The sequence below is a fragment of the Staphylococcus edaphicus genome, from assembly GCF_002614725.1.
Taxonomy (GTDB): Bacteria; Bacillota; Bacilli; order Staphylococcales; family Staphylococcaceae; genus Staphylococcus; species Staphylococcus edaphicus.
This window is the reverse complement of record NZ_MRZN01000014.1, coordinates 1-57,671: the sequence shown is the minus strand read 5'-3', so window position 1 is coordinate 57,671 and position 57,671 is coordinate 1. Positions and strand designations below refer to the sequence as shown.

General features: G+C 34.3%; 58 protein-coding genes, 1 tRNA gene and 1 other RNA gene (1 of these 60 running past the window's edge). 13 read left to right on the top strand and 47 right to left on the bottom strand.

The window, feature by feature from the left end:
• The 12 genes from BTJ66_RS09090 to BTJ66_RS09040 form a co-directional block, all read right to left on the bottom strand.
• Positions 1 to 551, bottom strand: partial view of a hypothetical protein gene (locus BTJ66_RS09090; RefSeq protein ID WP_099090649.1) — the 5' portion only. 58 nt of this gene lie to the left of the window's left edge; only the first 551 of its 609 coding nucleotides appear in the window; its start codon is at positions 549 to 551; the stop codon falls past the left edge of the window.
• A gap of 12 nt (positions 552 to 563) precedes the next feature.
• Positions 564 to 800: a hypothetical protein gene (locus tag BTJ66_RS09085; protein ID WP_099090648.1), complete on the bottom strand. Its 237-nt coding sequence runs from the start codon at positions 798 to 800 to the stop codon at positions 564 to 566.
• A 98-nt stretch (positions 801 to 898) separates the two neighbouring features.
• On the bottom strand, positions 899 to 1,264 hold the full coding sequence (locus tag BTJ66_RS09080; RefSeq protein ID WP_099090647.1) for a hypothetical protein: 366 nt from the start codon (positions 1,262 to 1,264) through the stop codon (positions 899 to 901).
• 269 nt (positions 1,265 to 1,533) lie between these two features.
• Entirely contained in the window at positions 1,534 to 1,902 is a 369-nt protein-coding gene (locus BTJ66_RS09075; RefSeq protein WP_099090646.1) for a hypothetical protein, read from the bottom strand.
• Positions 1,903 to 1,913: 11 nt separating this feature from the next.
• Positions 1,914 to 2,378 carry a hypothetical protein gene (locus tag BTJ66_RS09070; protein WP_238597619.1) on the bottom strand — a complete coding sequence of 155 codons (465 nt, stop codon included), beginning with the start codon at positions 2,376 to 2,378 and terminating at the stop codon, positions 1,914 to 1,916.
• Between the two features lie 131 nt (positions 2,379 to 2,509).
• Positions 2,510 to 2,887 (bottom strand): hypothetical protein, encoded by a 378-nt coding sequence (locus BTJ66_RS09065; protein ID WP_099090644.1) that lies wholly within the window; start codon positions 2,885 to 2,887, stop codon positions 2,510 to 2,512.
• 458 nt (positions 2,888 to 3,345) lie between these two features.
• A complete protein-coding gene (locus BTJ66_RS09060; RefSeq protein WP_099090643.1) occupies positions 3,346 to 4,863 on the bottom strand; it encodes a phage/plasmid primase, P4 family in 1,518 nt (505 codons plus the stop codon).
• Positions 4,860 to 5,765, bottom strand: a complete 906-nt coding sequence (locus BTJ66_RS09055; protein ID WP_099090642.1) for a primase alpha helix C-terminal domain-containing protein — start codon at positions 5,763 to 5,765, stop codon at positions 4,860 to 4,862. Before BTJ66_RS09055 ends, BTJ66_RS09060 begins: the two co-directional genes overlap by 4 nt.
• A gap of 88 nt (positions 5,766 to 5,853) precedes the next feature.
• Positions 5,854 to 6,150, bottom strand: a complete 297-nt coding sequence (locus BTJ66_RS09050; RefSeq protein WP_099090641.1) for a hypothetical protein — start codon at positions 6,148 to 6,150, stop codon at positions 5,854 to 5,856.
• A 3-nt stretch (positions 6,151 to 6,153) separates the two neighbouring features.
• On the bottom strand, positions 6,154 to 6,357 hold the full coding sequence (gene tscA, locus BTJ66_RS09045; RefSeq protein ID WP_099090640.1) for a type II toxin-antitoxin system antitoxin TscA: 204 nt from the start codon (positions 6,355 to 6,357) through the stop codon (positions 6,154 to 6,156).
• 1 nt (position 6,358) lies between these two features.
• Entirely contained in the window at positions 6,359 to 6,502 is a 144-nt protein-coding gene (locus tag BTJ66_RS13645; RefSeq protein ID WP_167380385.1) for a hypothetical protein, read from the bottom strand.
• Positions 6,503 to 6,512: 10 nt separating this feature from the next.
• Positions 6,513 to 6,731 (bottom strand): helix-turn-helix transcriptional regulator, encoded by a 219-nt coding sequence (locus tag BTJ66_RS09040; protein WP_099090639.1) that lies wholly within the window; start codon positions 6,729 to 6,731, stop codon positions 6,513 to 6,515.
• Between the two features lie 180 nt (positions 6,732 to 6,911).
• Here BTJ66_RS09040 and BTJ66_RS09035 point away from each other — a divergent pair, with 180 nt between their 5' ends.
• The 3 genes from BTJ66_RS09035 to BTJ66_RS09025 are packed head-to-tail and all read left to right on the top strand — an operon-like array spanning position 6,912 to position 9,174.
• On the top strand, positions 6,912 to 7,439 hold the full coding sequence (locus BTJ66_RS09035) for a helix-turn-helix domain-containing protein (protein ID WP_099090638.1): 528 nt from the start codon (positions 6,912 to 6,914) through the stop codon (positions 7,437 to 7,439).
• Between the two features lie 10 nt (positions 7,440 to 7,449).
• Positions 7,450 to 8,556: a site-specific integrase gene (locus tag BTJ66_RS09030; protein ID WP_099090637.1), complete on the top strand. Its 1,107-nt coding sequence runs from the start codon at positions 7,450 to 7,452 to the stop codon at positions 8,554 to 8,556.
• Between the two features lie 9 nt (positions 8,557 to 8,565).
• On the top strand, positions 8,566 to 9,174 hold the full coding sequence (locus tag BTJ66_RS09025) for a hypothetical protein (RefSeq protein WP_099090636.1): 609 nt from the start codon (positions 8,566 to 8,568) through the stop codon (positions 9,172 to 9,174).
• 94 nt (positions 9,175 to 9,268) lie between these two features.
• On the opposite strand, the gene ssrA is transcribed toward BTJ66_RS09025, so the two are convergent.
• The 12 genes from ssrA to BTJ66_RS08965 all read right to left on the bottom strand — a co-directional run bounded on the left by ssrA (position 9,269) and on the right by BTJ66_RS08965 (position 21,990).
• Positions 9,269 to 9,629: a transfer-messenger RNA gene (gene ssrA, locus BTJ66_RS09020) on the bottom strand.
• A 105-nt stretch (positions 9,630 to 9,734) separates the two neighbouring features.
• Positions 9,735 to 10,199 carry an SsrA-binding protein SmpB gene (smpB, locus tag BTJ66_RS09015; RefSeq protein WP_099090635.1) on the bottom strand — a complete coding sequence of 155 codons (465 nt, stop codon included), beginning with the start codon at positions 10,197 to 10,199 and terminating at the stop codon, positions 9,735 to 9,737.
• 22 nt (positions 10,200 to 10,221) lie between these two features.
• Positions 10,222 to 12,606: a ribonuclease R gene (rnr, locus tag BTJ66_RS09010; RefSeq protein WP_099090634.1), complete on the bottom strand. Its 2,385-nt coding sequence runs from the start codon at positions 12,604 to 12,606 to the stop codon at positions 10,222 to 10,224.
• Between the two features lie 39 nt (positions 12,607 to 12,645).
• Positions 12,646 to 13,386 (bottom strand): alpha/beta hydrolase, encoded by a 741-nt coding sequence (locus BTJ66_RS09005; protein ID WP_099090633.1) that lies wholly within the window; start codon positions 13,384 to 13,386, stop codon positions 12,646 to 12,648.
• 134 nt (positions 13,387 to 13,520) lie between these two features.
• Positions 13,521 to 13,754: a preprotein translocase subunit SecG gene (secG, locus tag BTJ66_RS09000; RefSeq protein ID WP_099090632.1), complete on the bottom strand. Its 234-nt coding sequence runs from the start codon at positions 13,752 to 13,754 to the stop codon at positions 13,521 to 13,523.
• A 68-nt stretch (positions 13,755 to 13,822) separates the two neighbouring features.
• A complete protein-coding gene (locus tag BTJ66_RS08995) occupies positions 13,823 to 14,284 on the bottom strand; it encodes a hypothetical protein (RefSeq protein ID WP_099090631.1) in 462 nt (153 codons plus the stop codon).
• 450 nt (positions 14,285 to 14,734) lie between these two features.
• A complete protein-coding gene (gene eno / locus BTJ66_RS08990; RefSeq protein ID WP_099090630.1) occupies positions 14,735 to 16,039 on the bottom strand; it encodes a surface-displayed alpha-enolase in 1,305 nt (434 codons plus the stop codon).
• Positions 16,040 to 16,230: 191 nt separating this feature from the next.
• Positions 16,231 to 17,748: a 2,3-bisphosphoglycerate-independent phosphoglycerate mutase gene (gene gpmI / locus BTJ66_RS08985; protein ID WP_099090629.1), complete on the bottom strand. Its 1,518-nt coding sequence runs from the start codon at positions 17,746 to 17,748 to the stop codon at positions 16,231 to 16,233.
• 1 nt (position 17,749) lies between these two features.
• Positions 17,750 to 18,511, bottom strand: coding sequence for a triose-phosphate isomerase (tpiA, locus tag BTJ66_RS08980; protein ID WP_099090628.1), 762 nt, complete (start codon positions 18,509 to 18,511; stop codon positions 17,750 to 17,752).
• Between the two features lie 79 nt (positions 18,512 to 18,590).
• Entirely contained in the window at positions 18,591 to 19,781 is a 1,191-nt protein-coding gene (locus tag BTJ66_RS08975) for a phosphoglycerate kinase (RefSeq protein WP_099090627.1), read from the bottom strand.
• A 132-nt stretch (positions 19,782 to 19,913) separates the two neighbouring features.
• A complete protein-coding gene (gene gap / locus BTJ66_RS08970) occupies positions 19,914 to 20,921 on the bottom strand; it encodes a type I glyceraldehyde-3-phosphate dehydrogenase (RefSeq protein WP_099090626.1) in 1,008 nt (335 codons plus the stop codon).
• A gap of 40 nt (positions 20,922 to 20,961) precedes the next feature.
• A complete protein-coding gene (locus tag BTJ66_RS08965; RefSeq protein WP_099090625.1) occupies positions 20,962 to 21,990 on the bottom strand; it encodes a sugar-binding transcriptional regulator in 1,029 nt (342 codons plus the stop codon).
• Positions 21,991 to 22,368: 378 nt separating this feature from the next.
• Here BTJ66_RS08965 and BTJ66_RS08960 point away from each other — a divergent pair, with 378 nt between their 5' ends.
• Positions 22,369 to 22,596, top strand: coding sequence for a hypothetical protein (locus tag BTJ66_RS08960; protein ID WP_099090624.1), 228 nt, complete (start codon positions 22,369 to 22,371; stop codon positions 22,594 to 22,596).
• Between the two features lie 111 nt (positions 22,597 to 22,707).
• On the opposite strand, the gene BTJ66_RS08955 is transcribed toward BTJ66_RS08960, so the two are convergent.
• Positions 22,708 to 23,352 carry a DUF4887 domain-containing protein gene (locus BTJ66_RS08955; protein ID WP_099090623.1) on the bottom strand — a complete coding sequence of 215 codons (645 nt, stop codon included), beginning with the start codon at positions 23,350 to 23,352 and terminating at the stop codon, positions 22,708 to 22,710.
• Positions 23,353 to 23,645: 293 nt separating this feature from the next.
• On the opposite strand from BTJ66_RS08955, the gene BTJ66_RS08950 reads away from it, so the two are divergent.
• The 3 genes from BTJ66_RS08950 to BTJ66_RS08940 all read left to right on the top strand — a co-directional run bounded on the left by BTJ66_RS08950 (position 23,646) and on the right by BTJ66_RS08940 (position 25,340).
• Positions 23,646 to 23,837, top strand: a complete 192-nt coding sequence (locus BTJ66_RS08950; protein WP_099090622.1) for a hypothetical protein — start codon at positions 23,646 to 23,648, stop codon at positions 23,835 to 23,837.
• Positions 23,838 to 24,207: 370 nt separating this feature from the next.
• Positions 24,208 to 25,104, top strand: coding sequence for a TIGR01777 family oxidoreductase (locus tag BTJ66_RS08945; protein ID WP_099090621.1), 897 nt, complete (start codon positions 24,208 to 24,210; stop codon positions 25,102 to 25,104).
• Positions 25,105 to 25,130: 26 nt separating this feature from the next.
• Positions 25,131 to 25,340 (top strand): hypothetical protein, encoded by a 210-nt coding sequence (locus BTJ66_RS08940; protein WP_099090620.1) that lies wholly within the window; start codon positions 25,131 to 25,133, stop codon positions 25,338 to 25,340.
• 61 nt (positions 25,341 to 25,401) lie between these two features.
• On the opposite strand, the gene clpP is transcribed toward BTJ66_RS08940, so the two are convergent.
• Positions 25,402 to 25,986: an ATP-dependent Clp endopeptidase proteolytic subunit ClpP gene (gene clpP / locus BTJ66_RS08935; RefSeq protein ID WP_099090619.1), complete on the bottom strand. Its 585-nt coding sequence runs from the start codon at positions 25,984 to 25,986 to the stop codon at positions 25,402 to 25,404.
• A 155-nt stretch (positions 25,987 to 26,141) separates the two neighbouring features.
• Between clpP and BTJ66_RS08930 the strand changes: the two genes are divergently transcribed.
• Positions 26,142 to 26,213 (top strand) — tRNA-Arg (locus BTJ66_RS08930).
• Positions 26,214 to 26,522: 309 nt separating this feature from the next.
• Here the strand turns inward: BTJ66_RS08930 and BTJ66_RS08925 are convergent.
• The 20 genes from BTJ66_RS08925 to fakB1 all read right to left on the bottom strand — a co-directional run bounded on the left by BTJ66_RS08925 (position 26,523) and on the right by fakB1 (position 51,220).
• The gene (locus BTJ66_RS08925) at positions 26,523 to 27,368 is read right to left on the bottom strand and encodes a YitT family protein (RefSeq protein WP_099090618.1); all 846 of its coding nucleotides are present in this window, start codon (positions 27,366 to 27,368) and stop codon (positions 26,523 to 26,525) included.
• Between the two features lie 237 nt (positions 27,369 to 27,605).
• Positions 27,606 to 28,550, bottom strand: a complete 945-nt coding sequence (gene whiA / locus BTJ66_RS08920; RefSeq protein WP_099090617.1) for a DNA-binding protein WhiA — start codon at positions 28,548 to 28,550, stop codon at positions 27,606 to 27,608.
• Between the two features lie 37 nt (positions 28,551 to 28,587).
• Positions 28,588 to 29,586, bottom strand: coding sequence for a gluconeogenesis factor YvcK family protein (locus BTJ66_RS08915; protein WP_099090616.1), 999 nt, complete (start codon positions 29,584 to 29,586; stop codon positions 28,588 to 28,590).
• Positions 29,573 to 30,499 carry an RNase adapter RapZ gene (rapZ, locus tag BTJ66_RS08910; RefSeq protein WP_099090615.1) on the bottom strand — a complete coding sequence of 309 codons (927 nt, stop codon included), beginning with the start codon at positions 30,497 to 30,499 and terminating at the stop codon, positions 29,573 to 29,575. Before rapZ ends, BTJ66_RS08915 begins: the two co-directional genes overlap by 14 nt.
• Positions 30,500 to 30,833: 334 nt before the next feature.
• Positions 30,834 to 31,802, bottom strand: a complete 969-nt coding sequence (gene trxB, locus BTJ66_RS08905; protein WP_338014379.1) for a thioredoxin-disulfide reductase — start codon at positions 31,800 to 31,802, stop codon at positions 30,834 to 30,836.
• A 41-nt stretch (positions 31,803 to 31,843) separates the two neighbouring features.
• Positions 31,844 to 33,280 (bottom strand): tetratricopeptide repeat protein, encoded by a 1,437-nt coding sequence (locus tag BTJ66_RS08900; RefSeq protein WP_099090613.1) that lies wholly within the window; start codon positions 33,278 to 33,280, stop codon positions 31,844 to 31,846.
• A gap of 25 nt (positions 33,281 to 33,305) precedes the next feature.
• Entirely contained in the window at positions 33,306 to 33,782 is a 477-nt protein-coding gene (locus tag BTJ66_RS08895; protein ID WP_099090612.1) for an acyltransferase, read from the bottom strand.
• 9 nt (positions 33,783 to 33,791) lie between these two features.
• Positions 33,792 to 34,628: a prolipoprotein diacylglyceryl transferase gene (lgt, locus tag BTJ66_RS08890; RefSeq protein WP_099090611.1), complete on the bottom strand. Its 837-nt coding sequence runs from the start codon at positions 34,626 to 34,628 to the stop codon at positions 33,792 to 33,794.
• Positions 34,625 to 35,566, bottom strand: coding sequence for an HPr(Ser) kinase/phosphatase (hprK, locus tag BTJ66_RS08885; RefSeq protein ID WP_099090610.1), 942 nt, complete (start codon positions 35,564 to 35,566; stop codon positions 34,625 to 34,627). The genes lgt and hprK overlap by 4 nt, the downstream gene beginning before the upstream one ends.
• Before the next feature lie 307 nt (positions 35,567 to 35,873).
• On the bottom strand, positions 35,874 to 38,708 hold the full coding sequence (uvrA, locus tag BTJ66_RS08880; RefSeq protein WP_099090609.1) for an excinuclease ABC subunit UvrA: 2,835 nt from the start codon (positions 38,706 to 38,708) through the stop codon (positions 35,874 to 35,876).
• A gap of 5 nt (positions 38,709 to 38,713) precedes the next feature.
• A complete protein-coding gene (uvrB, locus tag BTJ66_RS08875) occupies positions 38,714 to 40,696 on the bottom strand; it encodes an excinuclease ABC subunit UvrB (RefSeq protein ID WP_099090608.1) in 1,983 nt (660 codons plus the stop codon).
• A gap of 334 nt (positions 40,697 to 41,030) precedes the next feature.
• Positions 41,031 to 41,261: a CsbA family protein gene (locus tag BTJ66_RS08870; protein WP_099090607.1), complete on the bottom strand. Its 231-nt coding sequence runs from the start codon at positions 41,259 to 41,261 to the stop codon at positions 41,031 to 41,033.
• Between the two features lie 5 nt (positions 41,262 to 41,266).
• Positions 41,267 to 41,908 (bottom strand): YfbR-like 5'-deoxynucleotidase, encoded by a 642-nt coding sequence (locus tag BTJ66_RS08865; protein ID WP_099090606.1) that lies wholly within the window; start codon positions 41,906 to 41,908, stop codon positions 41,267 to 41,269.
• 313 nt (positions 41,909 to 42,221) lie between these two features.
• Positions 42,222 to 43,178, bottom strand: coding sequence for a CHAP domain-containing protein (locus tag BTJ66_RS08860; protein WP_099090605.1), 957 nt, complete (start codon positions 43,176 to 43,178; stop codon positions 42,222 to 42,224).
• Positions 43,179 to 43,547: 369 nt separating this feature from the next.
• Positions 43,548 to 44,664, bottom strand: a protein-coding gene (gene prfB, locus BTJ66_RS08855; RefSeq protein ID WP_099090604.1) for a peptide chain release factor 2 whose coding sequence is annotated in 2 segments (ribosomal slippage) — positions 43,548 to 44,591 and positions 44,593 to 44,664 — 1,116 coding nt in all. Because the reading frame shifts where the segments join, the coding sequence is not laid out codon by codon here.
• A gap of 211 nt (positions 44,665 to 44,875) precedes the next feature.
• Entirely contained in the window at positions 44,876 to 47,407 is a 2,532-nt protein-coding gene (gene secA / locus BTJ66_RS08850; protein WP_099090603.1) for a preprotein translocase subunit SecA, read from the bottom strand.
• Between the two features lie 295 nt (positions 47,408 to 47,702).
• Positions 47,703 to 48,269 (bottom strand): ribosome hibernation-promoting factor, HPF/YfiA family, encoded by a 567-nt coding sequence (gene hpf / locus BTJ66_RS08845; protein WP_099090602.1) that lies wholly within the window; start codon positions 48,267 to 48,269, stop codon positions 47,703 to 47,705.
• A 66-nt stretch (positions 48,270 to 48,335) separates the two neighbouring features.
• Positions 48,336 to 49,007, bottom strand: a complete 672-nt coding sequence (locus BTJ66_RS08840) for a ComF family protein (RefSeq protein ID WP_099090601.1) — start codon at positions 49,005 to 49,007, stop codon at positions 48,336 to 48,338.
• Positions 49,000 to 50,082 carry a helicase-related protein gene (locus tag BTJ66_RS08835; RefSeq protein ID WP_238597618.1) on the bottom strand — a complete coding sequence of 361 codons (1,083 nt, stop codon included), beginning with the start codon at positions 50,080 to 50,082 and terminating at the stop codon, positions 49,000 to 49,002. Before BTJ66_RS08835 ends, BTJ66_RS08840 begins: the two co-directional genes overlap by 8 nt.
• Before the next feature lie 274 nt (positions 50,083 to 50,356).
• On the bottom strand, positions 50,357 to 51,220 hold the full coding sequence (fakB1, locus tag BTJ66_RS08830; RefSeq protein WP_099090600.1) for a fatty acid kinase binding subunit FakB1: 864 nt from the start codon (positions 51,218 to 51,220) through the stop codon (positions 50,357 to 50,359).
• 165 nt (positions 51,221 to 51,385) lie between these two features.
• On the opposite strand from fakB1, the gene BTJ66_RS08825 reads away from it, so the two are divergent.
• On the top strand, positions 51,386 to 52,027 hold the full coding sequence (locus BTJ66_RS08825; protein WP_099090599.1) for a YigZ family protein: 642 nt from the start codon (positions 51,386 to 51,388) through the stop codon (positions 52,025 to 52,027).
• Positions 52,028 to 52,137: 110 nt separating this feature from the next.
• On the opposite strand, the gene BTJ66_RS08820 is transcribed toward BTJ66_RS08825, so the two are convergent.
• Positions 52,138 to 53,193 (bottom strand): glycosyltransferase family 4 protein, encoded by a 1,056-nt coding sequence (locus BTJ66_RS08820; protein ID WP_099090598.1) that lies wholly within the window; start codon positions 53,191 to 53,193, stop codon positions 52,138 to 52,140.
• A 399-nt stretch (positions 53,194 to 53,592) separates the two neighbouring features.
• On the opposite strand from BTJ66_RS08820, the gene gdpS reads away from it, so the two are divergent.
• From gdpS to pepT, 4 genes are all read left to right on the top strand, one after another.
• Positions 53,593 to 54,663, top strand: a complete 1,071-nt coding sequence (gene gdpS / locus BTJ66_RS08815) for a GGDEF domain-containing protein GdpS (protein WP_099090597.1) — start codon at positions 53,593 to 53,595, stop codon at positions 54,661 to 54,663.
• 302 nt (positions 54,664 to 54,965) lie between these two features.
• A complete protein-coding gene (locus BTJ66_RS08810; RefSeq protein ID WP_099090596.1) occupies positions 54,966 to 55,727 on the top strand; it encodes a threonine/serine exporter family protein in 762 nt (253 codons plus the stop codon).
• 15 nt (positions 55,728 to 55,742) lie between these two features.
• Positions 55,743 to 56,243, top strand: a complete 501-nt coding sequence (locus BTJ66_RS08805) for a threonine/serine exporter family protein (RefSeq protein WP_099090595.1) — start codon at positions 55,743 to 55,745, stop codon at positions 56,241 to 56,243.
• 11 nt (positions 56,244 to 56,254) lie between these two features.
• Positions 56,255 to 57,487 (top strand): peptidase T, encoded by a 1,233-nt coding sequence (gene pepT / locus BTJ66_RS08800; RefSeq protein ID WP_099090594.1) that lies wholly within the window; start codon positions 56,255 to 56,257, stop codon positions 57,485 to 57,487.
• The last annotated feature ends 184 nt before the right edge of the window (positions 57,488 to 57,671 follow it).

Genomic DNA, 57,671 nt, shown 5'->3' with positions numbered 1-57,671 from the left:
GCAGACAGTAAACCAATCGTTTTATGCCACATGAACGCACTATAAAAACGTTCCGAGTCATAATAGGTTTTCTCTCCATTTACAATAGGTTTAACTAGCTCATTAACTGACTCATAGTTGTTAATTTCACCTATATACTCGTTATTCAATTCAATCTTCGATTGTATTTCTTCAATTTGTGTTTTTAGTTTACGATTTTCATCTTCAACTTTTTGAATCACTTCATTAGCCTTTTTATCTTCTTTTTCTGTTAGTTTTTTCAGCTCTTCAATTGAATTAATACCATTAGGTAAATTTAAAACAACTCGACCATTTATATTAGGGTTCGTAGCTTTTTCACGTCTTAAATCATCAATTTCATTTACAATATTATCGTATTCATTTACAGTCAGATTGCCATTTTCTAATTGATCAAAAAGAACATTAATTCTTTCTTGATATGAATCTTGATTTTTTATCTCCTTATTTTGTTCTAGCATGTTTTGTATCAAATCAATGTGCACTGGAAAAATCTCATTCACATTAGGTTTTTCGGTATTTTTTAAAGCCATAATTATCTCTCCTTATTTATATCTGTTGTATAATCTTTTGATTTTATTTACTGGACTACTATCTTTTGTTTGATCCATTAAATCATTTACCATATTTTCAAGAACACTTAATTCACGTAAGACATTAGTCAGATACCTATTTTTATTTCTATCAATTGTATCTAATTGCTTAGTTTCATCAATTTCTTGTCGAATTTCTCTAATCTTACTCTTTACTTTGTTCCATTCAAAAATATTTATATTGCTCATTAGAACATCTCCTTTGTTTTATTTAATTTAATCTTGTTAACCATTTAGTTTGTCAGCGCAAGATTGTAAATTTTCCTAACATCTTTTCAATACATTGATTATAAATAGTCAGTTGACGGTTCATTTGTTTCATTCTGTATGTTTTCTTTAGGCAATAAATCTGTTAATTGTTTGATTACTCTTTGATAAGATTGATCGCGTGTATTGTATAGACGTGCAATAGGTCTTTCTCTTTCATAAGCCGGCACATTTTGAGATTGTTGAAACAAATCATATTCACCATTCTCTTGAATGTCCTTCCACATGTAGTTAAGCATCACTCTGTTACGTGCTGCTTGCTTAATAAGCCCTTGTGCTACCTTTAACTTTTCATTTGGTAAGTCTTTATATATCTCTAGTAATCTTTTCTCTTCTTTAGCTACTAACTTATCACGCGCTTTACGTTGTTCTTCATTTAATTTCATTAATCTACTCCTCTTTTAATATAGGTGGTGGGGGTATAGGGTTGTATGCGTAAATTCTTCAAATTCTTGCGAAATCGAGACCACCCGCCGTTCTCCTAGTATCGAAATATTCTTGATTTGTTTTGATGGGGGGCGGTTCACCCTGCATTTACTTATTTTTCATATCTAAATAACTTTTGTAGTTTATACCTTTTAATACCTTTGCAGATGATTCGCAATATACTAAGTAACGTGCCAACAATTTGCTATAAGTCATAACGCAACATCTCCTAATGTAGTAATGCTTCCAAAGTATTGCCTAGTTTTAATTCAACGGGTAACCAACGTATGTCTGAATAATCAAATGGATTTGACATTAAAGGTAAGTCTAAATACATACCATGCCTTGCATATGTTGTTACATCTGTTCGTTCTAGTTCAAGTTGTTCTGATGTTAATAGATCACCAACTATACTAATCACTTCATTACTCCAACCATGCCACAACACTATATTGTTATTGTCTACATGTACGAATGTAAGCTCACCTTGATATTCAATATGCAATGATTCAAACAGTTCTTCTAAATCAATAAAGGTTACATTGTTATAGTATTTAATATAGTTGATAATATATACTTTCAATTCATCTTTAGACATGTCATTCTCCCTTATGCTTTGACTTTGTTTACATTGTTCTTCACATGTTTAATAGGTGATACATAACCTACCTCTCTTTCGATGTACTGCATACTGTTACCTATTCGATACTGATACCAATATGCATTACTACGGCTCATCACATTCAATTCGTTTATAAGGAACTCTATTGTCTTTATGTCTGCTCGTAAGTAGATAGTCATATGCCCCACACTTGTATAGTTGAGCTTAAGGTTGTATCCCTTTAACCATGTGGTTAATAGTTCCATGTTCAGCTTAGATTGTAGATATGCCTGACCTTTACTTGATAAGCACCAGTCACATGTGATGAAGTCTATTTCTAAATAGTGATACTTGCCATGAGTTTTATAGATGTGGCAGATAGGCTTGTTGTTAGCCTTTAATTGATTAATATCTATATGATTCAGTCTTTGTTTATTTAAAGTGAATGTTTGTGTTGGTCTCTTGTGTATCATATTCATCATCCTTTTTTCCTTTTAATATATGTTAGATAGTTCTTCAGCCTTGCCATTACCAATTCAAAGTTGCCTTGTATTATATATATAGATATAATAAATCGTTAATATCTATTAGGCGTTCAAACTAATCATGCTGTAGGCATTTGTTTCCTATCAAATGCAATATCACGTAATATACTGTTTATATATTCCATTGCTTCATGAATACTTTTAAAATTATGATTTTTTTCGTTATGCTTTTCATTTAATGCTATGAGCTTGAATCTGTAATACCACAGTTGGATATGGACAAATTCTCCTTCAATACCAAAGTTATAATACAATTCGATATCAGCAATATTTTCATCAATGATCGCTAGAAAGATTTCATTACCTGTTTCACTTTTTTGTTTAACTGGTACTTTGGATTCTTCCAATAATTCTACTAATTTATTCCATTTTTCTTTAGCAATTTTCTTTTCAAAGGTGATTCCTTTATTAAAAATTGGTCTGTGTATAGTTAACATTTTAACCACTCCTATTTTAAGTTTCTTTTTACACTTAAACTATTTGGATACAGCAATTTTACAATGGTTACAACGGGTAGTATTTTTCTTGTATCCAATAAAAGCTTGATAAAACAAAGCTTAAAGATGATTATTTTACTTGGATACAAACCCATTTTTTTGTTGTATCCAATCCGGTTTCAATAGTGGCAAGAGTTTAACCCTATTTGGATACATCGAACCATTCCCTAACTTTATAACCCTATAAGTTTTCAGAAAATGGTTAACTATTTAAAAGTTTCAAGCTTACAAATGTATCCCTTTCTCTATACCCCTTGTCACAATGATGTTCATTGAGGATACAACAATTTTCATGCGGTGTATCCACCCTGTTTTCACCCCTTACAAGCATTGATCTAATGCATTTTATGTGGATACAAGATTTTTAATAAGTGCTGTATCCTCTGTATCCAACTGATTCATCTATAATTTGGCATGCCTTTTTCATCATCTTCAACAAAAGGTGCTTTCACTTCATTACTTGGTTCAACATTGGGTTCAATATCAAGTTTAGAACGTCTATTACTTTCCTCCCATACGGAAGGTGTCCCACATGTCCAAAGTTCCAAATCTGAATTTTTAACAAACATTCGATATGTTTTCCGTTCTTCTCTATCCCTAATAGCTTTACTTCTGACTAAATTTCCTTTGTACTCTCCGTTAACATTTACCTTAAACCCTTTTAAATCCACATCAAACATTCGTTTTATCTCTTGTGATACTTGTTGTATTGGCATATCAGCCAGTGAATTATCCCAGCACCAACGCATATAATCTTGGTATATCTCTTTGAGCGTAAAACCTAATATGTCGTAATAATTAAGTTCTTGAAGATAAGCGACTGCTGTATTATTAGCCTCATGATATGCTTTATTAAATTCATAAATTGTCTTAGATTCACTAAAAATTTCGGTTTCATATAATTTATTAAGTGACTGTATCGCTAACATAGTTAGATAATCAAGTGCTTCTTCACTTCTTAAATCCTTATGGAATTTAGAAGATTTATTTTGTAATTTTTTAGTCAAAGGTAACCAAACTACACGACGTTTGAACGATTCACCTTTTTCAAATGAGCGTAAGATATGATTAGATGTATAAACACCAGTTGCTGAAATGATGGTACTTTCGCTTTCTTTATATAGTTTTCTTATATTCACCGTGTCAGCAGTTGCCATGTTTTTGATTGTTTTCATAACTGGTGCATTTATTGGTTGGTCTTCAATATCATCACCTAAATTTGCAAGCTTACCTATCATAATAGTTGTACGTCTGCCATCTTCAAATTCATGTATGGAAACATTTGATACGTTTTCAGCACCTAATAACATAGAAATTAATTTAAGTAGTGTCCCTTTACCTGAACCGCCATCACCAACAATGAAAAACACTTTTCCCTTTCGCTCTTTAAAATCTAAATTTGTATTAAATATATAACCCAACATTTCAATAATATATTTTCGATAACCTTCATCACCTTGAGCGACGTGATCTAAATATTCATCAACTGCTTTAACAGGTTTTGCAGCAGGATTATAACGTCTATTAATAAAGTGTGGACTAAAAGGCAAATCATCAGTAAATGTAAATTGACCATCTTCTAGATAACCATTCGTAAATACAATAGGAAACGCTTGCCCTCTTTCTTGTTCGACTAAATCAATCATTAATCTTTTATATACTTCATCTACTTGTTTAATACTCCTAGTTCTAGGGTCTTCTCTTATAATACGTTTTAATAACATTTCATCTGCTTTGTAATTACTACCTTGGTGTTTGTAATAAATTTCACCTTTATATTTCACAGGCTGTAACATAGCCTTCATTCGAGCAACTACATCATCTTCTTTATCAGTTTCGTATCCATTCATACTTTCTTGATACTTTTGTTCTCGATATTCTGAAAGATTTTGCAAAACATCATCTCTACTCGTCATTTTTTAGCTCCTTTCTCTGTATTTTTCTTGTGTTTATTGAATATAGAATTAAACGTATGATTGACTTCCGTTTCATTTATTGGTGGGTTACATTGTTGTGACCATGCGCTAACTAATCCGTAAACCAATTCAGGTTCAATATACCTACGTAACAATAATCCTACTAACGAAGCTAAAGCTTGGTTACGTTCACCCTCTCCAACTCCAAATGCGATATCACGCCAATAAGATGAATCACGTTTTTTATATTGGTTTGAGTAATTGATGGTAATTGGTTTATCTCTTTCCTTAGAGAAATTTCTCGATAACTTGTGTAAGTTCTCATCTGTAATTGCAGGTGCATCATTACATTTAAAAATGTAAACTGCATCTTTATTACGTTTAACTGGTAGTGCCATCACCTGTGACGGTACAAAACTAGCTTCATCTACTTCATAACCAATATTACTTGCTAAAGCACTACTGTATTTTCGATAATCCTCTGCACTCACTGACTCCTTTAATGGCACCATTAAGCGTATACGTGGCTTATCAGTAGTATGTGAATGTGTGGTATGAAATGCCCATGCATAGTTTTCTAATTGCTTATTGATAGCATTATATAATCCCTTGAAATCAGCTATAGAATCGTAATCAAGTGAAATCACTGAACGATTAATAATGTTGTCATCCTTACGGTATTTTTGAATTGTTTCACCGTCTTTCACTTCATCTTTAACATCACCATAAAGTACTAAACCACGTTTATATTTATCAGTATTATTCATAGGTATTTGCAGTTTATTCAGCCAATCAGACCATTTCCATGAATCAAATGCTCTAAATGAGTTAGCATATAAGTTTTCGTATTGTATAATATTTATATTGAAATTATTATTTAATTCTATCTTTTCAAATTTCATATATTTTCATCTCCATACTGTAAATACAGAGCACAAAATGTTATAATAAAGTAAATAAGCATTAAGTGCTTTGTATATTATATTTCTGTTACGCGTTATCTTCGCTTTGGTCGGCTTGAGATAATGCGTTTTTTTCTTGCTCAAATATTTCATTCAAATCATGATTGGCTCTTACCTCTAATTCACAAGCCTCGTTATAATTTTCAGAAACTTGATTTAGTAGTGAGTTTAAAACAACATATACTTCACTATTATTTTCAACTTCATCCTTCTTCTCACAAATTAGATCAACTATATTTCTATACGCCGATAGTCTCCCACCGTAATGTGCCATTTCTACTAATACTTTGCCTTTAGTAACAACTTCTGGTCTAACGTTTTTCATATCCTATTCTCCTAACTCAAAGTTATTATTTAATTCTTGTACTGCCCATTGCATCATCGCTTCTAAATGTTCTTCACGATTTTTAGTTTCAAACCAATCATTACTACCATCTTTTATTTTGTACTTGTATTCCGTTTGTTTATTATCAATAACTACTTCAAATGTGTTTAAAATATCGTCTAATACCTCTAATTGTGTTTGGTTCAACTTACTCAACCTCCAAATTTGTAAATTTAATTCCATATCCTGTTGCAACTATGAATACCGCAAATGCTACGAAAATATCACTTAGTACACTTATACAAACTGTATCTATCGATAGTATCAACATGTAGATCATGTAGTTTTTCATATTATCTCTCCTATTGTCCTACTTTGATTGAATTACTAAATAACTCATCAATAGGCATTCCGTATAAATCTGATAAAATTTTCGCTTCTGGTAGTGTAAAATTTGCTTTGTTCAACTCTTTTAGCGAGTATCTTTCTTTAGAAATCCCTAATTTATGAGCAACAAAAGCCTGATTATGTCCATGTTCTTTACGTGAAATGTAAAGATAGGGATACGCTAATTTTTTCACTCTGTTTCACCTCTCTTTATTAATATCTATATCGGCGATATTTGAGTTTAAAAAAATATGAACTTTATATTTTTTATATCATTATCGGCGATATAATTATATCATAAACTAAAACAAAATCACTTGCAACCTTTTAATTTAAAATAATTCTGATAGAATGAATATAGAGGTGACTTAATAATGAATATCGGCGATAATATTAAAAAAATAAGAAAAGAAAAAGGATTAAAACAAACTGATTTTGCAAGATTATTGAATATTTCTCAATCATATTTAAGTGACTTAGAAAATAGTAGAAAAAATATAAGTGTCGATACAGCAAAACAAATAGCAAAAAAATTAAATGTAACGATGGGTTACTTAACTAGTGGCAATAAAATGTATGGTGATTTAACTGATGAAGAGAAGAAAGATCAATTTTTAAAATTAAATAAAGAATTAGCTAAAAACAACACAACCAGAGAACAAAATTTAAAGAACAATTTACTAGAATTAATTAAAGCAGATTTACAGTATTTAGATGTACATTTTTTAAATAACACATACAATTTTTATGAATTAGAAAAAGATAATGAAGATAATTTGTTATTTGTTTCTGTTTTATTGCAACAATTATATAATTATAAAAGTTCTGGAAACAAAGAAGCGTTTGACGATATAATGAATGACTTTAGTGATTTCTTAAAAGAATACTTAAAAATTAAGTAGGTGAGCCATCATGCAACATGACTTAAAGCTATCCCACAACATCTATAAAGATGCTAAACGTGGTACATATTATTTCCGTATCACATACTATGATAAGACGAATACACGTCAATTTATTACACGTAAAGGTTTTAAGCAACGTAAGGAAGCAGTTAAAAAATGTAATGAAATAATGGATGAAATCGAAGGTATAGGTAAAATTAATAAATTACCATTTGATAAGCTAGTAGAAGAGTACATTGATTGGTATTCTGCTAGACGTAAGGCATCAAGTTTAAAATCACTTAAAACACATGCAAATAATCATTTGATACCCTATTTTAAATCAATGGACGTTTTCAACATGACTACACAAGATGTAATGAAGTTTCAGAATAAGAAAATGAAAGAAGGTCGTTCGGGAGAATATTTGAAAAAGATGCATGTATTTTTAGTATCTATATTGAATCATGCTATGAAGTATCATGATTTAAAGCAAAATGTTGCATCATTAGTAGGTAACTTTGAAATTGAAACGCAAAAGCGCTTAAATTATTGGACGTTAGACCAATTTAATCAATTTTACGATATATTACCAAATATACAACAAAAAGTATTTTTTAAATTATTATTTATTGGAGGTATGCGTAAGGGAGAATGTAGAGCGCTCACATGGGATGATATTAATTTCAATGAAGATTTTATCCATATAAACAAAACGGACTATCACGGTATCGTGACAGCCCCTAAGACGAAAGCGTCCATACGTGATATATACATGCCAACTCACATGATGGACGACTTACAAGAATATTTAAATTGGTATAAAGATAATAATATTTACAAATCTAATTATGTTTTATTCGGCACATTTTTAAAAGCATTTAGTGAAGGTACAATTGATAGATGGTTTAATAACGCACTTAAAAAACTAGATGATGAATTACCAGATGGTGAAACCTTCCCACGTATTGTTATTCATGAATTAAGGCACTCGAATGTATCTATGTTAGTCAATCATGGTGCTAGTCCTATGATAATTGCACAGCGATTAGGTCATTCATCTACAGAAGAAGTTACATCTAGATATGGTCATTTGTACCCTAGTACACAGAAAGAAATAATAAAATATTTATGAGGTGAATAAATGAATAAAATTAATTACTTATTTATTGGCAAAGATCCATATTTTTTTAATACGGAAAAGATGAAAGTTGATGAAAATGCAGAATATAAAAATATACAGTTGAAAAACTATCCAACAGAAAATGTTGCATTTTTTCCATATTACACTGATGGAAAAAGAGAAAATAATAATGAATGGTTAAATATTGTAACGTTTCGCAGAATAATCGGACTACTTTCAAAAAAACAATTATCATGCATAGATGATTTTCATACTACATTTCAAAAAAAACCTGAACAAATAGCTTTTGATTATCAAAAAAAGGGTGTTTATTTTTGCAATTTAAATGAAATTAAAGCAAACATTACTAAGGAAAGTATTAATAGTTTAATAATTGAAAATGATAATAAGTTTTGGGAAATTGATACTAACACTAAAGTTCTATGTTTTGGAAGTGATGCCATTAAATATTTCAAAACAAAACAACTTTATAAAAATCACTCTTCAAACTTAGGCACTTTTCCCCACCCATCTTCAAATAACTATAATGTATTTTGGAAACATTATGATAAAGATTTTAATCCTATAATACACAACCTCGATATAGACTTATTACCACCTACACCCTAAAATAAAGGGTGTTTTTTATTTGCTGTGCATTATCTGTGCACTTTCTGTGCACCCAAAAATAAAAAGCCCACAACCACAATGGTTGCAGACTCTATAGTGGAGACGGCGGGATTCGAACCCGCGTCCAGAGGTTCTGATACTAGCACTTCTACGTGCGTAGTCTATCAATGAATTTCGCATAATGGGAGGTGATAGACATCCGTCATTATGCTAGTTTGATTCATCTCTTCTAGGCAGACTTCAAACGGCAGTGCCTAGCGTATCCTACTAAAGGTTGAATCGCGTTAACGGCACATAGGAGATGCGGTTAGGCGATGCAGAGTGCTATTACGCAGCTACTGCGAAATTATTGTTTTCTTTGCCAGTTATTATAACTGTGTGTGTTAGTGACGGAGACAACCCTCCGACACGCTTAACTAGCTCATGGAACCCCTGTCGAATCCAAAAACGCCCCCTGAATAATATTAAATGTACTTTCTGGTACGCTGTATTGCAAACAGACTTTTTCAGAAAGCACATATTATATTACCAAAGATTGATATCTTTGGCAATATATCCGCTTAATAACGGGCTTTCATCTCTCTAGCCACATCACGTTGCACTGCTTTTTCTTTCAATGCTTGACGTTTATCGTATTTTTTCTTACCACGTGCAACGCCAAGTAAGACCTTACAGTGCCCATGTTTCAGATAGAGTTTCAAAGGTATGATAGAATAGCCAACTTCACGTGTACGCTCTCCTAGCTTTGCTATTTCGCGTTTGTGTAGTAATAGCTTACGTGAACGTCGTGGATCGTGGTTAAATCGGTTACCTTCTTCATAAGGTGCAATGTGCATATTGTTTAGAAACATTTCGCCACGATTAACTTGCGCATAACTATCTTTCAGGTTTGCACTACCACGACGAATCGACTTTATTTCTGTTCCTTGTAACACAATGCCCGCTTCAATCGTATCTTCTATATTATAATCATGTCTGGCCTTACGATTTTCCGCTAGTGTTCCTGGTGATTTTTTCTTTGGCATTGAGTTTCACCTCTTCGTTGAGTTATTTTTTCTTCTTACGTGCTTTATTTTTTACATTTTTATCTTTATAAAATGGCTTGTGTTTTGTATTGCCTTTATTTTGATCATTGTTGCGTTTGTTTTTACCTTTACGTTGTTTTTGCTTCGTACGCCCGCCTTTACCACTTTGATCATCTTTAGATTTATCTAATGATTTACCACGTGTCTTAGCTTGTATTGTCTTACCACGTGCTGGTCTTTGACCACGATCATTTTTTGGTAATGGCATACCTACGATTTGAAAATCAATCATGCGTTCATCTACATCTACATTAATGACTTTAATTTGAACTGGATCACCGATGCGGAATACTTTTGCTTGGCGCTCACCTATCATGGCCATTTGGCGTTCATCAAAGTGATAGTAATCATCTGTCATATTAGATACATGTACCATACCTTCGATTGTGTTCGGTAATTCTATGAACATACCAAAGTTTGCAACTGAACTAATAATACCTTCGAATTCTTCGCCGATATGTTGCACCATGTATTCTGCTTTTTTCAGTTCATCTGTGTCACGTTCAGCTTCTATTGCTCTACGTTCTCTTTGTGATGTGTGTTCTGCAATTTCAGGTAACAAAGCTTCCCATTTATTTATTTCTTTTCTATCCATAGATTGTTCAATGATATATTTACGAATCAATCTATGAACAATTAAATCTGGATATCTACGTATAGGTGACGTAAAATGCGTGTAGTATTCAGCTGACAAGCCAAAATGTCCTAAATTCACATCATCATAACGTGCTTGTTGCATAGAACGTAACATCATAGTTGAAATAACCATTTGTTCTGGTTGACCTTCAACTTCTTGTTGAATTTTTTGTAATGTAGAAGGATGAATATCTTCACCTGTTCCTTTAATCATTAACCCAAAATTAGTCACAAAATCAAAGAATTGACGTAAACGTTCTGATTTTGGTTGCTCATGGACACGATAGATAAATGGTACTTCTAAACGGTCAAAGTGTTCTGCAATGGTTTCATTAGCTGCAAGCATAAATGATTCAATTAAACGCTCACCTTCACCGCGCTTTCTCATTTCTACATCTGTGGGAATGCCTTCTTCATTAACAAGCACTTTAGCTTCATTAATATCAAAGTCAATTTCACCACGACGTCTTCTCATATTGATTAAGCGTTGAGATAGGTCTTGTGCCAAATCTAGCATTGGTGTGACTTCACTGTATTTATTACGTGTCTCAGCATTTTGATCAGTGATGATTTCATTCACTTCGTCATAGGTCATACGATAATTGGAATGGATGACACTATCAAAAATTTCATGTCCAACCACATCGCCACGTTCATCCAGCTCCATTTGACAACTTAATGTAAGTCGATCAACGTGTGGATTTAACGAACATATGCCGTTACTTAAACGGTGTGGAATCATAGGTATAACACGATCAACTAAATACACGCTTGTCGCACGGCTATAGGCCTCTTTATCTAGCGCTGAATCTTCAGTGACATAGTAGCTAACGTCAGCAATACTGACTGTTAATTGTGTATGGCCGTTGGTTAATTTTTTAACACTAATCGCATCATCTAAGTCTTTAGCGTCTGCACCATCAATAGTAATCGTTAGTTCATCACGCAAATCACGACGACCTTCAATTTGCGATGGTTCGATATAATCTGGGACTGCTTCAGCCTCTGCTAACACATTGTCTGGAAATTCAATTTCAATACCATGTTGATAGATGATTGATAGAATATCAACACCTGGGTCATTTTTATGGCCTAAAATTGCTGATACGATACCTTCAGGGTTATCTGTACCATCTGCGTATTTAGTGATTTGCACTAGCACTTTATGACCATCTATGGCACCTAGATTTTGACCTTTAGGGATAAAGATATCTTGCATAATGCGTTTATCATCCGGTAACACAAATCCGAAGTGGCGTGCTTCACTATAAGTACCAACAACCTGTGTCACTGAATGTGTTTCAATCGTCTTAACTTCGCCTTCTAACTTACCTTTGTGTTCACCTTTAGATTGGTGTACTTCCACTAGGACCGTATCGCCATCCATAGCTCTATTGATTTTCGTTGGTGGAATGAAAATGTCATCCATTTCCTCTTCTTCTGGACGTAAGAACGCAAAGCCCTTTTTATTTTGGCTTAGTTTACCTTTGATCAGTTTGGATTGATTGGACTTTTGATTTTCCTTACGCTGATATCTATCTGTTTTTGTTCGTTGAATCAAACCTGTTTGTTCTAATTCAACAAGCACCTTAATTAAGTCTCTAAATGAGTCGGCACTATTTAAACCTAATGCATCTTGAAAATCAGACACAGACATGGGTTCATAATCTGGTTGTTTAATTATTTCTTCAATGGATTGCTTTAAATTCATTATGCCCCTCCTTTCTATTTTTAAATACTTCTTAGTTTTTTAATGAGACCAATCTAATGACTCTAAGAAATTGTATACATCTTCGAATACTAATTCCTTTTCTTTATCGATAGTGATGACATGTCCTGAATTCGCATACCATTTGATATCTTTGTCATCAGATTCGCTCTCATTGTATATAACGTTTGCAGAATCTGTATTAATCATTTGATCTTGTTCTGCTTGTACGACTAATAATGGATCCATCACTTCATCTATGTGGTCTCTGACGTCCTGAATTTGTCCTTGTAGCTCTTTTAAAGTATCTGTTGGTTTAAAGTTATCCATCTCTTTTTCAATGGTCGTTTCATCTTTACCTTCATACTTTTTGAAATTTCGAGCGTATTCTAGAACACCGTTGAACATTGACCCTTCCGTCTTGATGAACATAGGTGAACACATTGTTACAATACCCTTTACATCTCTGTTTAAGCTTAGTTTTAAAGCATAACATCCACCCAGTGATAATCCTGCGACTACGATTTCATCGTATCCTTTTTCTACTAAAAAATCATAACCATCTAACGCATCTTTATACCATACAAAAGGACTGGACTCTAGTATCTCTTCAGGTGGTGCTGCATGTCCTTCATATTGTGGTGCATAAGATGTATAACCTTTTTTCTGTAGGTAACGACCTAATTGTCGCACGTCTGAGGAATTCCCTGTAAAACCATGTAACAATAATACAGCTCTATTGCTTTCTTCAAAGAAGAAAGGTTCTGGAAGTTTGATTTGCATTGTCTTTCAACCCTTTCGATTATGCTTTGAATATGTGTATTCTATTTAAGTTAGCCTTATATTTACCTCAATTATTTTTAAAAGTCATATGAACTATTATAAATAAAAAAGCCCGACTTTAACATTGTCGGACCTTATAAACCAAAATAGCTTATGCCTAACATTAACAAGAAGAAAATGACAGACAATACAATTGTTAATCTATGCAAGAATAAATCAATACCGCGTTGCTTTTGTTTACCAAATAACTGCTCTGCGCCACCACTAATTGCGCCTGAAAGTCCATTACTTTTACCTTCTTGGAGTAATACAACAGTTACTAATGCAATACAATCTAAAATCAAAAGTATCATTATTAATGTATGCATGAAAATTGTCCTCCATTCATTATATACGAAACGCATTATATCATACGTTCGTCTTCTTTAGCAAACTTCTATCTATTGAACGTGCTTTTACGCTTGATTGAAACGATCAGCATATATACCGCTAACACAAACGACATAACAAGTACAAGTGTTAATGGAATGATGTTTAAGCTTGATTTTATATCTAATATCGCCCCGTAAACTGCACCGATGTTAATTAAATTGTACAGTATTTGCGATACAAACACTGCAAACATAAACCACCATAAATATGTGTGTCTGTTCCAGATGGCGAAGATACCTGCTAAATTAGCAAAAATGTACATAATACCAGTGAATTGGAAACTGTTTTTAATCGTACCGACCGCGTTTTCAGATGTTGATTGACCGCTATTGGATAGCAGTTGTTTAATCACACTATCATCAAGCACTACGAATAAATGTATTGCAGAGAGTATCGCAATAATTAATGAACTATATGCAATCAGATGAGCCGTTTTAATTTCTTTTGACTTAGGTTTTACTTCCATAATTCGTTAAGACTCCTTCATTGTTTTACATCTTTAATTATATCAGTTTAATCACAAAAGATGAACAATTTACATAAACCAGATTATAGTACCTTGCATAGTGTCTCTATAGTAGGATTAACGAAATTCATTCGGTTATTATTTCTTATGTCATCACCCTAGCGATTACATTAGCCTACGCTTTATTGAAAAAGTAGAACCGGTGGCAGTGGCTGTCTAATTTGAAAAATGTCTTCCTATTTTACTTTTTCAATTCTAGACGTCCTTGCCGATACGGTACAACAAAATTACTATTTCAGAAATTTTTATTTGGGGATAATAGATTACAATCGCTAACGCTATTGCAAAAGTCCACTAACTTAATAAATTGAGAAGTAGGGCTTTAAAAAAACACGCAAGCCATTAATGGCTTGCGTGTTTGCGCGTGAACACTTAAATTTTAATGCTGTATTATTTAGATAAGTTATAGAAAGATTTAAGTCCGTCGAACTTACCTGTTTCGTATAATTCATCTTCAATGCGTAATAATTGGTTGTATTTAGCAATACGATCAGTTCTTGATAATGAACCAGTTTTAATTTGACCAGCATTTGTTGCAACAGCGATGTCAGAAATAGTTGTATCTTCTGTTTCACCAGAACGGTGAGACACAACTGCTGTGTAACCTGCTTTTTGAGCCATTTCAATAGCGTCAAATGTTTCAGTTAATGTACCAATTTGGTTAACTTTGATTAAGATTGAGTTACCGATACCTTTTTCGATACCTTCAGATAATTTAACTGTGTTTGTAACGAATAAGTCGTCACCAACTAACTGTACTTTATCACCGATACGATCAGTTAATACTTTCCAACCGTCCCAGTCATTTTCATCCATACCATCTTCGATTGTGATGATTGGATATTTATTAACTAATTCTTCAAGGTAATCAACTTGTTCTTCAGCTGAACGTTTAGCACCGTTTTCACCTTCGAATTTAGCATAGTTATAAACGCCATCTTCGAAGAATTCAGAAGAAGCACAGTCGAACCCTAAGAATACATCTTCGCCAGGTGTTAAGCCAACAGCTTTAATTGCTTCTAAAATTGTTTCAACAGCATCTTCAGTACCTTCGAATTTAGGAGCGAATCCACCTTCGTCACCTACTGCTGTTTCTAAACCACGATCTTTAAGGATTGATTTTAAGTTGTGGAAGATTTCTGCTCCCCAACGTAATGATTCTTTGAATGATTCTGCACCTACAGGCAATACCATAAATTCTTGGAATGCGATTGGCGCGTCAGAGTGAGAACCGCCGTTAACGATGTTCATCATTGGAACTGGTAATTGTTTACCATTGAATCCACCTAAGTATTTGTAAAGTGGTTGGCCTAATAAATCAGCTGCTGCACGAGCTACCGCGATAGAAACACCAAGGATAGCGTTCGCACCTAATTTACCTTTGTTTTCAGTACCGTCTAATTGAATCATCATTTTATCGATTGAAACTTGTTCTAATACTGAAAATTCACCTTCAATAAGTTCTGGTGCAATAATTTCGTTAACATTGTCAACGGCTTTAATCACACCTTTACCTAAGTAACGTGATTTATCGCCGTCACGTAATTCTACTGCTTCATGTTCGCCAGTAGAAGCACCTGAAGGTACAAGTGCGCGTCCGAAAGCACCACTCTCTGTTAATACTTCTACTTCAACTGTTGGGTTCCCACGAGAGTCAAGGACTTCGCGAGCGTAAACATCTGTAATAATTGGCATGTTTATAATCTCCTTTATAAATAAGTAGTTTAGAAATATTAAATTTCATCTTCATTATAGCTTTAAATACTATAAATACAAAGTAATTTAATTCTCTTGTGTTGTTTATATGATGCTATCTGCTTAAGCGAAAATTCTCATATGCTTAAGCAGATTACATTTCAATCTTGCTCATAACAATAATGCTTTTATTAATGATGAATCAATGATTCACCAGTCATATCGTCTGGTTGTTCTACGTTTAATAAATCTAATAATGTTGGTGCTAAATCACCAAGACGACCCGTTTCACGTAAAGTAATACCATCTTTTGTAACGATGACTGGAACGGGATTAGTCGTATGCGTCGTCATCGGTTGATCATCATCTGTGAGTACCATATCTGAATTACCATGATCGGCAGTAATGATTGCATGACCGCCCATTTCAATGATCTTATCAACAACTTCGCCTAAACATTCGTCTACTGCTTCAATTGCTTTAACAGTTGGTTCCAACATACCGCTGTGTCCAACCATATCTGGGTTAGCAAAGTTTAACAGAATTAAATCCAAGTCACCTTGATTTAATTCTTCAATTAAAGCATCTTTCACTTCATACGCACTCATTTCTGGTTTGAGATCATATGTTGCAACTTTAGGTGAGTCGATTAAACGGCGGCGTTCACCTTCAAATTCATCATTACGACCACCACTCATGAAATAAGTCACATGCGGGAATTTTTCGGTTTCAGCTATACGTAATTGTTTCAACCCATTATCTTGAGCAACTTCACCGATTGTATTGGTTAAATCGACTTTTTCAAATACGATTTCTGCATTCACATTATCGTTATATTTAGTAAATGTTGCATAGTATAAATCATTGATTTGTTCTACTTTAAAACCATCGAATGCTTTATCCGTAAATATTTCAGACAGTTGTCCAGCTCTATCGGGACGGAAGTTATAAAAGACAACAGCATCGCCATCATTTACTCCTTCATTCTGTTCTTTAACGATAAATGGTTCAACAAATTCATCTGTGAGATCTTTATCATAATTTGCTTCAACACCCGCTTTTGCTGATTCAAATGTTTCTCCACCGAAATTGCGAATCGCATTATAAGCTTTTTCTTCTCTGTCCCAGCGTTTATCACGATCCATTGCATAGTAACGACCTGAAACAGAAGCAAATTGACCAATACCTAGTTCTTTGAATTTTGCTTCAGTGTCTTCGATATATTTAAGCGCTGATTTTTGGTCAACGTCACGTCCATCTAAAAAGGCGTGTACATAAACTTTTTCTAGACCTTGTTTTTTAGCTAAATCTAATAGCGCAAAAAGGTGTTTATAATGGCTGTGTACGCCACCATCTGACAATAAGCCAAATACATGTAGTACTGAATCATTCTTCTTAACATGATTCATTGCATGATTGAGTACATCATTTTCAAAGAAATCGCCATCTTCAATAGATTTATTGATACGCGTTAAACTTTGATATACGACGCGTCCAGCACCAATGTTCATATGCCCAACTTCTGAATTACCCATTTGACCTTCTGGAAGTCCAACATCTAAGCCGCTAGCTTCGATTTGAGTCGTTGGATACTTACTGTAGTAACGATCAAAGTTAGGTTTATTAGCTAGTTTCACAGCATTACCGTGTTCGCTTTCTCTGTTTGCAAAACCATCTAAAATAATTAATGCAGTTGGTTGTTTAGCCATATTATTTTGCACCTTCTAACAATTGTACAAAATCATCCACTTTAAGAGATGCGCCACCTACTAATGCGCCATCAATGTCTGATTCTGCCATGTATTCTTTAATGTTGTTAGGTTTCACACTACCACCATATTGAATACGAGTTGCGTCAGCTACAGTTTGACTTGATAACTCTGCAACTGTTTGTCTAACGAATGCACACATTTCATTGGCATCTTTAGCTGTTGATGATTTACCAGTACCGATAGCCCAAATTGGCTCATAAGCAATTACAAGTTGTTGTAGTTGTTGTTCAGATAGGCCTTCTACAGCTTTTTTCACTTGGTTACCGACAACTTCATTCGCTTTACCACTTTCACGTTCTTCGTCTGTTTCACCAACACAAATGATTGGTGTCATACCGTGATTAAAGATTGCGTGTGCTTTTTTGTTAATTTCTTCATCCGTTTCATGGAAGATTTCACGACGTTCTGAGTGTCCAATAACTACATATTTAACACCTAAGTCAGCTAATGCAACTGGAGATGTTTCACCAGTGAATGCACCGTTATCTTCAAAGTAAGCATTTTGAGCACCGATTTGTAACCCTTGTGCTTTGCCATCATTTACTAAAGTAACTAATGCATCTAACTGAATTGTTGGTGCACAGATGACAGATTCTACTTCTTTAGTATCTGGTAATGTTGGTAATTCATTGATAAAATCTTTTGCTTCTTTAACTGTTTTATTCATCTTCCAGTTACCTGCGATAATTGGTTTTCTCATTATATTACACTCCTATTAGTAAATTATGATTAATTGTGTCGCCACTTATAATCATGGATTGCCGTTGTTAGTCGTGCGCTTATTTGTTCGCAATTGCAACTACACCTGGTAGTTCTTTACCTTCAAGATATTCTAATGATGCGCCGCCACCTGTTGAAATATGACTGAAGTCATCACCATAGCCTAATGAAATTGCTGCTGCTGCTGAATCTCCTCCGCCAATAATCGTATTAGCCTCTTTTAATTCAGCGATTGCTTCACAAACACCGATGGTACCTTTAGCAAAATTACTTAATTCAAATACACCCATTGGTCCGTTCCATACTACTGTATGCGCACCTTGTAATTGATCTTTAAATAATTCGACTGTTTTTGGTCCAATGTCCATAGCTTCTTGATCAGCTGGAATATCATCTACTGAAACTTCTGTAATTTCAGCATCATTTGAAAATTCTTTTGCAACTTTACAATCAACTGGTAAGACAATTTGATCTCCTGCACGATCTAATAATTCTTTTGCAAAATCAACTTTATCTTTTTCTAATAAAGATAAGCCAATTTCTTTACCTTGTGCTTTAAAGAACGTATATGACATACCGCCGCCAATTAGAACTTTATCAGCAATTTTCAATAAGTTAGTAATAACGCCAATTTTGTCAGAAACTTTGGCACCGCCTAGAATTGCAACTACAGGTTTATCAGGGTTTTCAACTACGCCACCGATATATTTAATTTCTTTTTCCATCAAGAATCCTGCAACGGTTTCTAAATTAGAAGCAATACCAACGTTTGAAGCATGCTCACGGTGAGCAGTACCAAATGCATCGTTTACAAACACATCACCTAATGATGCCCAATATTGTCCTAATTCAGAATCGTTTTTAGATTCTTTTTTGCCATCAACATCTTCAAAACGCGTATTTTCAACTAATAGCACATCACCTTCATTAAGGTCTTCAACGGCTTGTTCTAGTTTTTCTCCGCGTGTTTCAGGTACGAAAGTAACTGTTTGACCTAATTTGTCAGTTAATGCATCGGCAACAGGTTTCAAAGTTAATTCTGCTTTATCACTTTCTTCTTTCACTTTACCTAAATGTGAAAATAATACAATTTTCCCACCTTGTTCAATGATGTACTTGATTGTTGGTAAAGCTTGTACGATACGATTATCGTCAGTAATTTCTCCGTCTTTCATCGGTACGTTAAAATCTGCGCGAACAAGTACAGTTTTACCTTTTAATTCTAAGTCAGTTACAATTTTTTTAGCCATGTATGCTTCCTCCTCTGAATGAAACAATAAATTAAAATAAGCGGAGAAGCGTTGTGCTCCCCGCTTACTCCTAAGCTTATTGTTTAAATTTAACAGCACATTAAAGTTGTTAAATTAATTTTTTACATTGAATTATTTAGCTTGAGTTGCTAAGTGTTCTAATGTACGAACTAATTGTGAAGTGTAAGACATTTCGTTGTCATACCAAGCTGCTACTTTAACTAATTGGCGGTCGCCAACTGTCATTACACGTGTTTGTGTTGCATCAAATAATGAACCGTAAGTCATACCAACAACATCAGATGAAACGATTTCGTCTTCAGTGTAACCAAATGATTCGTTTGATGCATTCTTCATTGCAGCATTAACATCGTCAACACTTACACTTTTCTCTAATACAACGGTTAATTCAGTTAATGAACCAGTTGCTACAGGAACACGTTGCGCTCCACCGTCTAATTTACCATCAATTTCAGGAATAACTAAGCCGATTGCTTTGGCAGCACCAGTTGAGTTAGGGATAATGTTTTCAGCAGCTGCACGCGCACGACGTTTGTCGCCTTTAGCGTGTGGCGCATCTTGTGTATTTTGGTCACCAGTGTAAGCATGAATTGTAGTCATGAAACCTTCTACTAAACCAAAGTCATCATTTAATACTTTAGCAACTGGAGCTAATGAGTTAGTAGTACATGAAGCACCTGAAACAACTGATTCTGTGCCATCTAACTCTTGGTGGTTTGTGTTATAAACGATTGTTTTCAAATCACCAGTAGCCGGAGCAGAAATTAGTACTTTTTTAGCTCCTGCATTTATATGAGCTTCTGCTTTTTCTTTGTCTGCGAAGAAACCAGTACATTCTAATACAACATCAATGTCTAAGTCTTTCCAAGGTAATTTACTTGGGTCTGGCTCAGAGAATGATTTAACTTCTTGTCCGTTCACACGGAATCCGTCATTTTCCACTTCAACTTCTCCTGTGAAGCGTCCTTGCATAGTGTCATATTTTAATAAATGTGCTAACATTTCGTCATCTGTTAAGTCATTTACTGCTACTACATCGATTCCGTCAACGTTTTGAATTCTTCTGAATGCTAAACGACCAATTCTACCAAAACCATTAATTGCTACTTTTACTGCCATTTAAATGGCCTCCTTTAATAATGATATTTAAAAAGTATAATCACTTTTTATTACTATTGTTTGCAAATACGCTTGCTGCACCTTCGTCTGTAATTAATACAGTGTTTTTTGGAGCAATTGAAAGATAAGCTTTAATTGCTTCTCCTTTAGATTTACCCCCAGCTACAGCAAATATAAACCTTTTCGACTCAAGATCTTCTAATTGTAGTCCAATTGTTTTCACTTTATGGACGATGTCGCCTTGATCATCGAAATAATATCCAAATGCTTCTCCCGAGGCATTGTGATGTTGAAGTTTTTCTATAACTTCGTTAGGTGATTGACGTCTTCGCGCCATCTTCAGCGCATCACCAATGCCGTGGATAGTAATATTGGATTCTCTAATTTTTTCTAAGGTGTGAATAACGGAAGGTTCTAACATCAGTGTATTATATGTCGACTCACTCACGTTATCTGGAACGTATAATGTTGTATAATCACCATTCGTTTGTTGTGCCATACTTGCTGCAATGGTATTCGCTTGATATACAACATTTTCTCCAAGTCCACCTCGTGCCGGAACAAAGAACACATCATGCGGTTGTTTATGCATTGCTTCACTAACATAAGCCATCGTTGAGCCGCCTGTGACAGCCACAACAGCATGGTCATAAAGTACATCTTCAACCAGCTGTCCTGCTTGTCGTGACAATTCAATTTTCACTGTTTGATCAATATCAGAATCACCTGGTACTACGTAGACCTCTTTGATGCCGTATTGTTCTTTTATCATTTGTGAGAGATGGTGGTCATCAGATAAAACATTAAAGTAACTATTTAATTGACGAACCGTTGTCTCACCTTCTGCAGTGATTTCCATGCCTGTTGGTTTAACCTTGATTAAAGCTTGGTTTTTCAATGTGTCTGTTTCGGAACGAAGTACACGTTCAGTTAAATCCATGTATTCACTTAAACTACGTCTACCTACAGGTTGGTGCTTAGCAATAGTAGTGAGAATTGAAAAACGTCGATCCATTTTTTCAACAAGTTCTGGCACCAGTTTTTGTTGAATTTTCATCAAATCATTCACTACTATCCTCCTCCGTTTCTTTATAAAGGGTCAAGTTCCAACCATAGATTGACTTTTTACGTCCCTATCGGGACAAAAAAATACAACCTCTTATATTCGTAATAATACTACTATCAATTTAAAATTGCAAGAGATAAACGTTTCACTATAATTTTCAGCTATTACTTATAATTATAGGTCATTTAACTGAAATGTCTTATGTTTATGTTATACCCATTGCACAGTTCATTAATCATTTGTTCTTGGATTTCATTTTTCATCGCTACAATAGTCGTTCATATATTATCAAACTTCAGTTTGTTTCATGTGCTATATATTGCTTACATTATCTTTAGTCTTTAAAATAGAATTATCATTAATCAATCAGGGGGAATACGTATGCCACAAAATAAACATCCAGATGTCATCGATCCAAAAGATCAACGCTATAAAGATGATGACTATTTCAAACGCACTAACCAAAGCAATCCTTTCAATTCTAATCAAACATTTCATTATTCTAGAAATATGAGTTGCGGTTGTGGTCCTTTGGGTTGTCTTAGTGGCTGTATTACACTCATATTATTATCTTCTTTGATTACTTTCTTATTAAATTTGTTTTTTTAATAATTATTTTCCACATATTATAGTCCAACAATGACATAACTGTATGTGCTTTCAAATAAAAAATAAGACCCGAAATCTACTCAACTAAAATAGATTCCGTGGTCCTATAGGTTAGTCATCTTTAGAAGATGATGATTCAGCACTTTCCTTGGAGCTTGAGCTATTGTTGTTATTGCTTGGTGCTGATCTTTCTTGAGTATTGCCCTGTGAACTTCTTTGTTGTGTTGAAGGTTCTGGTTTTTTCTGTTCAGTAGATGGCTCGGTTGTTTTTTCTTCAGTTGAAGGTTCAGAAGTTTTTTCCTCTGTTGAAGGTTCTGGCGTTTTCTCTTCTGTTGTTCTTTCTTCAGTTGTTGCTTCTTTCGTTTTTTCTGGAGATTTTTTTTCTTCAGTTGTACGCTCAGCCGTGGCTGGTTGTCGTGATTGTTGCGTCTGTCTTTGTTGTTGTGTTTGCTGCGTTTGTTGTGTCTGCATTGTTTGCTGCGTTTGTTGCGTTTCTACAGTCTGTTGTGTTTGTTGTGATTCTTGAGTAGACTTTTCTTTATCTTTTTTGTCTTTGTCTTCTTTTGTCTTTGCTTTATCTTTCTTGTCTTTATCTTCTTGCTTTTGATCTGCTAAACGTTCATTCGCTTTGTTTGAATGATCGACAAATGCAAAAATAGCAAAAATCAACCCACCTACTAATAATAGTACAATGAGTCCACTGACAATTTTCGCAAAACCACTCATTTTCTTGTTGTTTTGATTATGGTCTGGCATATGCTCCCCTCACTTCAATTTATATCATAACATTTGTTTTCATTTGTGCGTATATTTTCAATATCAAATGTATATTTTACACTATTTCTTTTACTAATTAAACTTATTAACTATTTTTTTATCTGTATGTTATCTTACCGTCATAAGTATAGTAAAATACAAGTATAGCTAAATCGTTCATCGTATAGTTTCATATTAATCTATAGCAATCTTCTTTTTCAATACTTTTATATCATTTTATAATTAAAATTAATTAGTTTTAACATTAATCTAACAGGATGTGTATTATAAATATGAAAAAGCATGATCCGTTTAACGACTTAGAGCAACAAAAACCATATCAAAAAAAGGGACTACGTCAAATAATGACCAATAATGATGATTACGAATCGCATGGCCAAACCAAAAATAAATTACCTTACTTTATCATCTTGATTATATTGTGCCTGATTGCGTTTGTCCTTATTGCTACCCTTATCTTCTGAGCACGCTCGACCTCATGTCGTTTTTAAATAAATTATTCTCCAATGTAAAAAGATAGTTACGAAACAAAAATTAGGTTAACATATAAATATAGGCCTATACGCTATGCGTACAGGCCAATACTAAAGGGAGTCAAAATTTTACCTTCGTTAGTATATTATGGGGTATACTCGAAATAATTAAGAGATGATTAATTAATATCGAAGGTATCTCTATTATAATTCGAGACAACTTTATTTTAAATAGTTATTAGTACGAGTAAATGACATATTATTGAACAAACAATGAAAATATTATGACCTTCAAATGTGATACGATTGATTTGTTGTTAATCATTGCAATATTAGGCATTACTATTTATGAGGTGATAAAATGAAACATTTTTTAATTACAGGTGGTACAGGTATGGTAGGATCACAATTAGTCAAGGCTATCATGCAAAGTGACGCTCATATAACGATTTTAACAAGACAAGATAAGGATTCTTCACATCCTAAGATTTCATATGTCAATTGGTCTCAACCGGGTTGGGAAGATGATATTCCTAATATCGATATCGTCATCAACCTTGCAGGTGCAAGTTTAAATAAACGTTGGACAAAATCATATAAACAAACGATTATGCTAAGCCGTTTACAAGCTACACAAGCCTTATTTGAACTATTTAAAAATCGTGAGTATCAACCAGAAGTGTTTTTCAATGCAAGTGCTGTCGGTTATTACAAACCGGATTTAGATCGCACTTACACTGAATTATATAAAACATTACCTTTTGACTTTTTATCAGAGGTTGTGTACCAATGGGAGCGTCTTGCTCGTCAATTCGAAACACTAGGTACACGCGTGATCATCGGTAGATTCGGTATGGTGCTATCAAACGATGGTGGTGCATTACCAATGATGAAATTGCCTTATGACTTTTACGTTGGTGGAAAATTAGGTTCTGGAAGACAATGGTATTCTTGGATTCATATAGATGATTTAGTGAGAGCGATACTCCATACAATTAATACAGACCGTGCCCAAGGGGTATTTAATTTTACCGCTCCTATCGTAGAACATCAGAATATGTTTGGTTACACCCTTGCACGTGTTTCTCATCGCCCGCACCACACATGGGTACCGTCATTAGCAATAAGATTGGCTTTGGGTCAGATGTCCACTGTTGTTCTTGACACTCAAAAAGTGATACCGAATAAATTACAAGCCATCGATTTCAAATTTAAATATCCGGATTTGAAAATTGCACTCGAAGATTTAGTACATTAAAAAAAGGATAGGAAGCGATATTAATCATGAAAACAGATCGTCTAACACATGTCTTATTATTAATCGCTGGATTGTTGTTATTCGTAAACGGCATATGTGCTTTTGAACAAAGTTTACCCATGCTGTTAATATCATCACTACTACTTATTAGTGGTGTATGTGTATCAGGCATTGCCGTTAAATTGTTTTGGTTTAACAGTAATCATCGTAACGTTAAGTTAGAAGAAGATGCGTGATATTGAATCACAAAAAGCCAAGCTACGTGATAGCTTGGCTTTTTGTGATTGCAATTAATTTTTATGATTCTGGAACCATCACTTGGTCAACAAGACCGTATTCCTTAGCTTCTTCAGCTGATAAGAAGTTATCACGATCTGTATCTTTCTCAATCTTTTCAATGGATTGGCCAGTACGTTCTGCTAAAATTTGGTTTAGTTTAGCACGTGTTTTAAGAATATGATTAGCTGCAATTTCAATTTCAGTCGCTTGTCCTTGAGCGCCACCTAGTGGTTGGTGAATCATTACTTCAGCATTTGGCAATGCATAACGTTTACCTTTTGCGCCAGCAGCAAGTAAGAATGAACCCATTGAAGCTGCCATACCGATACAAATTGTTTGAACATCTGGTTTGATGTGTTGAATTGTATCATAAATTGCAAAACCAGCAGTTACACTACCACCTGGTGAATTGATATAAAGATAGATATCTTTTTCTGCATCTTGTGCTTGTAAGAATAATAATTGAGAAACAATAGAGTTTGCTACATTATCATCGATTTGTGAACCTAACATTATAATACGGTCTTTTAATAAACGTGAGTAAATGTCATATGCACGTTCCCCACGGTTTGTTGTTTCAATTACTGTAGGTATTAAATTCATTAATATTGCCTCCTTATTTCTAACTGATAAATTTATTTTAACCTAAAAGTCAAACATGGTCAAAAAATAACGCTCAAAAAATTTAATGAAAGTTAGATTATTCTTATTGACCGTTTCCATTAAGATTTGTAAACTAATATTAATATGTTTTTTAACCCCTCGTAGTGTAACGGATAACACATAAGATTCCGGTTCTTAAGATAGGGGTTCGATTCCCTTCGAGGGGACTATCATCATATATTATATTCATCAAAAGAAGCCACCTGCCAAAGTGAATGGTGCCCCACAGTTGCTTTAGAATTACAACTTTGGAGCTATTTCGCTAAAGGGGCTTTTTATTTATACTTAAATACAAAACGAAATGCGTTTTACAACCGTTATTTCGCACTATATTTTCTTATTGTAGTTGCTGATCATACCAATAACACTATAGCTTGAATACATTTTATTACAATTCGCTCGCTATCTATAACACGAAATTAAATATCTAATTATCATTATCGCTTGTTAATTCCAAATAAATCATTTTATTTTCGCTAATTCATATTTATAAATGTACTACCTAAGACATCACGCACATCATGTATAACAAGAAATGCATTTTCATCTACTTCATTCACGAGTTTCTTCACTCTCGTTACTTGCGACTGTGGTACAACGACATATAACATATGTGTTTCGGTCTTGCCATAACCGCCTTTACCAGTCAATATCGTTGAACCTCTACCGGTAAACGCATTGATCTTATCACTAATTAAATCGCTTTTATTAGAAATAACAGTAACTGCTTTTTTCGGATTAAACCCTTCAATAATAAAGGCTGTAGCGCGTTCAGTCACGAATAACATAATAATTGTAAACAGCACATTCTCCAATGGTAAAACCATTAAAAACGAAAGTACGACTAACGCATCTAATATAAAAATACCCTGGGATGTTTTCAGTTCGGAGTATTTATTTACAATTTTGGCAATGACAGATGTCCCTCCAAGTGTACTGCCGGTTGAAATTACTAAGCCAGCACCAATTCCAATCACTGCACCACCAAACAAAGCATTAATAACAAAATTATCTACACCAAGGTTGATGTTTTCAGTTAAATGTAAAAAAAGTGATAGTGCAGTATTAGAAATAACTGTATAGATTGCTACCGTTTTACTTAAAAATTTCCACCCTACAAAAACAACGATTGTATTAATAATAAATGATGTCCATGCAGGTGATAGACCAAATGCATACATCAGAGACAACGAAATACCTACTGTTCCACCATCACCGAGATTTGACCCGAGTAAAAAGCAGTTTACACCGATTGCATTAATAAATGTACCAATCAAACAAAATATAATGTTTTTATAGTGTTTGTTTATAAAGTCTGCCATAAATACCTCCCTATTTACTATGTCATATAATCATTTCAAAAAGTATTGCACAATAATAATTAATCCATGTCTATATATTAAAAAAGACACCTACTTGAGGCGTCAGTAATCACAATTGTAAGCTTTCAATTATATTAGCATATTTATTTTAACTGTGACTAGAAAAATTTAAAATTATACTTAAATTTATTTCTAACTAAGCAGTGATTTCACGAAACCTTTCATCATTATCTTAGTTTAAAGTTCGATAGATTCACCGCTTCTCAATTTATCAGCCATTTCATTTAATTTTCTTAATCGATGGTTTACTCCAGATTTTGATATTTTACCGGTAGACATCATTTCACCTAATTCTTTTAATGAAACTTCTTGATGTTCTATTCTCAATTTAGCGATTTCACGTAATCTGTCTGGGAGATTGTCTAAACCAATTTCCTTATCAATTAAGTGTATGCTTTCTACATGCTTCATTGCCGCACTTACGGTTTTATTTAAATTAGCCGTTTCACAATTAACTAGTCTATTCACAGAATTTCTCATATCTCTTACAATGCGAACGTCTTCAAATTTTAATAGCGCTTGATAGCCACCAATTAAACTTAAAAAGTCAGATATTTTTTCCGCTTCCTTTAAATAAGCGATACTCCCTTTTTTACGTTCGAGGTGTTTTGCATTTAGTTCATATGCATTCATCAGTTGTGTGATACCTTCTGAATGATCTTCATATAAAGAAAATATTTCCAAATGATATGAAGACGTTTCAGGATTATTAACCGAACCACCAGCTAAAAATGCACCTCTCAAATAACTTCTACGCATCTCGTCCTCATGAATCATTGCTTCATCTATTTCATGTGTAAAAACGCCATCTTTCAAAATACCTAATTCATCCAATATCTCCCTAGCTCGTGCTTTAATTCGACAAATGTAGATATTGTTCTTTTTCAGTTTCATTTTCTTTCTTACGAGTAGTTCTACTTCTACATTAAACACTTTTTTTATTAACGAATATATCCGTCTTGCAGTTGTTGCATTTTCGGTTTGAACGTTAATAACAAATTGTTGATTAGATAGACTGAGCGCACCATTCATTCGAATAAGCGCACTGAGCTCTGCTTTTGCATTTTCTTCATCTACTTCAATTCGAGTGAGTTCGTTTTTCATATCTGATGCAAAGCTCATAATTTAATCAGTCCCTTCTTAAACGTTATTGTCTCACCTATTCATTGCTATCTCTATCTCGCTTAAATTCAATTGTTTCCGTTTCACTCATAGCAATTTCATATATCATTTTTGACAGTACCTCAGTATTATGGCGCACGTGATTTTCTTCAGATACTTCCACTAAATCTGGATGCGTGAACACCTTAATATCTTTAGCTTCCATATCAACCATATTACATTTTACAGGTTCTGCATTTTCTTCTCTATAGCGTGCTAATACATTGCCGTGGAATGTTTGTGTGCTACATATGGCATAATTAATACATTTCCCACCCATATGATTATGAATCGCATTGACATGGTCGACGGCAGAATAATTATTGGTCTCACCTGGTTGCGTCATTACATTCGAAACATATAATTTAGGTGCATCTACTTTCAGTAATGTCTCTGTTATACCTTTCACACATAAATTAGAGATGACACTGGTATATAATGAGCCCGGTCCCATGACGATTAAATCTGCCTCTTCAATCGCTTCAACAGCTTCTTCCATTGGTTTTACATCTTCAGGTTCTAAAAATACACGTTCTATTTTTTTATTTTTTTTAGGAATTTTAGATTCACCATATACAATTTCGCCATCTTCCATCACTGCATTTAAACGGACACTTGTATTAGTTGAAGGAATGACACGACCTCTAATATTTAAAATTTTACTTAGCTCCTTGACTGCATGACCAAAATCATCGGTGATATTCGTTAATGCGGCAATGAGTAAATTGCCGAGTGAATGCCCTTCAACTTGATTCTCTTTAAAACGATATTGAAAAAGCTGCTCTAACGTTGATTCTGTTTCACTTAATGCTGATATTACATTTCGTATATCTCCTGGGGCAGGTATATCCATTTCGTTTCTGATTTTGCCCGTACTACCACCATCATCAGCAACAGTGACAATTGTCGTAATATCTATTGGGTAATCTTTTAACCCACGCGCTAAAACGGATAAACCTGTACCTCCACCTATTAGTACAAGTTTAATTCTTCTCATATTTATTTTTCACGCCACTTTCGACATGCGCATCTCTATGATGCACATAAACATTATAATCAAAACTCTCTTTAAGCTCTGCTCCGATACGTTTGGCTAGTGCGACAGAACGGTGTTGACCACCAGTACATCCAATTGCGATAACCAGTTGTGATTTACCTTCTTTTTTATAACCGGGAATCATAAATTTCAATAAATCTATTAATTTTTCATAAAATATATTTGTTTCTTTCCACTTCATAACATACTTATAAACTGCTTCATCTTCACCCGTTAACGGTCTTAATTCATCAACATAATGTGGATTCGGTAAAAATCTAACATCAAATACTAAATCTGCATCCATTTGAATACCATGTTTAAAGCCAAAACTCGTCACATTAATATTAAATGTTTGCACATTGCTATTATTGAAATAATCATCAATACGTTTACGTAATTCCTTGGGTTTCATTTGTGTAGTATCTATCGTATAGTTAGCTAAACTTTTAATTTCTGTTAATAATTCGCGCTCTTCCTCAATCGATTCTATCAATGAGCGTTGTCCATTTTCATTTAATGGATGCGCACGCCGTGTTTCTTTATATCTTGAAATTAAACGTTCATTAGATGCCTCCAAGAACATCATATCCACAATAACATTAGAGTTGCTTTTAATTAAATCCATTTCTTGAATCAAAGATTTGAATAATTCTTTACCTCTTAAATCGATTGCAATTGCAACTTTTTGCAAAGATGGGTTACCTTGATCCATCAATTCTACAAATTTAGGTAAAAGTATTGGCGGTAAGTTGTCTACACAAAAATAACCAATATCCTCTAGACTTTGAATGACAACAGATTTCCCCGCACCTGACAAACCCGTCACAACTAATAATTCACTTTTTACTATTTCTTTTTCATCCGGTTGCATCTTTTCACACCATCCGTTGATTTTTTATTCTTAAAATGTTTCTACGCTGTTAGCAGTTCATATTTTAATGTTATGTTATTCAATTCACTTAAAGTAAGTATAACAATCTCATGCTATCATATTTCATTTTACATGAAAAAGGACTGAGGTAGTAGTCTAATACCTTGTTTTTAAAAGTAACTTACAACAATGGCTTGATTAGCCTAACATCCTAATCACGTTCCCATAGTGATATATACATCTCACTATGTAAAAAAATAGAACAAGATGCTTATGTTTGTGAGCATCTTGTTCTATTTATGATTAAGTCTTTTATATAGTTGTCACACTAAATTTATGCTTCAATTGTATCTTTGATGTGTTCTATATAAGCAATTGCACTTTGTGCTGCAATACTACCGTCTCCTGTTGCAGTCACGATTTGACGTAAGCCTTTTTCACGTACATCGCCTGCTGCATATATACCAGGAATACTTGTACTCATGTCTTCATTCGTTAGGATATAACCTACTTCATTTGTGATACCTAAATTTTGGAATGGTACTGTTAATGGTTTCATTCCAATATAGATGAATACACCATCAGCATCCAATGTTTGTTCAGCACCATCTTTAGTAGACTCTAAAGTGACTGAACCTACTTTACCGTCTTTGTCGTTAATTGTTTTAAGTGTGTGACTCCAAATAAAATCAATTTTGTCATTTTTAAATGCACGATCTTGTAATATTTTTTGCGCACGTAGCTCATCTCTACGATGTACAATTGTAACGCTATCAGCAAATTTTGTTAGGAATGTACCTTCTTCAACAGCTGAATCACCGCCGCCAATTACAAATAATTTTTTACCTTTAAAGAATGCACCATCACAAACTGCACAATAACTTACACCACGACCACCAAGTTCTTGTTCACCTGGTACGCCTATTTTTTTATATTCTGCACCTGTTGAGATAATCACTGCATGTGCAGTAATCACTTTGTTACCGAGATTGATTTCTTTAAAAGTGCCTTTGTCTTCTACTGATTTAATATCACCATATTGATATTGAGCACCAAATTTTTTCGCGTGTTCAAACATTTTTGTAGATAAATCAGGTCCTGTCACCATTTCAAATCCCGGGAAGTTTTCAACTTCTTCTGTATTTGCCATTTGTCCACCTGGCATACCACGTTCTATCATTACAGTACTCAAATTTGCACGTGATGCATATACTGCTGCAGTCATACCTGCTGGGCCTGCCCCAATAATTGCAATATCAAAATCCACTTGTTCAGCCATGTTACTTGCCTCCTGTTTATTAATTCATTATGCGAAGTATATATGATTTCTTGCATTCTATAAACTTATATGCTCACTAAATAATCTATCGTTTTGTTTAAGCGATAAGATGAAATTTCGAACCACGCTAACACTTGCTGTTTTGTAACTTTAACTTCAGAATTGCGAAAATACATATAGACAAACGCAGCTACGTAATCATTAACGTTTGTAAGATCAACTTTTTCTGAAATAATCGCTTCTGCTTGATCAATCCATACAATAAACAAATCTTCATTATTTTTCAACACATCTACATCATAGAGCTTTAGCATACCTCTATGAATAAAATCTAATTTGTTTAATTTTAAATCTTGGATTAAATAAGTTAAATAAAGCTTCTCATAGTCGTTCATAGATTCTAATACGGACCATATTTCTTGCGTTAGTAATACTTCACGACCTTTTAATTGATTCAATAAAAAGATACCATACAATCTATGGTGACTATCATCGTTCAACAATAAGGGTAATACTTGTTGGTCAAAATACGTTTTACTTTCTTCAATAACCCAAGGTGCATGCCCAACATCTACTTTAGATATTTCTTGTAATTTAGACCAAAAATATTTGCTCTCTTCAAGATTACCTAAATTATAATAATTATAGCTGAGCGCGTTATACATTTGAATAGAAAGGAATTTCCCTTTTCTATAGAGCGGTTGCAGAATCTTTTGTGATGCTTCGAATTGTTTCAAGTAACAAAGTACGATACCTAATTTAAATGATTCATCATCATTCATCGGCATCACTTTGTTTAAACGTTTTAAATAGCGTTGGTACTTTTCACTGTCATTTGTGTTATAGAGTAACAATGTGTAATGACATAATGCATGTACATCTGTGTTGTCCTCGCTTAACAAACGCTCAAACATGTCTTTCGCAGTTTCATATTCATTTAGATATAAATAGCACATTGCTAATAAATTACGCACGACTCGATGTTCTTGAATATCAGCACTTTGATTTAAAATAAAATTTCGAGCCTCAGGTAAGCGCCCTTGTGAAAATAAATATTGGAAAATAAGTTGAATTGCAAATAATTGACTTTCTGTTTCAATTTTTTCAGGTGAATGATATGAGACTTCGAACATGTCTTCGAGCTCTTCTTTATAATCTTCATCACCAGATATTGTTACGTAATTCATACCGAATAAGAACGCTTTATTGGCATCATTCAACGTTATATTTAATTGACTTAATTGATAGTAACATTCTTCAATTTCTTCACCTTGTGCAATACTTTCATAAAAAAGATGCTCAGCCTTACTACCTATACCCAGAATAACCAAGCATTCCGAATATTTTACTTTTATTTCAAAATCCTGAGGTGACATTTCAAGCACTTTTCCGTAATATGTCGCAGCTTTTTTATATTCTTGTTGATGAAATTTTTGATCGCCTAATTTTTTATAAAATGGACTATCTAATTTCATTGGTATTACATTGTCTTTATGCGCCATCCATAGCCACCTCCTCAATAGTTCTTTATTTTTTAATTTGTATGGGGTTCCCATACGCTAATGCATTATCTGGAATATCTTTAGATACAACAGCGCCAGCACCAATCTTAACATGATTGCCAATTGTAACACCTGGTAATATGGTTACATTAGCACCAATCAATGTGTTGTCCCCTATTTTAACTAGTCCAGTCGTAAATGCATCAACCAAAAATTCATGGGTCAAAATCGTTGTATTATAACCAATTACACAATTTTCACCAATAGTAATATACTCAGGATACATTAAATCAGGAACTACTTTAAATGCAAATGCTGTATGTGTACCTATATCCATCTTCAACAATTTGCGATATGCCCAATGCTTCAATTTTACATCGGGTAAATACCGGCAAAGTTCAATAATAATTGTCTGTTTAAACATTTTAAATCCTTTGACATAACGATACATATGCCACAGCGGATTGCTACCATGTACTTGTTGTTGTTTTAAATTACGCATGACTCACCATCACTTCGCATTTTCTCTTGTCCACGCTAACGGGCCAACATCCTTATAACGCGGTGCGCCATATTTAACGCGTCTAATAATCATAATCGCGATACCTACGATAATTAATACAATGGACATTAATTGTGCGACTCTTATATCGCCAGTGAGCATTAAGCTATCTGTACGCATACCTTCTACAAAGAATCTGCCAATCGAATACCAAATTAAGTAGAGACAGAATGTATCACCAATGCGTAAATGTTTTCTTAATAAGATTAAGATGATAAATCCTAACACATCCCAAATAGATTCATAAAGGAATGTTGGTTGATAATATTGCCCATCAATATACATATTATTAATTATAAAATCAGGAATATGTAAGTTTTCAAGGAAAGTTCTAGAAACTATACCACCATGTGCCTCATGATTCATAAAATTGCCCCATCTGCCGATACCTTGACCTAAAATCATACTCGGTGCAATGACATCACCAATTTGAAATGGGTTAATATTTTTTTGCTTACATATAATAATACCAGTCACAAATCCGCCAATAAGCCCTCCATGTATGGCAATACCGCCTTGCCAAATCATTGGAATTTCAATTGGATGTTGCGCATAATATGGCCATTGAAAAATGACAAAATAAATTCTTGCAACAATAAATCCAAATATCGCACTCCAGAAGATAATATCAACTAAGGTATCTTGATGAAAACCGATACGTCTCACACTTGCTTGTGCAATAAAGTACCCTAACAGTATGCCCATAGCAATAATAATGCCATACCAGCGCACTGAAATCGGTCCGAGTTCAAACGCAATTGGGTCGATATAGCTTAAGGTCATCATTTATTATTCTCCTCGCTATTGCTACCATTACGTAAAATTTCAGCATTTAAACGGTCATTAAATTCTTCAGCTGTGTTTATTCCCATAATATTTAATCTATAGTTCATTGCGGCAACTTCAATAATAACTGCCACATTACGGCCAGGTCGCACTGGAATTGTTTTTTTCGTTATTTCTGTGTCTAAAATGCGTAATGTTTCTTCATTCAAACCTACACGATCGTATAACTTTTCTTTATGCCAATTTTCCAAATGAATATTTAGGCGAAGTCGCTTTTCAGTTAAGATTGAGCCAGCACCGAACAACGTCATAACGTTAATAATACCTAGACCTCGAATTTCAAGGAGATGTTCAATTAATTTAGGCGCTCGTCCTATTAATTCATCTTTACTGATCTCTCTAATTTCAACATTATCATCTGCTACGAGTCTGTGACCACGCTTTATTAATTCAAGGGCAGTTTCACTTTTACCTATACCTGAATCGCCTGTAATCAAAACACCTACACCATAAACATCAACAAGCACTCCATGTAATGAAGTCGTTCTAGCTAATTCATGTTCTAAAAAAGTTGTTAAACGACTCATCAACTGAGTAGTTGCAATCGTCGAAGCAATCAGTGGTGTTTCATTTTCTTTCGCAGCTGCTATGAGTTCCTCTGGAGGTTCTAAGTCCCTCGTTACGATAATGGCTGGCGTTTCTGGGCGACATAATTTTCTCATTCGTCCCTTACGCTCTTCATCTGGTAATAAATTATAAAAAGATAATTCTGTAGTCCCTAATAATTGAATACGGTCAGAAGCATAATGAGAGAAATAGCCTGCCATTTCTAATCCGGGTCTTGAAATATCTGTGTTTTTAATTTGCTTATTTAAACCCGCTTCACCCGCTATTAAATCTAGTTTAAAGCGTTCTACTATACTTTGTGTAGTTAACATGCGTTCACCTCTAACATTCTTTCTTCTTCATTTGTATTATGTTCATATCATATCAAAAAGCAATGATAATCTATATTAAAAAGTGCAAATGAATGATATTTTAATAAATGTCCTATATTAATTATATACGATATTCCTTATTAAAAGCGTGTTGATTTTAAAAATAGCTATAATCTTTAGATTGAATGTGTTCATCATATTTATCAGACAGGACAACAATCAAAAAAGCTCCTGACACACACATTCTAAGTGGTGTAACAGGAGCAAAATCTAGTGACTCGCAAAATTAAGAACAATCGAGTTAATGTTATTTTATGGTATCTCTTTCTAATACTGGTCGTAAATATTTGCCAGTATAACTTGCCTCAACGCCAGCAATTGTTTCAGGTGTACCTGTAGCAACAACCGTACCGCCACCATCGCCACCTTCTGGACCTAAGTCAATAATATGATCTGCCATTTTGATGACATCTAAGTTGTGTTCGATAATAACCACCGTATCGCCATTCTCAACTAATTTATTTAGCACTTTTAGCAATCTACTGATATCATCTACATGCAAGCCAGTTGTTGGTTCATCTAGTATATAAATTGATTTACCCGTTGAACGTTTGTGTAATTCTGATGCTAATTTCACGCGTTGAGCTTCACCACCAGATAATGTCGTTGCGGGCTGACCTAGTGTTACATAACCTAAGCCAACGTCTACTAACGTTTTTAATTTTCGATGAATTTTCGGAACATTTTCGAAAAATGCCGTCGCCTCTTCAGCAGTCATTGCTAGTATGTCTGCAATGTTCTTCCCTTTATAGGTCACTTCAAGTGTTTCACGATTATATCTTGTACCGCCGCAAACTTCACATGGTACATAGACATCAGGTAAAAAATGCATTTCAATTTTGATGATGCCGTCGCCTTTACAAGCCTCACAACGTCCACCTTTGACATTAAAACTGAAACGACCTTTCGTATAACCTCTGACTTTAGATTCATTCGTTTGAGCAAAGATATCTCTGATATTGTCAAAAACACCCGTATAGGTTGCTGGATTGGATCTCGGTGTACGTCCAATAGGCGATTGGTCAATATCTATTATATGTTCTAATTGATCAATGCCATCAATTTCATCATATTCACCAGGTTTCACTTTAGACTTATTAATTTGTTTGGCTAAAGATTTGTATAGTACTTCATTGACTAATGTACTCTTGCCAGAGCCAGAAACACCGGTAACAACTGTCATCGTTGACAAAGGAAAATCAACATCGATGCCTTTTAAATTATTACTACGCGCACCTCTGACGCTAATTTTGCGGTCTGTAATTTCTCTTCTTACTTCAGGTACAGCAATACGTTTTTTACCACTCAAATATTGTCCTGTTAAAGAGTGTTTGTTGCTCATCACTTGTTTAGGTGTCCCACTCGCAACAATTTCACCACCATGCTCTCCAGCGCCAGGGCCAACATCCACTAAATAGTCTGCTGCTCGCATTGTATCATCATCGTGTTCTACAACGATTAATGTATTACCTAAATCACGCATTTCTTTTAACGTGTTGATCAATCGATCGTTGTCTCTCTGGTGCAAGCCTATTGAAGGCTCATCTAATACATACAGTACACCTGAAAGTCTAGAACCGATTTGCGTTGCTAAACGGATACGTTGTGCTTCACCACCAGATAACGATCCAGAAGCACGATTTAACGTTAAGTATTCAAGACCGACGTTATATAGAAACGCTAATCTAGAATTAATCTCTTTTAGGATTTGATTAGCAATTTTTTGGTCTTGTTCTGAAAGTTCAATATGCTGATATGCTTCTAGGGCATCTTTAATTGAACGCTCAACCACATCACCAATATTTTTTCCAGCGACATAAACTGATAAAGCCTCGCGACTTAATCGTTTACCCTGACACGTTTCGCAAGGCAATTCTGTCATGTATTTACTCATCATTTCTCTCACCAATTCGGATGGAGAATCATGGTATCTTCGATTAATGTTATTTACAACGCCTTCAAAAGCCATGGTACGTGTGCGTGATTGACCGTTACGCTGTGTGAAGGTAAACTCTATCTCTTTTCCTTTAGAGCCATATAGTATAATGTCTTGTTGTCTGTCCGTTAATTTTTTAAATGGTTTGTCCATGTTAATCTTATACACTTCGCAAACTCGTTTTAATATTGTGGGATAAAAATCAGAACTTGATGATTCCCAGGCAACAATTGCACCTTCATTTAAAGTTTTACTTGTATCTGGTACGACCAACTCTAAATCGACCATTAATTTTTGCCCTAATCCATCACAAGTAGGACAAGCGCCAAATGGACTGTTAAAACTAAACATACGCGGTTCAAGCTCACCAATAGAAAAACCACAAATTGGACATGCATGGTTTTCTGAGAATTTCAATTCCTTGTCGCCAATGACATCAACAATTAACGTCCCCTCTGACAATTGTAAAGCTGTTTCAATTGAATCAGCCAAGCGTGTTTCAATACCTTCTTTTACGACAAGGCGGTCAACTACTACCTCAATGGTGTGGTTTTTATTTTTATCTAATGCCGGCACTTCATTTACGTCTGATATTTCTCCATCAACTCGGACACGTACGTAACCTTTTTTAGAAATATCATCTATCAGTTTTTCTTGCGCGCCTTTTCTGTGAGAAACCACTGGTGCTAAAATTTGAATTTTAGCACGTGTTTCTAATTTCATCACTTGATCCACCATTTGCTGAACAGTTTGTGATTCTATTTCAATACCATGATTCGGACAAAACGGTTTACCTATACGCGCATATAATAAACGAATGTAATCATAAATCTCTGTTACCGTTGCTACCGTTGACCTTGGGTTTTTACTAGTCGTTTTTTGATCTATTGAAATCGCAGGTGATAGCCCTTCAATTGTGTCTACATCTGGTTTATCCATTTGCCCCAAAAATTGTCTGGCATATGCGCTTAGTGATTCAACGTATCTACGTTGTCCTTCAGCATATATCGTGTCGAAAGCTAACGATGACTTTCCTGAACCGGAAAGTCCCGTCATAACGATTAGTTTATCTTTAGGTATTTCAATATCTACATTTTTTAAATTGTGGGCACGTGCCCCTTTAACTACAATGGATGGTTGCTTCATTTGTGTCACCCTTCTGCTTTTAATTCAAATAGCATATCTCTAAGCTCTGTGGCTTTTTCAAAATCTAAGTCTTTTGCGGCCTGCTTCATTTCTTTTTCTATATTTGCAATTGTTTTTTCGCGTTCTTTCTTAGTCATTTTCTTAGGTACTTCTGTTTGTTGTTGCTCGTTTGTTTCATCGTTATCGACGGTTGCGCTAATAACATCATGTATTTTTTTATTAATTGTCGTCGGCGTAATGTTATATTTCTCATTATACGCTTCTTGTATCGTACGACGACGTTCCGTTTCATCAAGTGCATAACGCATTGAATCGGTAATTTTATCGCCATACATAATCACTTCACCACGACTATTACGTGCTGCACGCCCAGCTGTTTGCACAAGTGATCTTTGCGAACGTAAAAACCCTTCTTTATCTGCGTCTAAAATAACAACGAGAGATACTTCTGGTATATCAATACCCTCTCTCAGTAAGTTAATTCCGACAATGACATCGTAAGTACCCATCCTTAAATCTCTGATTATTTCTATACGTTCTAACGTTTTTATTTCAGAATGCAGATAATTGACTTTTATGCCCGCTTCTTTTAAATAAGTCGTTAAATCTTCACTCATTTTTTTAGTTAATGTTGTGACTAATACACGTTCATTTCGATCAATTCGATCTTGTATTTCACCAATTAAATCATCTATTTGATTTTCTGTTGGACGCACTTCAATTTTAGGATCTAATAATCCCGTTGGTCGGATAATTTGTTGTACCATTTCATCTGTGTGTTCAATTTCAAATGGTCCTGGTGTTGCCGATACATATACTAATTGTTTGGTTTTTTCCTCAAACTCTTCAAATTTTAAGGGTCTGTTATCTAACGCACTCGGTAAACGGAACCCGTGATCAACTAACACTTGTTTACGCGCACGGTCTCCATTATACATACCTCTAATTTGTGGTAGCGTAACGTGAGACTCATCAATCATAACGAGCCAGTCATCTCCAAAATAATCGAGCAATGTATAAGGTGTTGAACCCATAGGGCGTAAGGTTAAATGAACGGAATAATTTTCTATGCCAGAACAGAATCCCATTTCTCTCATCATTTCTAAATCATAGTTTGTACGTTGTTCAAGTCGTTGAGCTTCTAATAATTTATTTTCAGCGTTTAATTCAGCTAAACGTGCTTCTAATTCATTTTCAATTCTTTGAATAGCTGATTTCATTTTCTCTTCACGTGTTACGAAGTGAGATGCTGGAAAAATCGCAAAGTGATCGCGTTCTCTCAATACTTCACCAGTTAAGTAGTTCACTTCACGAATACGATCAATCTCATCTCCAAAAAATTCGACGCGAATGCACATTTCTTCTCTTGATGCAGGAAAAATTTCGACTACATCCCCTCTAACTCTAAATGTACCACGTCTAAAGTCTATATCATTTCTGGTATATTGTACGTCCACCAATTTTTTAAGCAATTCGCTTCTATCCATCTCCATACCTGCACGTATACTAACTACTAAATCACGGTATTCTTCTGGATTACCTAAACCATATATACAACTAACACTTGCAATCACAATGACATCATCTCTCTCAAACAATGCACTTGTAGCAGAATGTCGCAATTGGTCAATCTCATCATTAATGGAAGCATCTTTCTCTATAAATGTATCTGTCGAAGGTACATAAGCTTCTGGTTGATAATAATCATAGTAGCTGACAAAATATTCCACTCGATTTTCAGGGAAAAATTCTTTGAACTCACTATATAATTGTCCTGCTAGTGTTTTGTTATGTGCAATAATCAGCGTTGGCTTGCCAACTTGTTTAATCACATTACTCATCGTAAACGTCTTACCAGTACCTGTAGCACCTAGTAACGTCTGATGCCTCTTACCTTCCTCAACACCATTTACGATTTTTTCTATAGCTTCTGGTTGATCCCCTTGTGGTTCAAATTCAGAATGTAGCTTAAACGGATAATGTTCCATGGCGACACATACCTCCTAATTGAATTCTATTTCTCTCACTTCGAACCCACTGTTTAATGTGCATGTTTATCATTTGTCACTTGTCAGTCATGCATTGGTTATTTTGTTTAAGGTTCTTATACTCGTTATATATAGTAACAGATTTATAAACAGAAAAGCAAACATTTGTTCGTAGCAAAAATACTGATTTTATATAAAGAAAAAACAAACATAGTATGTCACCATGTTTGCATTAATTTTGATTTTTATCATAAATCCTTCTATAATTTTTGAAGTTATATAATTATAAATCTCTTATTTAATTATAGCAATTAGGTTGCTCAATACTTATTATTCAGTCATCTTCCTGTTTATGCAACTCTAATTGGTCGATGATTAGGTACCCTGCTAACAATGAGACCACATCTATAAATATAATCCATTCACTATGGAAAAAACCCTTTTCAACGGATGCCCCTATAAGTATCAATGTCAAAATTGTGCCTACCCATTTACTTCTTGTCAGTACACTAAATAATACAACTAAGACACATGGGAAAAAGGCGGCAAGTATATACCAAATCATAGACTTCACCCATTCCTATTATTCAAAATTGCCATTGTTGTTTCACGCAATTCTGATCTTGGAATGAATTTTTCTGTTAACATTTCCGGGATAATATTGTCGATAAAATCCTGTACTGAGCTAAGGTGATCAAATTGCATAATGGTTTCTAATGACATTTCATAAATTTCAAAAAATAGTTGTTCTGGATTACGTTTTTGTATTTCTCCGAAAGTTTCATACAATAAATCAATTTTATCGGCAACGGACAATAATTGACCTTCTAAAGAATCATCTTTTCCTTCTTGTAATCGCTCACGATAAATAGCCTGATACGGTTCTGGAATCTCCTCATTTATAAAGTGATCTACCATCTCTTCCTCAACTTGAGAAAATAATTTTTTTAATTCACCGCTAGCATATTTAACTGGGGTTTTAATATCGCCCGTAAAAATTTCGGCGAAATCATGATTTAATGCTTTCTCATACAGACTTTTCCAATCTACTTCATTACCATGATATTCCTCAACTGTACCTAAATATTGAGCGATTTTTGTCACTTTGAATGAATGGGCAGCGACGTTATGCTCAAAATATTTAAATTTACCTGGCAATCTAATTAATTTTTCCAAATCAGATAAACGTTTAAAATACTGATGTACACCCATGACATCGCCTCCTAATTTATTAACCAATGATTATACTTGATTTTATAATATCACTCAACTCCTAAAATGTCTTATCAATATCATTGAAAGTCAAACATCGTTTACTTTAATACACATCATAAAATTTTAATTTAGATTAAAACAAGTGTAACAACGGTAAATACTACTGCTCACTTAAGTCTGATATCGTCAAAACAATTAAGAGCCCGAGACAATGATTGATGTCCGGACTCTTATAATGGTAATCATTATTTGCGTGCGTTTGTATTTAAAATAAATGCTAATTCATTTCTACCAGCCATATTCATTTACTTTAGTGAATATAATTATATTGACCTGTATTATGTATTGTTCTATAAGATTTTTGACCTACACCTTGCCAATTCATTTCAGATACGACAATTGAACCGTCCGCATTTTTACGTTCAACAACACCGACATGGCCATAACTACCCGCAGTACTTTGGAATATAGCGCCCACTTCAGGAGAATGGTTAACTTGATAGCCATTTTGTTGTGCTGCAGAAGCCCAGTTATTCGCATTTCCCCATAGGTTACCTACTGATTTACCTAATTGTTGTCTACGGTCAAAAGCATAATATGTGCATTGACCCCAGTCATAATAGTTACTTCCATTTGATGCATGCGTAACGGGACGATACGATTGCTTATCTGAAACACTTTCGCTAGAAGTTGAGACTTGTTGTACATTCGAAGATTGTCTATCAACTTGTTGCCAAGTTTGTACTGTGCTTGGTGTTACCTTAGCTGATGTGCGAGCATGTTCCAAATCACCCGTTTCTCTCACTTGACTTGTATGCGCATCATTCACTTCGGATTGTTGCGTAGTTTGCACTTCTTCTTGACTATTGAAAATACGATGTAATTGGTTGTTAAGATGAGCAGAGCCTTTTTCTGATACGGCGATTAATTGTCCTGGATAGATTACTTCACCTAAATTCGGATTTAATTGATACAGTTGAGTTACTGACAATTGATGTTGTTCAGCAATCCCTTTCACTGTATCTCCTACTTTAACTTCTACAATATCAGAATCTGGTAATACAAGTGCTTTACCATTGGGAACTTCATCACTTTGCTGTAAGTGATTGAGATTTTGTATTTCTGTAGTTGTCGTCGCAAATGCCTGTGCTATATCTGTTAATTTAGCATCTTCTTTTACTGTGTGTATTTGGTCCGCTGAAGCACTTTGATTTAAACCAAAAAACAATGCTGCCGAAGTTATAGAAAATGTTAAACCTTTCTTCATTGTGTTTCCATCCTTTACTATATTAAATTTATCAAGCATACTATAGCATAATGAAAACAAGCATTTTCTATTGTTATCGTTTTGTAATATAACAGTCAACTTAGCCTTTCACACCTAGGTTTTATGTGGTGACTAAACCGTTGAAACAACTGATATAATAATGTTTGTCATCAGTTAAAATCTACTTTAAAAAATGACGCGTAATATTTTATAATGCATTTTACATACTTTTTAGTATTTATTATGAGCAAGATAAACAAAAGGTGCCAGATAGAAATCTCAACTTGCTCAGAAGATTTCATGGTCCAGCACCTCATATTCAAATACATTTTCTATATATAGTTTGTTTATTGATTCAATGCTATTTCATTAGTTGTCACTTCGATCCATTTGTCTACGTAAATAAGCTTCAATAAATGAGCCTATATCTCCATCCATAACAGCATCTACTTTAGCAGTTTCTTCATTTGTACGGTGATCTTTTACCATTGCATAAGGGTGAAACACATAAGACCTAATTTGACTACCCCAGCCTATTTCTTTTTGTTCACCGCGAATTTCTGCCATTTCTTGTTCTTGCTCTTCAATTTTTAATTGATATAACTTAGATTTTAACGTTTTCATTGCTGCTTCTCTGTTTTTGATTTGGGAACGTTCGTTTTGATTATTTACCACTATACCGGTTGGATGATGTGTAATTCTTATCGCCGATTCAGTTTTATTGATATGCTGACCACCAGCACCAGATGCTCTAAAGGTGTCTACCGTTATATCATCTGGATTAATATCAATTTCGATTTCTGTATTATTGAATTGTGGTATGACATCACACGAAGCAAATGATGTATGTCTTCTGCCTGAAGAATCAAAAGGTGAAATACGCACGAGTCGATGTACACCTTTTTCGGCTTTTAAATAACCATAGGCGTTATGTCCTTTAACGATAAGCGTAACACTTTTAACACCGGCCTCATCGCCAGGCAAATAATCGGCAATTTCTATGTTAAATCCTTTCTGTTCACAATAACGCTGGTACATTCTTAAAAGCATATTTGTCCAATCTTGCGACTCTGTTCCGCCAGCGCCTGGATGTAATTCTATGATTGCATTGTTAGCATCATACGGCCCATCAAGTAATAATTGTAGTTCGAACTGGTCTAATTCATTTTTAAATGCTTGAACACTTTGCTCTAAATCTTGTTTCATATCTTCATCGTCTTCATCGAGTAACAAGGTTCTAGTCGTATCCATATCTTCAAGTTTAGAGGCTAATGCGCTATAAGCATTCACTACTGATTTCAATACATTATTTTTATCAATGATGTCTTGCGCTTTTTCTTGATCATCCCAAAATGATGGGTCTGTCATCATTTCTTCATACTCTTGTATATTCGTCTCTTTTTCTTCTAAGTCAAAGAGACCCCCTAAGTTGTTCTAACTTCCCGTTATACGTATCTATATTACGCTTTATTTCTGACAATTCCATCATGCATCTCTCCTATGATTGTTTGAATGAAATATTAAAGTATGCCGCATTTCATTTATTATTAAGTAATAACTCTATTCTACAGAAAATTGCGTATTAATTACAACTTTATCTGATTTAAAGTAATGTACGCTTCAGTTACAAATTAAAATAAAACCGGAAGTTCATGATGACTCATCGAAACTCCCGGCTTATTGACTATCACGTAGCACTATGAGCCGTGACAGTTTTTATATTTTTTTCCACTACCGCATGGGCAAGAATCATTTCTACCAATATGTTCATCTTTAACATATGGTTCTGCTTTTGCTTTTTCTTTGCCATCTTCAGCTGAAACATGCTCTGCTTTACCAAAGTCTGTCGTTTTATCTCTTTCAACATCATCTTCAACTGAAATAACAGATTTCAAGATATATTTACTTACGTCTTCTTCAATATTTTGCATCATCGTATCGAAAAGTTGATGGCCTTCATTTTGATAATCTCGTAATGGATTTTGTTGACCATAAGAACGTAAATGTATACCTTGTCTTAATTGGTCCATCGTATCAATATGGTCTGTCCAATGTGTATCTATAGAACGCAATAAAATCATACGTTCAAATTCATCAAATTGAGTTCCTATTTTTTCTTTTTGATCTTTTAATGCTATTTCAACTTTATTCCAAACAAATTCGAAGATATCCTCTTTGTCTTTCCCTTTAATATCTTCAACGTTAATGTCGCCTTCATTCAAGAAGACATCGTCCACATAATTTATAAATGGTTCGTAGTCTGGATCATCCGCTTCTTCATTAATATAGTAGTCAACACTGCGCTCAAGTGTTGAACGTAGCATATCATTAACTAAACTACCGCTTTCATCACTATCAATAATGCTATTACGTTCACCATAAATAATTTCACGTTGCTTACGTAACACATCATCATATTCAAGCACGCGTTTACGCGCATCAAAGTTATTGCCTTCAACGCGTTTTTGTGCAGATTCAACCGCGCGTGAAACCATCTTAGATTCAATTGGTGTCGAATCATCCATTCCTAAACGGTTCATCATATTTTGCAAACGTTCTGACCCAAAACGGACCATAAGTTCATCTTGAAGTGATAAGTAGAAACGACTATCCCCTTTATCACCTTGACGTCCAGAACGACCACGTAATTGATCATCAATACGACGTGATTCGTGACGTTCTGTACCAATGACTGCTAAACCGCCGAGTGCTTCAACGCCTTCATCTAGTTTGATGTCGGTACCACGGCCGGCCATATTTGTAGCAATCGTAACAGCACCACGTTGACCAGCACCTGCAACAATATCTGCTTCACGTTCATGATTTTTAGCATTTAACACGTCATGGCGCACACCATTTTTCTTCAATAAATTCGAAATATATTCACTGGTTTCCACTGCAACTGTACCTAAAAGTACTGGTTGACCCGCCTTATGCTTTTCAATCACTTCTTGGACAACAGCGTCAAATTTACCTTTTTGACTAATATAAATTAAATCTGGTTTATCAAGACGTTGTATCGGTTTATTGGTAGGTATTTGTGTCACCGTCATATTATAGATGTTTCTAAATTCTTCCTCTTCGGTCTTGGCTGTACCTGTCATACCAGATAATTTATTATACATTCTGAAATAGTTCTGGAATGTGATTGAGGCCATTGTTTTGGATTCGTTTTGAATTTTCACACCTTCTTTAGCTTCAATTGCTTGGTGCAATCCTTCAGAGAAACGACGTCCTGGCATTGTACGACCTGTAAATTGGTCAACGATAAGCACTTCACCGTTATTAACCATATAATCAACATCTCTTTGCAATGTAACGTGTGCACGTAGTGCTGTATTAATATGGCTAATAACATCCACGTTGTTTACATCGTATAAATTATCGATTTTAAACATTCGTTCAGCTTTGTCTATGCCTTGTTCTGTTAATTGTACTGCTTTTGTTTTTTCATCATAATTATAATCATCTTCACCTTTTAGCATTTTTGCAAAAACATTTGCTTGTGTATAAAGTGAAGTAGATTTTTCTGCTTCTCCAGAAATTATCAATGGTGTACGTGCTTCATCAATTAAGATTGAATCGACCTCATCAATAATCGCAAAATTTAATGGTCTCATAACACGTTCTTCTGCATAATTCACCATGTTATCACGTAAGTAATCGAAACCTAATTCATTATTTGTACAATACGTAATATCGCAGGCATACGCTTCACGTTTCTCGCTAGTTGTTTTACTATTTAAATTTAATCCCACTGACAGACCTAAGAATTCATATAGTTCAGCCATTTCTTGACTTTGTACACTTGATAAGTATTCATTCACTGTTATCACGTGTACGCCGCGACCAGTTAACGCGTTCAAATATACTGGCATTGTCGCTGTTAATGTTTTACCTTCACCAGTTCTCATTTCAGAAATATCGCCACCATGAATTGCGATACCACCCATAACTTGAACTTTATATGGAATCATATTAAATACACGTTTTGATCCTTCTCTTACCAGTGCAAACGCTTCTGGTAAAATATCATCCAATATTTTGTTTTGTTTTTTTATATCTTCTTCAGCTTGTAATTTTTCTTGGAAAGCGTTTGTTTTCGCTTTAATTTCTTCATCTGTTAATATCGACATATCCTCTTCAAGTGCTAGGACCTTGTCGGCTAATTTACCAAGGCGTTTTATTTCTTTTTTATTGCCATCTGCAATTTTTGATAAAAAACCCATTCTGTTCGCTCCTTTAGCTTTATAACTCTTCGCTTACAACAACTTATGATATCATTTATAAGCTTAAATTTACACTTATTGACTTATTTAAAATACTTCGATTGAAATTATCCTTCATGCTTATTTACATTTCTATTTATATTAAAACGTTTGATTATCATCTTGTTCAATAAAAATATACACAAATACCTACATCACTTTCAAATTATTTCATAGTAACATAGCAAAAAATGAGCGTCCACGATTTAACATAATCGTGAACGCTACAATACAGAAACTACTTTAATTAAAAGTATTATTCAGTTGTTTCTATCAAACCATATTTCCCATCTTTTCGTTTATATACGATGCTTGTACCATCTGTTTCTCTGTCTGTGAAGATAAAGAAATCATGTCCTAACAGATCCATTTGAAGCACTGCCTCTTCGGAATCCATTGGTTTTAAACTGAAGTTCTTCGCACGAATGATTTCAATTTCATTGTCCGTGTCATCATTTTGAATTTCGATTGCTTCTTTTTCTTCTGGTAGTGATGCAAATGCTTCTTGCTCACCACGATTTCTATTTCTACGATTTACACGTGTTTTGTATTTTCTAACTTGTCTTTCAAGTTTATTGTTTATTAAATCAATACCTGCATACAAATCATCGTTACGTTCTTCAGCTCGTAATGTAACATTTTTCAATGGAATAGTTACTTCGATTTTAGTCGCTGAATTTTGGTACGTTTTAACTTTTACATGTGCTGTTGCATTAGGCACATCGTTAAAATAACGTTCTAATTTACCAATTTTCTCCTCAATATAGTTGCGAATCGCATCAGTAATAGTGAGGTTCTCTCCGTGAATTTCAAATCTGATCATAATAATCGACTCCTTTAAAACCGCTATATTGGTAATATTGCTTACTAGTATCATACCACGTTTGACCTACCGTGCAAACGTAAACACATCGAATTTTCTGATTTTTCTCACATATAATGTGTCAATCGCGTGATGAACCGTTAAGCCTGTAGTGTAAATGTCATCAACAAGCAAAATGTTTTTATCTTCCAAGTTAATGTTTTTAGAAATTTCGAATGGATTATCTAATCGCGCTCTGTGTAGTTTGCCTAATAAGGATTGTTTAGGTCTTACATGCGTTTGTAAAATGGACAGGTATGGTACTTTCTTTTTATCTAACACGCAAACAACTGGATTGAAGGTGCGATTAATGTCTCTTTCTAAAGGTGACGGTACAGGGATGATTAAATCATACTGCTCAGTGGGTAACCTAAGACGATCTGCCAGAATTTCACAAATTGCAACATCCTTCAAAAACTTATATTGGTGGATAAGCTGTTTCACAACACCTTTATATTGATATTGACAATATAATTGATTCATTAATTGAAATTTAGTAGCTAAGAAAGCACAATCTAAACAATCATGTTCATCTTGTTCAAGTAATTTTAAACATCTTGGACAACGTCCATCTGTAGTTATTTTGTTTTCTTCCCATTGTTGTAAGCAATTCTCACAAATTTTCAACGATTTTTTATAAAAATTAAGTGCATTGAATGTTTCTATAATATTATGATCGCATTGTATACATCTAGCCATCAATCCACCGCTTTTCAATTGCTAAACGGTTCATTTTTAAAATATGCTTCCGAGCTTTGAGCATATTCAAGGTTATACCTTCATGTAAAAATAATACAAGTCCCGTTGGATCAGATTTCATTCGCCCAACTCTACCAGCCATTTGTATCAATGCACTCATATTAAAAAGTTGACTATTACATACAATGACATCTAAGTTGGACATCGTAAATCCGCGTTCTAAAATCGTTGTGGTGAAAACAACTGAATACGTTCCTTTTCTTAAATCATTTATTTTTTCAAATCTTAGTGCATCTTCACTATGTACATATGTTAATGCATTTATTTCTTTTTTGTAGTTTAGATACACTGCTTTCATCAAATCGATATTATCGAAAAATACAAGGGTATATCGTCCAGCCTCGATTTGTCTATTTAAAATGTTTAACAGCGTATATTGTTGTTTATGTTGCTTTAATTTGAAATATTTAAAACGAGGCACAGGTAATGGGTGCCTATGAAACCTAGCGGGTAAAGTGATGATATCTGATTCATTCATTGTCTTTAATAAATGACGGGGCGGTGTAGCAGTCATAAATATATGAGCGTGTCTAACTTTTGAAGCATGCTTCACTGCTGCTTGTAACGATAAATCCATTGTTAATGGAAATGCATCTACTTCATCCACAATAATCAAATCGAAATGTCTCTTGAAGCGATATAACTGATGCACTGTTGCAATGACAAAATGCCCATCAAAGCGTTGCATTTGTCCCTGATAAAGTACATCTATCTGTTCAAAAGAAAAGGCTTTTTTAATTCTTATACTTATTTCAATCACTACATCTACTCTAGGGGATACAATGGCAATGTTATAACCATGACTACGCGCATATTGAATACCTTCAAAAACCATTTCTGTTTTACCAGCACCAGTAACTGCATAGAGTATTTTGCATTCATAGGCTTTGATAGCTTGTACAATTATTGAAGATGCAAATGCCTGTTGTTCAGAAAGTTGAAAGTCCAAGTGATATATTCCCTGGGAAATAACATTTTTTGATTTAACGAAAAAGATAAGATTTATATTATCCATTCTTCCTAAATTAATACAATGTCTACAATATACTATCTCTTTATTTAAAAATGGTGAATTATATTTATAAAAATGGTGTGACTGTTTCGTATGACATTGCAAACAATTCCAAACACCATCCTTTTTTATAACACCTGTTGAGATTTTGTCGATGATTTCATTAGTCACTAGCGTTTTATCTGAAATAAGTCGCCCGTAATATTTTATTTGTCTTACCTCCAAAAAAACATGCCATACCTAATACGGCATGACATGTCTCCATTTTATTTATCACTTAATCTGTACGAATAGTGCTTCCGATATAACCTAAACCAATACCACCAGACCCTAAATGTGCGGCAATTACAGGTCCAAAGCTAGAGCGATAAAGTTTGTATTGAGGATAATGTTCTTCTAATTCTTGCTGAATCCAATCTGAATCTTCTGGAATATCACCTTCAATTACAAAAAGTGTAACTTCGTCAAAGTCTTCCACCTCATGTATCACTTTTTCTATCATTTTGCGTAAAGCTCTTTTTTTCGTTCTCACTTTTTCGTCTGGAACGATTTTACCATTGTCGAATTTCAGTACTGGTTTCATCTTCAACAACGTTCCAATCCATGCTTGCGCACCTGTTATGCGACCACTTTTTTGTAGATTTTTCAAATCGTCTACCATTAATACTGCACCCGTAACTTCTCGGATTGAATGTAGTGTTTCAATGATTTCCTTTGGCTTAAAACCTTCTTCTATCATTTCTATTGCTTTAAGGACATAACCACCTTCGACCATTGCAGCTAACTTAGAGTCAAAAGTATGCACATCAATGCCTGTCACCATTTCCCCAGCTTGTGTCGCAGTTTGATAACAACCACTGATTCCAGAGGACAAGAATACACAAATCACATCTGTGTATCCTTCTTCACGTAATTGCTCAAAGTTTTCTAGAAAATCTCCGATTGCGGGCTGGCTCGTAGTTGGAATTGTCGCAGATGTCTTCATACGTTCATAAAATTCATCTGTAGATATGGATGCATTCTCAACATAATTCTCACCACTATCAAATGTTACGCTGAGTGGTGCAATTTTTATATTATATTTGTCAATTAACGTTTGAGATAGATAACTCGTTGAATCTGTCAAGACAGCAATCTTCATCATAATCCTCCTCAATTATACTCACAACCATATTACCTTATTTTTAGCGAAAAGAAAATTTATTTTAACATTTATTCTACATTTCAATACAGTGTATAATACTAGATAATAATTTAAACAAAGTTAAATTAGAAATTACACCACTAGCTAATTGGAGGGTTACACATGGAAGACGCAATTGTAACGATTAAAGCAGAACATTCAATCGAAAATGTCATAAGTAAATCTCGCTTTATTGCACATATTAAACCTGTTAAATCGGAAGACGAGGCCAAAGCTTTTATTAATCAAGTGAAGACACAACACCGTGAAGCAACCCATCATTGCTCTGCATACACAATCGGTGACCAAATGAATATACAAAAAGCCAATGATGACGGAGAACCAAGCGGTACTGCTGGCGTACCCATGTTAGATATTTTAAAAAAATTAGAAATTCACAATGCTTGTGTCGTTGTTACACGTTATTTTGGTGGTATTAAATTAGGTGGAGGCGGTCTTATTCGCGCTTATAGTGGTGCTGTTAGAGATGTTATCTATGATATCGGCCGTGTAGAACTAAGATCAGCTATACCTACATATGTAACGATTAACTATGACTTAACAGGAAAATTTGAATACGAACTTGAACGTACGCCCTATTTATTAAACACACAAAGTTACACAGACAAAGTACGTTATCAAATAGATGTCGTCGCGTCTGATTATGATGATTTTATTGCATTTTTAAATAGGACAACGTCTGGGAGTTATGATTTGAAGGAATACGCAATGATGCGATTGCCTTTTGATATTGTAACGGAGTAAACAACAGAACAAACTCTGTCCCTATTTCATTTTGAGGTAAGCAACTCAATGACTAAAAAACCGACAATCCAGCTATGACTGAATTGTCGGTTTCAAATTTCATCGCATTATTATTCATCTTTATTGTGCTCTTTATTTTCTATTAATTTTAACAATGGTCTATAATCATCATCGATTAATCCTGTAAATTCAACAATTAACTCAATTGTAATTAAAATCAGAATTAACATCATGAGCACGCCCCACGGTTGCGATAAATATAAAATAATACTGGAAAGACTAAAGAGTATCGCTATGGAATAAATCAACATAACCGTTTGTCGATGTGAATATCCTAATTCTAAAAATTTGTGATGTAAATGAGATTTATCGGCTTGCATAATATGCTGACCTTTCTTCACTCGACGAATCATCGCAAATAGTGTATCAATAAATGGTACAGCTAGGATAACGATTGGGAAGAATAATGATACAAATGTAATATTTTTAAACCCAAGCAATGATAGAAATCCTACAATAAATCCTACTAATAGTGCACCACTATCGCCTAAAAAGATTTTTGCTGGATGGAAATTGAAGAATAAAAATCCGAGTAGTGCTCCGATTAAAACACTACAAATCATCATAATAAATATATTTGCTTGTAATATTGCTATAAAGCCAATTGTCATCAATGCAATCATAGACACACCAGATGCTAGACCATCTAACCCATCGATTAAATTTATCGCATTCGTAATGGCAACGATCCAAATCACTGTAATTGGAATACCAAATATACCGAAATGTATCGTTGGACCAATTGGCAGTGAAATAAAATCAATCGTCACACCATAGTAAACAACGACTAACGCCGCAATGACTTGGCCTAATAATTTCATAATTGGTTTCAAATCATAGATATCATCTATGAGACCGACCAAGTAGATTAATACAGATCCAATAACGAGAGGCTTGACCTCAGTTTCTATAGGATGTCCTAGCCAAATTCCAACTAAAAATGACAAGAGTATCACAGTTCCACCAAGTACTGAAATCGGCTTAGTATGTACCTTCCTAAAATTCGGTTGATCTACAATCCCTAATTTATGCGAAACTTTTATAACTATTGGTGTAAGTATTAAACTGACTATCATTGAAAAAATGATTAATAATAATGTATACATCAGTTCACCTTCATTAATATGGTTCTTAATTATTTTAAATTTCAAAGTCTTATGTTGAAAATATTTAATTCATTAACTCATAAATATTTGTGTTTTAAATAGAAAACTACTTTAATATTTCCTAGTAATCATAAAGTCATATACACAGTTGACGATTTTTACATAACTTAATAATACCCTATAGGCTTTTACTTATACAACTAGAAGTGCGATAATAAATGAGTTATATAACCGGATATTATTTAATTTATCTCAGTGAATGTCTCATATGCTCACTAAAAAATAATTCTAACATGAATATTAAGTGAATGTTAGAAATTTCTATTCACCTTATGATGACAAATTGTAAGTTTTCACTTACAATAACTAAGTGCTTATTTAAAGGAGTGTAAATAAAAAATGTTTGAAGCTATTATCTATAATATTTCTGTTACCGTAGCTGGTATTTATTTATTCCATCGACTACAGTACTCAGAAAATAAAATTATGGTATTTTCAAAAGAATATGTCACTGTTTTAATGACGATAGTAGCACTCTTACTATCTGCGTACCCCGTACCTATATTAAATGAGTATACACTCTATTTATCCTTCGTGCCTATTTTATTTTTAGGTAGATATACGAACATGTTTTACACTATATTATCCGCCTTCATCGTAGGCTTAGTAAATGTTCTGATTGGGGATTACACCATCATTACTGCTATGATATTCATTGTAATTGCAGGCATCATTGGTGCTATCGGACCCTTCTTAAAACAAAGTGATATTATTTCGCTACAAATACTTAATACGATTACATTAGTTATTTTTGCAATTTTATCATTAATTAGTCCATATTACGAAATTACAGAGGTATTATTTTTAATCCCTATCTCATTTGTATTAACAATAACGTCGTCCATTACGTTTGTTGATATATGGCATTTCTTCTCGTTAGTCAATCGCTATGAGAATGAAGATAAAGTTGATTATTTAACTGGATTAGGTAACGTCAAAGAATTCGATAGACATTTAAATGAAACGGCGCGCATTTCTGAAGAAAATAATCAAAGTCTAGGATTATTACTTATCGATATCGATGGGTTCAAAGATGTAAACGATACGTATTCACATAAGTCTGGCGACGCTGTATTGAGACAAGTTGCTCAATTGCTAAAAAACTATGTACCACAACAATTTAGTATTTATCGTAATGGCGGTGAAGAATTTTCTATTGTTTTGTATGATTATACTTTAGATCAATGCGTCAAATTAAGTGAAAGTATTCGTGGTGGTGTCGAACAATCAACGTTCCACTTACCTAATAAAGAAGTGATTAAATTATCTGTATCTATTGGTGTGGGTTATCTGACAACAGAAGATTACAAATCTCAACGTAAAGTATTTAAGATTGCAGATGATATGCTACATATGGCTAAGAATGAAGGACGTAATCAAGTTATGTTTAACCCCATTGTTAAATTATAGCGATTAAACGATAGGTCCAGAGATGTAAAGTGACTACCAACAAGTGATGTAAAATTTGTTGGTAGTTTTATTTTTTACCTATTGTTATTACATCATTGATTACATTGATGCATCGCTCATCATGATTTACTTAGCTATGCTTCATAAAATTTAAACTAATGCGCTGAATCATTATTGAAATGAAAATGAATTTGTTACAATATATATTGGTATATTAACAACGTCAGTCACGCTATTGAAAGTTTTCATTCGACAATGTAAACTTTCAGTTGTTCTATATACAATTTAGGAGGTGCAAAGCTATGTCAGATTCAATTACGATTATTGACGAAGATAAGGTCATTGATGTCGTACTAATTGCAGGCAGGATTTTACTTGAAAGCGGTGCTGAAACATATCGTGTAGAAGATACAATGACAAGAATCGCTGCAAGTTATGGTTTAGATGATACATATAGCTTTGTAACATCAACAGCAATTATTTTTTCACTAAATAACCGCACTAATACACGGCTCATCCGAATTCGTGAGCGTACAACAGATTTAGAAAAAATTGCATTAACTAATAGCTTATCTCGTAAAATATCTAGCAACCAATTAGATATTGATCAAGCAAAATCTGAACTTATACATTTACATCATGCTTCTTTGCAATATTCATCTATCACGAATTTTGTTGCAGCTGCTATTGCCTGTGGCTTCTTCTTATTCATGTTTGGAGGCGTCATTAATGATTTTGTTTTTGCTATTATCGCTGGTGCTGGGGCATTTTTAACATTCAGCTATGTCCAACGCTACATACAAATTAAATTCTTTTCGGAATTTATCAGTGCCGCTGTTGTCATTGCTATAGCCGCCTTTTTCACTAAAATTGGATGGGCTCATAATCAAGATATTATAACCATTGCTGGTGTCATGCCCTTAGTACCCGGTATATTGATTACAAATGCCATCCGTGATTTAATGGCTGGAGAATTAATCGCTGGTATGTCACGCGGTGTTGAAGCGGCCCTCACCTCATTCGCAATTGGTGCCGGCGTTGCTATCGTCTTATTAATCTTTTAGAAAAGGAGTGTTGATATGGGCATTGTCTATTATTTTTTACAGTTTATCATTAGCTTTTTTGCATCAATGTTATTTTCTATTCTTTTTAATGCACCTAGACGCCTCCTTTTAGCTTGTGGGTTCGTTGGCGCAATGGGATGGATTATTTATAAATTATCCTTCGATGCTGACTTAGGTAAAGTGCTAGCTTCATTTCTAGGTAGCTTTATTCTAGCAATTATGAGTCATATTATGAGTAGACGTTATAAACGTCCCGTCATCATCTTTATTGTTCCAGGTATTATCCCCCTAGTTCCAGGTGGCTTAGCTTATGAAGCAACACGCTTTCTTGTAAGTAACCAATATACACATGCCGTTAACACCTTTTTAGAGGTCACTTTAATCTCCGGAGCAATTGCGTTTGGTATCTTATGTGCAGAAATCATATATTATATCTATACGCGAATTAAACAGCATTATGGTAGAATGAATGGTAAAACATATAAAAAATCTTATAATATGAATAATAGAGCTTAAGGGGTGTTTTAATGAAACAAGATATAATTGAACGACTAACAAGATATGTCACAATCGATACACAATCTGATCCAGAATCTACAACAACGCCTTCAACAGAGAAACAATGGGACTTGTTAAATTTATTAAATGATGAATTAACTGACTTGGGATTAGAAACCGATATCGATGAACAAGGGTATCTATTTGCTACTTTAGAAAGTAATGTAGCTATCGATTTGCCTACTATCGGATTTTTAGCACATGTGGATACGTCACCAGATTTCAACGCTACAAATGTAAACCCGCAAATCGTTGAACAATACGATGGCACGCCTATTCAACTAGGTCATACCAACCGCACATTGAGCCAAGATGTATTTCCTGCCATGAAAAATGTCGAAGGTCATACCTTGATGATTACAGATGGAACATCATTGTTAGGTGCTGATGATAAAGCCGGAGTTGTTGAGATTATGGAGGCGTTAAAATACTTAACTTCACATCCTGAAATCAAACATGGTAAAGTTCGTGTAGCCTTTACACCAGATGAAGAAATTGGAAGAGGCCCACATGAATTTGATGTTGAACGTTTCAATGCTGACTTCGCGTACACGATGGACGGTAGTGCGTATGGTGAACTACAGTATGAAAGCTTCAATGCTGCAGAAGCCATTGTGACATGTCACGGCGTTAATGTTCATCCAGGGTCAGCAAAAGATGCTATGATTAATGCTATCTTATTAGGACAACAGTTTAATGCCTTATTGCCACAAAATGAAGTTCCTGAAAGAACAGAAGGTTACGAAGGTTTTTATCATTTAATGAAAATAAATGGCGATGTTGAAAAAACAACCTTACAATACATCATTCGTGATCATGATAAAAACGAATTTGACTTACGCAAAAAACGTCTTGTTGAAATAAAAAATGACATTAACACACATTTTGAAGACGATCCTATTGAAGTAGAAATCCATGATCAATACTACAATATGGGTGAGAAAATCGAACCAAACCCACACGTCATTGATATTCCGAAACGCGTTTTTGAAAAACTAGATATCCCTGCAAATACTGCCCCTATTCGAGGTGGTACAGATGGTTCACAACTTTCATATATGGGATTACCAACACCAAATATTTTTACTGGTTGCGATAATTTCCACGGTCCATTTGAATATGCATCTATTGATGTTATGGAAAAAGCAATCCAAGTTATTGTCGGCATTGTAGAAGAAGTTGTAAATACTTACGAGGATTAATTTAGTTTGAAACATATGCTCCATTAAAAAGCGGCTTGTGATACGTAATCACAAGCCGCTTCAGAACGTTGACAAACCTTTCGCAAATTAATGCGTAAGGTTTGTTTATTTTTATTTATATAGTTATTTTTCAAAAAGTAGTGGTCTTTCAGACCATTACCGGAGCTTTTACTAACCACATTGC

Excerpts from the sequence above, each read along its gene's own strand:
- BTJ66_RS09085 (WP_099090648.1), bottom strand. The coding sequence starts at position 800 with ATGAGCAATATAAATATTTTTGAATGGAACAAAGTAAAGAGTAAGATT.
- BTJ66_RS09080 (WP_099090647.1), bottom strand. The coding sequence starts at position 1,264 with ATGAAATTAAATGAAGAACAACGTAAAGCGCGTGATAAGTTAGTAGCT.
- BTJ66_RS09075 (WP_099090646.1), bottom strand. The coding sequence starts at position 1,902 with ATGTCTAAAGATGAATTGAAAGTATATATTATCAACTATATTAAATAC.
- BTJ66_RS09070 (WP_238597619.1), bottom strand. The coding sequence starts at position 2,378 with ATGATACACAAGAGACCAACACAAACATTCACTTTAAATAAACAAAGA.
- BTJ66_RS09065 (WP_099090644.1), bottom strand. The coding sequence starts at position 2,887 with ATGTTAACTATACACAGACCAATTTTTAATAAAGGAATCACCTTTGAA.
- BTJ66_RS09060 (WP_099090643.1), bottom strand. The coding sequence starts at position 4,863 with ATGACGAGTAGAGATGATGTTTTGCAAAATCTTTCAGAATATCGAGAA.
- BTJ66_RS09055 (WP_099090642.1), bottom strand. The coding sequence starts at position 5,765 with ATGAAATTTGAAAAGATAGAATTAAATAATAATTTCAATATAAATATT.
- BTJ66_RS09050 (WP_099090641.1), bottom strand. The coding sequence starts at position 6,150 with ATGAAAAACGTTAGACCAGAAGTTGTTACTAAAGGCAAAGTATTAGTA.
- BTJ66_RS13645 (WP_167380385.1), bottom strand. The coding sequence starts at position 6,502 with ATGAAAAACTACATGATCTACATGTTGATACTATCGATAGATACAGTT.
- BTJ66_RS09035 (WP_099090638.1), top strand. The coding sequence starts at position 6,912 with ATGAATATCGGCGATAATATTAAAAAAATAAGAAAAGAAAAAGGATTA.
- BTJ66_RS09030 (WP_099090637.1), top strand. The coding sequence starts at position 7,450 with ATGCAACATGACTTAAAGCTATCCCACAACATCTATAAAGATGCTAAA.
- BTJ66_RS09025 (WP_099090636.1), top strand. The coding sequence starts at position 8,566 with ATGAATAAAATTAATTACTTATTTATTGGCAAAGATCCATATTTTTTT.
- smpB (WP_099090635.1), bottom strand. The coding sequence starts at position 10,199 with ATGCCAAAGAAAAAATCACCAGGAACACTAGCGGAAAATCGTAAGGCC.
- rnr (WP_099090634.1), bottom strand. The coding sequence starts at position 12,606 with ATGAATTTAAAGCAATCCATTGAAGAAATAATTAAACAACCAGATTAT.
- BTJ66_RS09005 (WP_099090633.1), bottom strand. The coding sequence starts at position 13,386 with ATGCAAATCAAACTTCCAGAACCTTTCTTCTTTGAAGAAAGCAATAGA.
- secG (WP_099090632.1), bottom strand. The coding sequence starts at position 13,754 with ATGCATACATTAATAATGATACTTTTGATTTTAGATTGTATTGCATTA.
- BTJ66_RS08995 (WP_099090631.1), bottom strand. The coding sequence starts at position 14,284 with ATGGAAGTAAAACCTAAGTCAAAAGAAATTAAAACGGCTCATCTGATT.
- eno (WP_099090630.1), bottom strand. The coding sequence starts at position 16,039 with ATGCCAATTATTACAGATGTTTACGCTCGCGAAGTCCTTGACTCTCGT.
- gpmI (WP_099090629.1), bottom strand. The coding sequence starts at position 17,748 with ATGGCTAAACAACCAACTGCATTAATTATTTTAGATGGTTTTGCAAAC.
- tpiA (WP_099090628.1), bottom strand. The coding sequence starts at position 18,511 with ATGAGAAAACCAATTATCGCAGGTAACTGGAAGATGAATAAAACAGTT.
- BTJ66_RS08975 (WP_099090627.1), bottom strand. The coding sequence starts at position 19,781 with ATGGCTAAAAAAATTGTAACTGACTTAGAATTAAAAGGTAAAACTGTA.
- gap (WP_099090626.1), bottom strand. The coding sequence starts at position 20,921 with ATGGCAGTAAAAGTAGCAATTAATGGTTTTGGTAGAATTGGTCGTTTA.
- BTJ66_RS08960 (WP_099090624.1), top strand. The coding sequence starts at position 22,369 with ATGCCACAAAATAAACATCCAGATGTCATCGATCCAAAAGATCAACGC.
- BTJ66_RS08955 (WP_099090623.1), bottom strand. The coding sequence starts at position 23,352 with ATGCCAGACCATAATCAAAACAACAAGAAAATGAGTGGTTTTGCGAAA.
- BTJ66_RS08950 (WP_099090622.1), top strand. The coding sequence starts at position 23,646 with ATGAAAAAGCATGATCCGTTTAACGACTTAGAGCAACAAAAACCATAT.
- BTJ66_RS08945 (WP_099090621.1), top strand. The coding sequence starts at position 24,208 with ATGAAACATTTTTTAATTACAGGTGGTACAGGTATGGTAGGATCACAA.
- BTJ66_RS08940 (WP_099090620.1), top strand. The coding sequence starts at position 25,131 with ATGAAAACAGATCGTCTAACACATGTCTTATTATTAATCGCTGGATTG.
- clpP (WP_099090619.1), bottom strand. The coding sequence starts at position 25,986 with ATGAATTTAATACCTACAGTAATTGAAACAACAAACCGTGGGGAACGT.
- BTJ66_RS08925 (WP_099090618.1), bottom strand. The coding sequence starts at position 27,368 with ATGGCAGACTTTATAAACAAACACTATAAAAACATTATATTTTGTTTG.
- whiA (WP_099090617.1), bottom strand. The coding sequence starts at position 28,550 with ATGAGCTTTGCATCAGATATGAAAAACGAACTCACTCGAATTGAAGTA.
- BTJ66_RS08915 (WP_099090616.1), bottom strand. The coding sequence starts at position 29,586 with ATGAGAAGAATTAAACTTGTACTAATAGGTGGAGGTACAGGTTTATCC.
- rapZ (WP_099090615.1), bottom strand. The coding sequence starts at position 30,499 with ATGCAACCGGATGAAAAAGAAATAGTAAAAAGTGAATTATTAGTTGTG.
- BTJ66_RS08900 (WP_099090613.1), bottom strand. The coding sequence starts at position 33,280 with ATGGCGCATAAAGACAATGTAATACCAATGAAATTAGATAGTCCATTT.
- BTJ66_RS08895 (WP_099090612.1), bottom strand. The coding sequence starts at position 33,782 with ATGCGTAATTTAAAACAACAACAAGTACATGGTAGCAATCCGCTGTGG.
- lgt (WP_099090611.1), bottom strand. The coding sequence starts at position 34,628 with ATGATGACCTTAAGCTATATCGACCCAATTGCGTTTGAACTCGGACCG.
- hprK (WP_099090610.1), bottom strand. The coding sequence starts at position 35,566 with ATGTTAACTACACAAAGTATAGTAGAACGCTTTAAACTAGATTTAATA.
- uvrA (WP_099090609.1), bottom strand. The coding sequence starts at position 38,708 with ATGAAGCAACCATCCATTGTAGTTAAAGGGGCACGTGCCCACAATTTA.
- uvrB (WP_099090608.1), bottom strand. The coding sequence starts at position 40,696 with ATGGAACATTATCCGTTTAAGCTACATTCTGAATTTGAACCACAAGGG.
- BTJ66_RS08870 (WP_099090607.1), bottom strand. The coding sequence starts at position 41,261 with ATGATTTGGTATATACTTGCCGCCTTTTTCCCATGTGTCTTAGTTGTA.
- BTJ66_RS08865 (WP_099090606.1), bottom strand. The coding sequence starts at position 41,908 with ATGGGTGTACATCAGTATTTTAAACGTTTATCTGATTTGGAAAAATTA.
- BTJ66_RS08860 (WP_099090605.1), bottom strand. The coding sequence starts at position 43,178 with ATGAAGAAAGGTTTAACATTTTCTATAACTTCGGCAGCATTGTTTTTT.
- secA (WP_099090603.1), bottom strand. The coding sequence starts at position 47,407 with ATGGGTTTTTTATCAAAAATTGCAGATGGCAATAAAAAAGAAATAAAA.
- hpf (WP_099090602.1), bottom strand. The coding sequence starts at position 48,269 with ATGATCAGATTTGAAATTCACGGAGAGAACCTCACTATTACTGATGCG.
- BTJ66_RS08840 (WP_099090601.1), bottom strand. The coding sequence starts at position 49,007 with ATGGCTAGATGTATACAATGCGATCATAATATTATAGAAACATTCAAT.
- BTJ66_RS08835 (WP_238597618.1), bottom strand. The coding sequence starts at position 50,082 with ATGGATAATATAAATCTTATCTTTTTCGTTAAATCAAAAAATGTTATT.
- fakB1 (WP_099090600.1), bottom strand. The coding sequence starts at position 51,220 with ATGAAGATTGCTGTCTTGACAGATTCAACGAGTTATCTATCTCAAACG.
- BTJ66_RS08825 (WP_099090599.1), top strand. The coding sequence starts at position 51,386 with ATGGAAGACGCAATTGTAACGATTAAAGCAGAACATTCAATCGAAAAT.
- BTJ66_RS08820 (WP_099090598.1), bottom strand. The coding sequence starts at position 53,193 with ATGTATACATTATTATTAATCATTTTTTCAATGATAGTCAGTTTAATA.
- gdpS (WP_099090597.1), top strand. The coding sequence starts at position 53,593 with ATGTTTGAAGCTATTATCTATAATATTTCTGTTACCGTAGCTGGTATT.
- BTJ66_RS08810 (WP_099090596.1), top strand. The coding sequence starts at position 54,966 with ATGTCAGATTCAATTACGATTATTGACGAAGATAAGGTCATTGATGTC.
- BTJ66_RS08805 (WP_099090595.1), top strand. The coding sequence starts at position 55,743 with ATGGGCATTGTCTATTATTTTTTACAGTTTATCATTAGCTTTTTTGCA.
- pepT (WP_099090594.1), top strand. The coding sequence starts at position 56,255 with ATGAAACAAGATATAATTGAACGACTAACAAGATATGTCACAATCGAT.